This window comes from Sphingopyxis granuli NBRC 100800 (genome assembly GCF_001591045.1).
GTDB lineage: Bacteria > Pseudomonadota > Alphaproteobacteria > Sphingomonadales > Sphingomonadaceae > Sphingopyxis > Sphingopyxis granuli.
Genome location: NZ_BCUA01000013.1, coordinates 1 through 55948, shown reverse-complemented (window position 1 = coordinate 55948; position 55948 = coordinate 1). Strand labels below are relative to the sequence as shown.

Sequence of the window (55948 nt, the reverse complement as noted above, 5' to 3'; positions counted from 1 at the left end):
CCCTGCGACCAGACGATCTTCGCCTTGCGCGGGTCGGTGACGTCGAGGATGCGCAGATAGTCGCGGTCGTGCGTGTAGAGATAGCGCTTGCCGCCGAAATCGACGACATTCGCCCAGGCATGCCACGGCGACGTCACCGCGGGATAGAAGGCGATCACGTCAACGTTGCTGGCGTAGCTGTTCTGGTCCCAATGATCGAGCTGCCCCGGAAAGCGCGGCGCATCGGTCGTCAGCGGCGTCGCGACCGGATGGCGGAACGACCCGTCGGGGTTCATGCCGTAATCGACGCCCGGTTTCGGCGGGGCCGGCGGATTGTCGGGGATCATGGCGATCCAGGCCTGCAGCCACGAATCGCGCACATCGATCGGCCCGGGTTCTTTCGGACCCCAGTCCGCCGCAGCGAGCGCCGCCGTGCCGAGCAGCGCGGCGAGGACGGTGCCTGCGCCTGCCATGATCCTGATGCCGCGCTTCATTGCGAACCCTTTCCTGCCTGTTGACCTGCTGCGTCATTGCGACCCCGAACCCGATCCGGAGTTGCAATGACAATGATGCCCTAGAAGCGGAACCGGGCCGTCAGGCCATAGGTGCGCGGCGGGATATAGGTCGAATAGATGGTGCCGAACAATTCGAGCTTGCTGGTATAGTTGAGCTCGTTGGTGAGATTCTTGATCCAGGCGGTCAATTCCCACTTGTCGTCGATGTCGCGCACCCCGATGCGTGCGTTGAGCAGCACCTCTTCGTCGAACTTCAGGATCGGGGTGTTCGGATTGTCAAAGAAATTCGCCCCCGTATACTGGAAGTCGGTGCCCGCCACCAGCGCGAGCCGTTCGCTGATCGGCTGGTCGAGGTTCGCCGCGACGCTGAACGCATGCTTGGGAGTGCGGCGGCAACTGTTGCCGTCGAGGTCGGTTCCGTCGTCGTCGATGATCAGCTCGCCGGTAAAGTTGCACTTCGAAAATGCATAGTTGCCCGACAGGGTAAAGGTATCGGTGATCCGCGCCTGGAAATCGAGTTCGAGGCCATAGGCGCGCGTGCCGTTCTTCGCATTGAAGACGAAATTGTCGGGCGGCATCCCCGGCCCCGGCGACAGGAACTGGTTGGTCTGGAGATTGTCGTAGAGCGTATAATAGGCCGCCGCGTTGATGAACAACCGCCGGTCGGCAAGCGCGAGCTTGGCGCCGAGTTCGAAGCTGTCGGCGGTTTCGGGATCGAAGGAGACCAGCGCCTCGGCCGGCGTGTTGGCGTCCTCGCCCGTCCAGCCGCCGGGCTTGTAGCCCTTCGCATAGCGGGCATAGAGGGTGACGTCGTCGCTCGGTTCGTAGCGTAGCGTCGCGCTCGGCAGCCAGGCGTCCCAGCTCCGCGTCTCGCCGACTTGGAAATTGACAGCCTCGCCCTCGAACGACACGCCCGAGCGATTGTTCGAATAGCGCTTGCGGTCATAGGCATAACGCAGCCCCGCCTCGACAGTGAGCTGGTCGGTCAGGTCGAAGCTGACTTCGCCGAAGACGCCGATATTGTCATTGCGCGAGCTGGTGACCGTGTGGTTCGAGCCGGGCGACGGCGTCGCCGGGATGCCGCCATAGGCGAGCGCGAAGGCAAATTCCTCGATCGCCCCGAAGTCGGGGAAGAGGAAGTTCACATCTTCCGCGCGGCGGATCTTCTCGTGCAGATAATAGACGCCGCCTTCGAGCCGGAGCGGCCCGCCATTGTCCCAGCGCAGGCGCAGTTCCTGCGAGAATTGCTTCACGTCCTCGCCCTTGCCGCTGTCGAAATAGCTGTCGGGGACGGTCGCGAGATAGGTGTCGAGCCCGGCGAGCATCGCGGAGGTGATGTCGGGGGCGTTGGTGGCGGGGTCGAAGGGGAAATTGAAGAACATCCCCGATCCGTCCTCGCGCGCCGCCAGCGAGCTGTCACGATAGGCGGTCTGCGAGGTGATGCTGATCCCGTCGCCCGGCTGCCAGTCGATCGTGCCACTGAGCCCGTACATGTCGCTGTTCTGGAAGCCGGTGAAATTATGCTCGCCCGAGCGGCGCTTCGCGCTCTTGAAAGGCGCGTTGCGGTTCGGCAGCACGAAACCGGGCAGGCTGTCGATAGTCGGCGCATAATAGCCGAGGTAGGTCACTTCCTCGCTGTCGCCGGAAACGAGGATGTCGACCCAGCGCGCGCCGTCGCGATGGCGCGTATAGTCGGCGGACAGGTTGACGTCGAGCGTCGCGTCGGGCTGCCAGCGCAGCTGCGCGCGCACCGACTGCATGTTCTGGTCCTCTTCGTCGCCGCCGCGCAGATTCTTCGCATAGCCGTCGTGCTTGCGCGAACTGGCGGTCAGGCCGAGGCTGACGGTGTCCGACACCGGGCCGCGCGCCGACGCCGCGACGTCGATCCGATCATAGTTGCCGTAGCTCGCCTCGAAGCGCCCTTCGAACGTGTCGCCGGGCTTCTTGGTCACATAGTTGATCAGGCCCCCGACGACGCTCTTGCCGAAACGGAGCGCCTGCGGCCCCTTGAGCACCTCGACGCGCTCGAGGTCATAGAGGTCGAGCAGCGAGCCGGTGCCGCGCGACAGATAAACGCCGTCGACGAAGATGCCGACCGCCGCGTCGGCGCCGGCGCCCTGGATGTCCGAACCGATGCCGCGGATGAACAGCTCGGTATCGACCGCGCGCTCGGCACTGAGCTTGAGCCCCGGAATGCGGTAGGCGACTTCGGAAAAATCCTTGATGCCGGCCTGTTCGAGCGCAGCGCTGCTGAACGCCTGGACCGAAATCGGCACGTCCTGCAGGCTTTCGGCGCGCTTGCGCGCGGTGACGACGATCTCGTCGCCCGGTGCGGCCGCGGCGGCCTCGTTCGGGGCCGCCTGCGCAAAGGCCGTGCCCGGCGCCGTGAGGCCCGCCACGGTCGCGAGAAGCGCCCAGCGCAGATTTCGAGTGGATGTCATTGCAGCTTACCTCCCCAGCGGCCGGCCCCCTTATCCTCGCTCGGGAAGGTGCCCAACCGGCATTGTTGTGTCGCAGGCTGCAAATTAGCGGCGTTCATATATCAACATAATAAATTATGCATGCCCCAATATTCCTTTTTGATTATATCCAAGATTTGATCAGCCGGCGGTCGACGCCGGTCGCGCCGCGAGCGATGGCGGTCGCGCGGTGGCTGCGAACGCGTCTGAACGGAGCGGACGATAGCCGGCGCGTGGGTCCGCGCCGCGTCCGGTCAGAGTCCGTCGCCGGCCCGCTTCGAAGCGACGTCGGCGAGCGAGCCGAGCTTCGGCCCCTCGATCTGCTTCGGTGCGACGGGCGCCAGCGCCGCGCCCGGGGCGATCGCGGTCAGCGCGCGGATGCGCGCGCGGAAGGCCGCGAGTTCCTGGCCTTCGAGCTGTGCCTTGGTGACGAAGCTGACCGACATCGGGTTCACCGCATGGCCGTTGCGATAGACTTCGAAATGAAGATGCGGCCCGGTCGACAGGCCGGTCGAGCCGATATAGCCGATCACCTGGCCGCGCGCGACGCGCTGGCCCGCGCGCACCGCGATGCGGCTCATATGCCCATAGCCGGTGCCGGTGCCGCCACCATGGTTGAGCTTGACGTAATTGCCGAAGCCGCCGGTGCGGCCGGCGACCGTCACCACGCCGTCGCTGACCGCGTGGATGGGCGCGCCATAGCCGCCGCCGAAATCGACGCCGCTGTGCATGCGGCGATAACCGAGGATCGGATGGCGCCGCACCCCGAAGGTCGAGGTGACGCGGCCGTTCGTCGGGCGCACCATGCCGCCGCGCCGTTCGCCGACCCCCGATGCCTCGAACCACTGGCTGCGCCCGTCCTTGGTCCATTCGAGCATCGACAGCTTCGGCTTGCCGCCGCGGATCAGCCCGGCATAGAGCAGCCGGCCCGTCTCGCTTTCGCCCGTTTCGGCGCGGCGATGGTCGACGATGATGTCATATTCGTCCGAGGCGCGCAGGTCGCTGCCGACCGAGATCTGCTTGCCGATCACGCGCAGATAGGCCTGGATCGCCTCCGGCGGCGCGCCCGCCGCGCGCGCCGAACGATAGAGGCTGTCGCCGACCCGTCCGCGGATGCGCAGCGGCGTCGCGTCGACGGCGATCGGGATGCGGCGCATCACCATCCGCCCGTCGATCCGCTCCATCTCGATACGAAGGTCGAAGCGTGCGCGCATCGCCAGCGCCTCGACCGGGCGCGGCATGGTGCGCGCCGCGCGGCGTCCCAGGATCAGGTCGATGCGCGTGCCCGGCGCGATGTCGGACAGCGGCACGGCGCCCGAAACCTGCTGCGCGATGGCCTGCGCCTCCACGCCGCCGACGCCCGAGCGTTCGAGCAGGCGGGCGAAGCTGTCGCCGCGGCCAAGCGTCGCGGTCAGCTCGATCTGCGGCCGTTCGGGCGTCTGGGTCAGCGGGCGCACCGCGTCGGTCGCGGCCATGTGGCGGCCCGTGTCGGCGCCGAGCGCGAGCGGCACGATCATCTGCGCGCGCGCCTCGTTGAAATCGGCGGCGTCGAGCGCGGGCGCGCCGCCGATCTCCAGCGGCTTGATGCCGGGAAAGGTCGCGATGGCGCTGCCGCACAGCAGGGTCAGCGTCGCCAGCCCGCGCCACCATTCGGCCGAGCCGATATTGGCGCCCAGATCGGGAACGAGGTCAAGACCGGCGAGACGATCGCGCCACGAGAGTGCCGGTTCGGGTTCGAACGCCGCGGGCCGCAGCGGAACGGCCTGCGCCATGCTGAGCGCGGCCGCGTTGCCTGACATCCCGGCGATGGGTTCGTGGCGCTGGAACAAATAAACCCCCGCTCGACGGGCCTCCCGCGACCCGGCCGTCGATGATCTCGTCGGACCGAACGTCTGTAAACAAAGGTCGTTAAAGTCAATTTAATGGCTTCTCCACGGCTTTTGGCTTGCGGCGAGCCGTGGCCGAGGCGGGCTGTGGCGTGCCCGCCGGCGGAAAAGGCAGGCGAGAGGCGCATCACGCGGCGATCGGCGGTTGCGCCCGCGCGCGCACCATGCCAGCGTGGCGCCAAGACGATGCCTTTCACCTCCTCCTCCATGGTCAAGGCCGTCCTTGGCCCCACCAACACCGGCAAGACCCATTTGGCGGTCGAACGCCTGACCGCCCATGTCAGCGGCATGATCGGCTTCCCGCTGCGCCTGCTCGCGCGCGAGGTCTATGACCGCGTCGCCGCGATCAAGGGGCCGGCCGCGGTCGCGCTGGTCACCGGCGAGGAACGCATCTGGCCGCCCGAGGCGCGCTATGTGCTCGGCACGATGGAGGCGCTGCCGATCGAGCGCGACGTCGCCTTCGTCGGGATCGACGAGGCGCAGCTTGGCGCCGATCCCGAGCGCGGGCACGTCTTCACCGACCGGATGCTGCGCGCGCGCGGCCGCGACGAGACGATGATCCTCGGCTCGGCGAGCCTCACCCCGCTGATCCGCGAACTAGTGCCCGAGGCCGAAATCGTCGGGCGGCCGCGTTTTTCGACGCTGAGCTATGCCGGCGCGATGAAGCTGTCGCGCCTTCCCAAGCGATCGGCGATCGTCGCCTTCTCGGCCGAGGAGGTCTATGCGATCGCCGAGATGCTGCGCCGCTTCGCGGGCGGCGCGGCGGTGGTGATGGGCGCGCTGAGCCCGCGCACCCGCAACGCGCAGGTCGCGATGTTCGAGGCGGGCGAGGTCGACTATCTGGTCGCCACCGACGCGATCGGCATGGGGCTGAACCTCGATGTGCGCCACGTCGCCTTCGCCAGCCTGCAGAAATTCGACGGACGCCGCCTGCGCCGCCTGACCATCTCGGAGATGGCGCAGATCGCGGGTCGCGCCGGACGCCACCAGCAGGACGGCAGCTTCGGCACCATCGGCCTGCCGCAGGGCGGCATGACGCCCGAGGAAATCGCCGCGATCGAGGGGCATCATTTCCCTCCGCTGTCGAGCCTGTTCTGGCGCAACCCGCAGCCGCGCTTCGACACGCTCGACGGGCTGCTCGCCGACCTCGCCCAGCCCCCTGCCCACCCCGCGCTCCGCGCGGCGCCCGAAGCGGTGGACCTCGCCGTGCTGCGGCACCTGGCGGGCGATATCGAGGTCGCGGCGCGCGGCGGCGAGCCGCAGGCGGTCGAGCGATTGTGGGACGTCTGCGGCCTGCCCGATTTCGAGCAGCTTGGCGCCGAGCATCACAGCCGCACCGTGCTCCGCCTGTGGCAGTGGCGCACCAGCGGCGACGGCATGATCGACCCCGACTGGTTCGCGCGCCGGCTCGCGCGGCTCGACGATGCCGAGGGCGACATCGACCAGCTCGCGAGCCGCATCGCGGCGGTGCGCACGCTGTGCTTCATCGCCCAGCGCGGCGACTGGATCGCCGATGCGGCGGGGTGGACCGCGCAGACGCAGGCGCTCGAATCGCGATTGTCCGATGCGCTGCACGCGGCGCTGACGCAGCGCTTCGTCGACCGGCGGCTGGCGCTGCTGATCCGCGACGCCGGCCAGCGCCATGCCGCGCTGCCCGTCGCGGTCGGTGCCGACGGCACCGTCGCGGTCGACGGCGAAGCGCTGGGAACGCTGAGCGGCTTCAGCTTCAAGGTCGACCCCGTCGCGCGCGCGAGCGACCACCGGCTGTTGCTCGCCGCCGCGGACAAGCATCTGCGCGGCGAGCTGGCGCGCCGCGCCGCGGCGCTGGCGGAAAGTGACGGCAGTGCGCTGGCGCTGGTCGGCGACGCGGGCACGCCACCGCGCCTCGCATGGCACGGCCAGACCATCGCGACGCTGGCGCGGGGAACGACGCTGGTGCAGCCGGCGATCCTTCTCGATGCGGCGCTGCGCAGGCTCGATCCGCCGCAGGTGCAGGCGATCGCCGAGCGGCTCCAGCGCTTCGTCGCCGAACAGCTCGCACGCCACGCCGCGCCGCTCGCCGCGATGGGCGCGGCGGCGGGCGACCTCTTCACCCCGCCGCGGGTGCGCGCGCTGCTCGCGGCGCTGGTCGACGGCGGCGGCACGGGGACGCGCGCGGCGGTCGAGGACCAGCTCGCGGCGATGACCGCGGACGAGCGGCCGCTGCTCCGCCGGCTCGGCCTCACCATCGGGTCGCTCGACCTGTTCCACCCCCAACTCCTCAAGCCCGAGGCGGTGCGCTGGCGCGCCGCGCTGCTCGCCGCGCAGCAGGGCACGGCGATGCCCGCGCTGCCGCCGCACGGCGCGGTGCTGCAAAAGGGCGGCGACGAAGCGGGGCTGGCGGTTGCCGGCTTCCGCCGCTGCGCTTCGGGCTGGCTGCGCATCGACATGGCCGAGAAGCTGGCGCGGCAGGCGCATGCCGCGCGGATGCAGGCGGCCACGCCGCCGAGCGCGCCGGTCGCGGGCGGCGATCCGCATCGCGCCGCGCAGCAGGAGGCGGGCGAAGAGGGCGACGCCGATGGCGAAGGCGCCGTCGGCGCGCTGCCGCCGGGGTTCGCGATCGACCCGGCGCTCGCCACCTCGCTCGGCCTCGACGAGGAGGCGCGGCGCGCGCTGCTCCAGAGCTTCGGTTTCCGTCCGGTCGGCGACCCGGCGCTTCAGCGCTGGCGCTGGACGGGACTCAAGCGGGCCGACAAGCGCCAGCGCCGCAAGCCGGAAAGGAAGGGCGCCCCGCAGCGGCAGGCCGGCGAAGCCGCGAAGGGGCGGCCGCCCCGCCCCGCCAAGAAGGGACAGCGCCCGAAACCGGGGCAGGAGGCGCCGCGCGCGCCGCGTCCCGAGCGGGCGCCGCGGCGCGGCCCGTCGCCGCACAGCCCCTTCGCCGGCCTCGCCGCGCTGCTGGCCGAGGGGCGCAAGGACTGATGGCGAGTCCGGGCGCCGCGGGAAGCATCCGGCTCGACAAGCTGCTCTGGTATCTGCGCTTCGCCCGCTCGCGCAGCATCGCGCAGGCAATGGTCGCGGCGGGGCATATCCGCCTCGACGGCCGGCGCGTCACCCGCGCCTCTGCCGCCGTCCACGCCGGAGCGACGCTGGTGCTGCCGGTGGGCGAGCGGATCGAGGTGATCCGGCTGCTGACCGTGCCGTCGCGGCGCGGACCGGCCCCCGAAGCGCAATCCTGCTATGTCCGGCTGGAGGACCGGGGTTCGTCCGCCGCGAGCTGAACGGCCGGCGCCTCCCAGGAAGCACCGCGCGCGGCCGCCGATCGAGTGAGAGTGATTCGCAACTGTCGTCAGGCGTTGACGCGCCGCCGCCGCGCGGCATAGAGGCGAGGAATCGTTGCAGTCGAACGGCGCGCGCCGCGCCGCGATAAGGGAGCCGTTACCCATGACCTACGTCGTCACCGACGCTTGCATCCGTTGCAAATACATGGATTGCGTCGAGGTCTGTCCGGTCGACTGTTTCTATGAGGGCGAGAACATGCTCGTCATCAACCCGAACGAGTGCATCGACTGCGGCGTCTGCGAACCCGAATGTCCGGCCGAAGCGATCCTGCCCGATACCGAAAACGGCCTCGAACAGTGGCTGGAGCTCAACGCCAAGTTCAGCGCCGATTGGCCGAATATCACGACCAAGAAGGAAAGCCCCGCCGACGCCGACGAATGGAAGGGCGTCGACGGCAAGTTCGACAAATTCTTCTCGCCCGAGCCCGGCGAAGGCGACTGATTCGCACAGCGAAAAGACGAAGGAAGCGGGGCGGGCCACTCCCGCCCCTTTCTTTTTTGGCGGAGCAGCAGACGGCGGCTCATGTCGGCCGGTGGGCGACATTCTTCTCCCCTCCCGCTTGCGGGAGGGGAAACCAGTCCACCTTTTGCACGTTCATTCCACAGCCTGAGGTCGCCCCTCACATTCCCCCGATCCCAAACCGGCCGGCGCGATTGCCCTCTTGAAACCCTTCGCCTTGCCGCCGATGTAGGGACGCGGAGGGGTCAGCCCGCCGGTCCTCGGCGCGGCATCCCGGAAACATAGGATAGATTCGCATGATCGACCCGCTCGCCGCCCTTGTTCCCGTTGTCGTCGAACAGACGAGCCGCGGCGAACGCAGCTTCGACATCTTCTCCCGCCTGCTGCGCGAACGGATCGTCTTCGTCACCGGCGAGGTCGAGGACAATATGGCGTCGCTGATCGTCGCCCAGCTGCTGTTCCTCGAATCGGAAAATCCGAAGAAGGACATCTTCATGTACATCAACTCGCCGGGCGGGGTCGTCACGGCGGGCATGGCGATCCACGACACGATGCAATATATCCGCCCGCGCGTCGGCACCGTGTGCATCGGCCAGGCGGCGTCGATGGGCAGTTTCCTGCTCGCCGCGGGCGAGCCGGGCATGCGCGTCGCGCTGTCGAACGCGCGCATCATGGTCCACCAGCCGTCGGGCGGCGCGCGCGGCATGGCGTCGGACATCGAGATCCAGGCCAAGGAAATCCTGCGCATCCGCAAGCGGATGAACGACCTCTATTCGCAATATACCGGCAAGCCGCTCAAGGACATCGAGAAGGCAATGGACCGCGACACCTTCCTCGAGGCCGAGGAAGCGAAGGCGTTCGGGCTCGTCGACCATGTCTACGACCGCCGCCCGGCGATGCCCGGCGACGAGGCGGCGAAGGATGTGAGCGAAGGGCCGACGCCCTGATCCGGAGCCTGATCCATCCCTTTGCCACCCCGGACTCGGTCCGGCACGAAGAAGAGAGTGACATTCCGGTAACCGCATTTCTTGACGCCCGCTTGGCGCCACGATGCTAGGCGGAACATTGAACCCGCGTCACCCAATTGCCATATTGTAATTGGGTGGCCGCGGGCTAGGATAAGGACGGCAGCGCGCCTTTTGCGCCCGCCAGAGGAAGTTTTATGACCAAATTGAGCGGCTCGGACAGCAAGAGCACTCTCTACTGCTCCTTCTGCGGCAAGTCGCAGCATGAAGTCCGCAAGCTGATCGCCGGCCCCACGGTGTTCATCTGCGACGAATGCGTCGAACTGTGCAACGACATCATCCGCGAGGAGATCAAGGGCGGAGTCGCCGCGCGCAAGGACGGCGCGGTGCCGACGCCGCTGGAGATCTGCCAGCATCTCGACAATTATGTCATCGGCCAGAACACGGCCAAGCGCGTGCTGTCGGTTGCGGTGCACAACCATTACAAGCGCCTCGCGAACAGCGGCCGCGGCGACGATGTCGAACTGGCGAAGTCGAACATCCTGCTCGTCGGCCCGACCGGCAGCGGCAAGACGCTGCTCGCGCAGACGCTCGCGCGCTTCCTCGACGTGCCCTTCACCATGGCCGACGCGACGACGCTGACCGAGGCGGGCTATGTCGGCGAGGATGTCGAGAACATCATCCTCAAGCTGCTCCAGGCGTCGGACTACAACGTCGAAAAGGCGCAGCGCGGCATCGTCTATATCGACGAGATCGACAAGATCAGCCGCAAGGCCGAAAATCCGTCGATCACCCGCGACGTGTCGGGCGAGGGCGTGCAGCAGGCGCTGCTCAAGCTGATGGAAGGCACGACCGCGAGCGTCCCGCCGCAGGGCGGCCGCAAGCATCCGCAGCAGGAATTCCTGCAGGTCGACACGACCAACATCCTGTTCATCGCGGGCGGCGCCTTCGCCGGCCTCGAAAAGATCATCGGCGACCGCCTGCAGGGCAAGTCGATCGGCTTCGGCGCGCATGTCGCCGGCCCCGACGAACGCCGCGCGGGCGAGGTGCTCAAGCAGATCGAGCCGGCCGACCTCCTCAAGTTCGGCCTGATTCCCGAATTCGTCGGCCGCCTGCCGGTCATCGCGACGCTCGAGGACCTCGACGTCGATGCGCTGGTCAAGATTCTCGGCGAGCCCAAGAACGCGCTGGTCAAGCAGTACAAGAAGCTGTTCGACCTGGAGGAGGTCGGCCTGACCTTCACCGACGACGCGCTCGTCGCGATCGCGAAGAAGGCGATCGAGCGCAAGACGGGCGCGCGCGGGCTGCGTTCGATCGTCGAGGCGATCCTGCTCGACACGATGTTCGACCTGCCCGACCTGACCGACGTGGTCGAGATCGTCGTCGACAAGGATGTCGTCGAGGGCCGCAAGCAGCCGGTCCGAGTCTACGCCGACAAGGCGAAGGAAGCCGGCGACGCCGCCTGAGTCGCGGCGACCAACTGGTTGCACCGCGAAACCATGTTGCATTGCAGCAACAGTTGTCGGAAAAAATGCCGCCGCGCCTGATCGCCGATCGGGCGCGGTGACGGAAAACCGGCCTTTTCCCTGACCATCCCCGACGGTTCACCGCTGTCGGCTTGCACTGTCATATTTGCTGTCACAATCGTGCCACATGCGGGCTTCAGGGGCGCTCGCAGGTTCGGCGCGCCCCATATTGCGCGCCTGCCGCAGCTACCAACTAGGGGACGTCCTGACATGAAACTTCGCTATTCGATCGCCGCAAGCCTGATGGCCATCAGCGTGGCCACCGTAATCGCGGCACCCGCCCAGGCCCAGCAAACGACATCTGCGGTCCGCGGCACCGTGGTGTCGGCTACGGGCCCGGTTGCCGGCGCCGATGTGACGGTGACGCACGTTCCGTCGGGGACGACGCAGCGCACCACCACCGATGGCAGCGGCAATTTCTCCGCCAACGGCCTTCGCGTGGGCGGCCCCTTCACGGTCGAGATTTCGGCCGGCGGCTTCGAACCGGTCCAGGTTACCGACCTGTTTCTCGAGGCCGGACAGCCGTTCCGCCTGCCGATCGAAATGCAGGAAGAGGCGATCGTCGTCACGGCGTCCGCCCTGCGCGGAACTGTCGCGACCTCGAACGGCCCGGTCACGGCGCTCGACCGCACGGCGATCGAAGGTGCGGCATCGCTCAACCGCGATATCCGCGACCTCGCGCGTCGCGACCCGCTCGTCAGCCTCGACCTGACCAACAGCCGCGCGATCGAGGTTGCGGGCAACAATGGTCGTCTCAACCGTTTCTCGGTCGATGGCGTGCAGTTCAGCGACGACTTCGGTCTCAACAACGGCGGTCTGCCGACCGCGCGCGGCCCCGTCCCCTTCGACGCGATCGAGCAGTTCTCGGTCAAGGTTGCCCCTTACGACATCGCCGAGGGCGATTTCCAGGGCGGCGCCGTCAACGTCGTGCTGCGGTCCGGCGGCAATCGGTTCCATGGCGGAGCCTTCTTCTCCTACACCGACGACAACCTCACCGGCAGCCGCAGCCGCGGCAACAACGTCACGCTCGACTTCGACAGCAAGCAATATGGCGGTTATCTGAGCGGGCCGATCATCAAGGACAAGCTGTTCTTCATGCTTGCCTATGAACGGACCAAGGAAAGCGACCCGTTCGACGATGGTTTCGGGCCCGGCTTTGCCAATCAGATTCCCGGCCTGACGCAGGCGGTTGTCGACCTGGTCAGCCAGACGGCGCAGTCGCGTTACGGCTATGACACGCTGGGATTGTCGCCGAACGCGGTCGAATCGGACGAAAAGCTGATCGGCAAGCTCGACTGGAACATCAATGACAAGCACCGCGCCTCGCTGACCTATATCCGCAATGTCGGAACCCAGCAGTCGCAGCAGAACACCTTCACCAATCCGCCCTATTCGCTGGGCTTCCAGTCGAACGGCTATGAACTGGGCGAAGAAGTCAACACCGGCATCTTCGAACTGAACTCCAACTGGTCGAGCCGGTTCTCGACCCAGGTGCGCGTTTCCTATCGGGACTACAACCGGTCGCAGACGCCGTTCGGCAGTCGCGATTTCCCGCAGTTCGACGTCTGCACCGACGCCGTCTCGGGCGGATCGTCGTCGACGAGCTGCACCGGCACCAGTCTGGTGTTCGGGCCCGATATCAGCCGTCATTCCAATGCGCTGAACACCGAAAATCTGTCGGTCGACTTCACCGCTCGGCTCGATGCGGGCGATCATGCGCTCCGTTTCCTCGCAGGCTATACCGACGTCACGGTATTCAACCTGTTCCTTCAGCGTTCGCTCGGCCATTTCTATTTCGACAGCATCGCCGATTTCCTGGCCGGCAATGTGTCGCGGCTGCGCTACGGCAACGCGGTTCCTAGCCTCGATCCGGACGACGCAGCAGCCCAGTTCGGCACGCAGAACTACACGATCGGCCTGCAGGACGACTGGCAGATCACGCCCGATCTGACGCTGTCGGCCGGCGTGCGCTATGATCTGTTCGGCAATGACGCGCGTCCGCCGCTCAATCCGAACTTCCTCGCCCGCTACGGCTATCACAATCGCGAGACGTTCAACGGGCGCAGCGTCGTGCAGCCGCGTGTCGGCTTCAACTGGAAACCGTCGGACCGCCTGATCGTTCGCGGCGGCGTCGGCATTTTTGCCGGCGGCACCCCCGACGTTTATCTCTCCAACGTCTTCTCCAATACCGGACAGTTGACCAACTCGATCGACATCCGACCTTCCAATTGCGCGACATCGGCCACGTGCGACGCCCTGACGGGCATCACCAGCGGCGCGATCACGCAAAGCGTGAAGGACTATCTCGCCACCAACATCGGATCGCTGGCCGCCGCGCCGACCGACAATATCGACCCGAATCTGAAGCTGGCCCGAAAGCTCAAGACCTCGCTGCAGGTCGATTATGAAGCCGACCTCGGCACGCTGGGCGATGGCTGGCTGTTCGGCGCCCAGTTCCTGTACGACAAGAACATCTACGGCTATCAGTGGACCGACCTGCGTTCGGTTCCGACCGGAGCGGTTCTTCCCGACGGGCGCCCGGCCTATGGTCCCTTTGGCGGCAGCGCGACGACGAATCGCGACCTGCAACTCACCAACAGCAAGAAGGGGCGCGGTTATTTCGCCACGGCCCGCTTTGCCAAGAGCTGGGACTTCGGCCTGTCGATCGACGGCAGCTATACCTATTCGAACGTCAAAGATGTCGCGGCGATGACCTCGTCGACCTCGTCGTCGAACTATGGTAACAACATCTTCGTCGACCCGAACTTCGCCGCTTATGGCCGATCGCTCTACGAGTTCCGTAACCAGTGGAAATTCGGCTTCGACTTCAAGCGCGAATTCTTCGGCGACAATGAAACGCGCTTCAGCCTGTTCGGCGAATATCGCACGGGCCGTCCGTACAGCGTGACGATGCTCGACAACAGCGGCGGCCGCGGCGCGGTGTTCGGCACCGTCGGCAATCTGGGCAGCATGGCGCTGTATGTTCCCAACCTGAACGACAACAGCAAGGTCGACTTCGACACGCCGACGAGCGAGGCGAATTTCAACGCGCTGGTTTCGGCATTGGGCCTCGAAAAATATCGGGGACGAATCGTGCCGAAGAACAGCCAGCGTTCGCCCGATTTCTTCAAGGTCGACCTGCATGTGAGCCAGGAAATCCCGGCCCTGGTCGGCAACGCCAAGTTCAAGCTGTTCGCCGATGTCGAAAATGTGCTGAACCTGATCGACAGCGACTGGGGCGCGCTGCGCCAGGTGGCCTTCCCCTATGCGGCGTCTCTGGTCGAGGTGAGCTGCATCACGGATGGCGCCAACGCCTGCGCCAAATATCTCTATAGCGAAGTCGAAGCGCCCAACACGACGCTGGTCACGCGCCAGTCGCTTTATGGCGTCCGCGTCGGCGTGAAGGTCAACTTCTGATTCTTCGCCTCGAATGGAACAACGATGCGGCGCGGGAGGGAACTCCCGCGCCGTTTTCTTTGCAGAATTGGAAATTTCATCGGAAGACCGGTCAAGCGGTCGCGATGCGGCGGGCGGTGTCGGCGACCAGCGCGATCATGTTGGGGACGCCCTGGGTGCGGTTCGATGAGAGTTGGCGCGTCAGGTCGAAGGGGGCGAGACGGCCCGCGATGTCCATCGCCGCGACCTCGGCGGCCGGCCGGTCCTGCACCGCGGCGAGGACGAGCGCGACGATGCCCTTGGTGATCGCCGCGTTGCTGTCCGCGAGGAAATGCAGCCGTCCGTCGTCGCACGGCACCGGATAGACCCAGACGCTCGCGCTGCACCCGCGCACCAGCGTCGCATCGGTCTTGAGTGCATCGGGCATCGGTTCGAGGGTGCGGCCGAGGTCGATCAGCAGGCGATAGCGGTCGTCGCTGTCGAGGAAATCATATTCTTCGAAAATGTCGTCAAGGCTGCGCATGGTGCGCCAGTGACAGATTCGGGGTGCGGATGGAAGGGGCCCCGCCCCCTCTTTTCACCGCCCCCGTCTGCGCGGGGACGACTTTTCTTTTACAGGTCGACCCCCGCAGCGATCGCCTCGAGCTTGCGCAGCCGTTCCTTGAGGTCGGCGATCTCGATCCGCGAGCCGGCGTGCGGCACGGCGGGATCGTGCGCCGCCGACCGGCCGGCGGCAAGTTCCTCGCGCTTGAGGTCGATCCAGTCGCGCCAGCCGCGCAGCGCCGCGAGGCTGACGATGCCGAGCGCGGTCAGGGCAACGGCCGCGGTCACGAGGTTGGCGGCGAGATCGGAAGCAATGGTGGCCATGGTTCGGCTCCTTCTCTTCGTCCCGTTCAGGGATGCGAACGGTCGCGCAGCTTCTCGATCTCCTCGTCGAGGCTGGCGGCGCGGTTGTTGTCGGTGGCGATGCGTTCGAGGACCTGGATCCGTTCCTTGAGCTGGCGGATCTCGGCCTGGAGCGCCCTGGTTTCGGCATCGTTGCCGGCAGCGATATATTCGGCTCCGTGGGAATCGCGGCGCACGCCATATTTTGCGCGGAGGATGCTGCCGATCGTCACGATCAGAACGATGCCGATCACCATTTCAAAGGGGTTCATGGGGGAGGTTCCTTTCGCCTGTCGGTCTGGTTGTCGGTCCGGCCGTTAATTCAGGGGCGCATCACGCAGCTTGTCGATTTCCTGGGCGACGTCGATACCCCGGTCGGTGACGATGTGTTCGAGGACGCGCACACGCGCTTCGAGCCGTTCGGTCTGCGCGGCATATTGCGCCGCCTTTTCGGCCGTCATCTCCGACTGTTTCTCGATCATCTTCTGCTGGTGCTTGGTCCAGATGAACAGACCACCGACGATGAACGGAGCGAGCGGGATCAGCGCATAGACCATATCTTCCATGTCCGCCTCCTCAGTTCGCCGGGCGCCGCAGCGCCTCGATCTCGTGGCTCAACCGGTGGCCTTCGTCGGTGACGATCCGCTCGACCACCGCGAGCCGGTCCTTGAGCGAGCCAAGCTCGGCGCGGAGCTGGGCGTTTTCCTGGCTCAGCAGCTTGATGCGCTCCATCGCCTCGTCGCCGGTCTTGGGATAGACTGCCTGTCCCCAGGCGCCGTCGAGCGGATAGCCGTTCTTGATCCGCATCCAGGTGGTGACGACCCAGCCGGCGATACCGGCGACGCCGATGATCGCGAGGATCGGGCCGATGGCGTTGATGATACCGAGTTTGTCCATACTTCCTCTCCTCAGCGCAGCCGGTCGATCTGCTCGGCGAGCTGCGCCGCGCGGCCGTTCGCGTCGGTGGCGATGCGTTCGAGCACCGACACCCGCTCCTCCAGCCGCGTGATCTGGACCGAAAGCTTGGCATTGTCGTCCGTCAGCAGCGCGATTTTTCGATCAGCGTGGGGGTCGGTTCGATGAACCGTGCCGCCCCATTCATTCTCGATCGGATAGCCGTGCCTCGCACGCACCCAAGTGGTGAACATCCATCCGGCGATCGAAAGGCCGATGATCGCGATAACGAAGGCGGGTCCTCCCCAGCTCATGGTCTGTCTCCCTGTTGCCCGGTCCCGCTCAGCGCAGCGCGTCGATCTCGTCGGCGAGGCGGCGGTTGTGGCTGGTATAATATTGTTCGATGTCGGCGAGGCGGCGGTCGATGTCGCGGAAACGCGAGCGGATATCGCGCGTCGAGGCGCTGGGGTTCGAGCGCACGCCCTGCCAGAATTTCGCTTCCTCTGCCGAGCCATAGAGCGCAAGCGGCTTGGGCGTTCCCATCCAGGCGACCAGCCAGTAGGCGATCAGCGTCCAGGGGAAGCCGCCCATCAGCGTCAGCAGCACCGCGCCGACGCGGACCCAGAGGACGTCGATTCCGATATAGTCCGCGATCCCCGCGCACACGCCGCTCCACTTGGCATGCTGTTTATCGAGATAGAATTTGGTGCGGCTGGCAGACATCTCAGTTCCTCCTGCTCATGTTTTCAAGCTGCGCCAGATCCTCGTCGCTGCAAACCGCGGGGCGGAAGTCGGGATGGTCGGCGCTGATGATCCGTTCGACGGTATGCAGACGATTCTCGAGCCGGCGCGCGGTGTCATAGAGCTCGTCGAGCAGCTGCTCATCCTCTCCGGTCAGCGTCTTGGCCTGTTTCCACCGCGTGATGTAGTGGAGGATCAGCCAGGGCAGACCGAGGAAGAGGGTGCCGATGACGATCGGGACGATGATGATCTCTTCCATCGGTCCGGCTCCTTACTGCTTGCCCTGCGCCGCCTTGAGCGCGGCCAGTTCGTCGGCGACCTTGTCGGCGGCCTGCAGTTCGGCGATCTCTTCGTCGAGCGACTTCTTGTAGCCGAGACCCAGCGCCTCGGCGCGGCCTTCGGCCTCGTCGACGCGGCGTTCGAGGATCTCGAAGCGCGAGAAGGCGTCCTGGACGCGATCGCCATTGGTCATCTCGCGCAGGCGATAGCGGTTCTCCGCGCTTTCGAGGCGGTTGACGACGCTCGACTGGCGGGCCCGCGCCTCGCCCAGCTTTTTCTGGAGCTTGGCGATATCGGCTTCATAGCCCTTGAGCGCATCGTCGAGCACCGCGATTTCGCCTTTCAGCCGTTCGGCCATGTCGCCGGCCTTCTGCTTTTCGACGAGCGCGGCGGTGGCGAGGTCCTCGCGGTCCTTCGACAGCGCGAGTTCGGCCTTTTCCTTCCAGCTGTCCTGCAGGCTTTCGAGCTTGGCAATATGGCGGCGCATTTCCTTCTGGTCCGCGATGGTGCGGGCCGCAGAGGCGCGAACCTCGACCAGCGTCTCGTTCATCTCGAAGATGATCTGGCGGATCATCTTTTCGGGATCCTCCGCCCGGTCGAGCAGATCGGTGACGTTGGCGGCGATGATGTCGCGGGTCCGTGAGAAAATACCCATTTTACTACACTCCTGTCGAAACACGTCCGAGCCCTTGGCAGGGCCCTTTTTGAATGCTGGTGCCGGGGCGGGGCAAGGGGGGAGAGAGCCCCGGCACCAGAGCCGGTCAGGCCATGCGGCCGACCGTCGGGGTCGATGCAGCCGCCGCCAGCATCGCGGTCGGGGTTCCGGCGGCGCTGGCGGCGATCCGAGGCTGGTCGAGCACGCCGACGAGAATGGCCAGCGCACCGACCGCGCTGAACGCGAAGGTAGCGGCCTGGGCAAGGGTCGTCTTCATGGATCGAACTTCCTCATTCTGCTGCTCCGGCACGACATGCGCCGGTTCGCCTTATTCTATGCAGAGGGCGTGCCAATTGCCCAAAAGCACTGGAAAAGCGCGCAACTTCACACCGAAATCTCCGTACAAGCCGATTCTTCTTGCCATTCAGCGGGAAATTTTGCCAATAGTTGGGAATGGAGCGCGAAACGCAGTTCATCGGGCAATCGGCGGCCTTTCAGGATGCGGTCGACCGCGCGAGCCAGGCGGCGCTGCTCGACCGCCCGGTGCTGGTGATCGGCGAGCGCGGCACCGGCAAGGAACTGATCGCCGAACGCCTGCACCGCCTGTCGGCACGCTGGGACAAGCCCTATGTGATTCTGAACTGCGCCGCGATGCCCGAGACGCTGATCGAGGCCGAACTGTTCGGACACGAGGCGGGCGCGTTCACCGGCGCAACACGCAGCCGCGCGGGCCGTTTCGAGGAAGCCGACGGCGGCACATTATTCCTCGACGAACTGGCGACGATGTCGATGGCGGCGCAGGAGCGGTTGCTGCGCGCGGTCGAATATGGCGAGATCACGCGCGTCGGCGCGTCGCGCCCGGTGCGCGTCGACGTCCGCATCGTCGCGGCGACCAACGAGCATCTGCCCGCGCTGGTCGAGGATAACCGCTTTCGCGCCGACCTGCTCGACCGGCTGTCGTTCGAGGTCATCACCCTGCCCCCACTGCGCGCGCGCGAGGGCGATATCGAAGTGCTCGCGACCTATTTCGGGCAGCGCATGGCGGCGGTGCTCGGCTGGGAGGAATGGCCGGGCTTCGGCCCGCGCGCGCTCGCGGCGATGGAAGGGCACGACTGGCCGGGCAACGTCCGCGAACTGCGCAACGTCATCGAGCGCGCCATCTATCGCTGGGCCGACGCGACCCGTCCGGTCGACGCGCTGAGCTTCGACCCCTTCGCGAGCCCGTGGCAACCCACGGCGCAGCGCAAATCCGCCGCGCCCGCCTCCGTGCCTTCGGCCGCAGTCAGCGAAGCCGCCCCGGCCGCGCCATCTTCGGGGTCGGTCAGCGACCTGCGCGCCGCGGTCGACGGCTATGAAAGGCAGATCCTCGCCGACACGATGGCGCGCTGCCGCTATAACCAGAAGGTCGCGGCTGAGGCGCTGGGGCTCAGCTACGACCAGATTCGCCATGCGCTGAAGAAGCATGGGCTGAATCAATAACCTCGCCCATTCCTTCGTCATGTCGAATATGTTTCGGCATCTATTGCTCCGACGATGGGCCCTGAAACGGCTTGGCCTGTAAGCCCCTCAGCTTGTTCACCGGCGAAAGCCGGGTCCAGATGGCGTCGTGCTTCCCCGCATGGACCCCGGCTTTCGCCGGGGAACAGCTACGTGCCGAAACGGGAATAATTGCCAAGCAAGTCCGGGGTGACGATTTCCGGCCGGGTCGGCCCCCTATTGCGGCAATTGCCGCTCCAGCGCCTCGACCACCGCATCCTGCGTCGCCGCCATGTCGGCGAGGCGGTCGCGCAGCGCATAGATGTCGGGCAGACCGTCGATATCCTCGGCGACGCTGCGGTCGAGATAGAGCCGGTCGATGTCGGCGAGTGCGGCGGTGAGCGGCGCGCGCGTCGCCTGGAGGCGTGAGATCGCCTGCTGCGCGACGACCCAGCGCTCGCTGGCGACCGCGGCGCCCGAAGCGGCCGAGACGAGCGTCGCGGCGGTGCCGCGTTCGGCGGCGAAGGCTCTCTGCGCGGCGACGGCATCGGCATCCCATCGCGCGAGGCGGCCGGCGAGGTCGGCGGGCAACGGCCCCGGCGGGTCGACCGCGACTACGGGTGGCGCGACGTCGAATCGTCCCTCAACCGGCCGCTTGGCCAGCGACGGCGCCCCGTCCCCGCCAGCGGCGGCGCAGGCCGAAAGCGACAGGGCGGCGGCGATCGCCAGTGGACGGGAAAGCGGGATGCGCGTCATCGCCGCCCCTGATATGGGGGCCGGCGCGGGGCGGCAAGCCGAATCGGAATGCGCGCCCATCGGGATTCCGCGAACGGCGACGAAATCGCCGAAAAGCCCGGAAACATGCGGTTGACAGAAAGCCCCGGTCCCGCTAGTGGCGCGGTCTTTCCCGCATGCCGGAAAGTTCGCCTGCTTCGGCGGGCGGTCGGCAGCGCGGGCGATTTAGTTTTTGATTGGATGGAAGACCATGTTCGCAATCGTGCGCACGGGCGGCAAACAATATCGCGTCGCCGCTGGAGACAAGATCGCCGTCGAGAAGATCGAGGGCGCGGCCGGTGACACCGTGTCGCTGGGCGACATCCTGCTGGCCGGCGACGGCGGCGAGGTGAAGGACGCCAAGGGACTGACCGTCTCTGCCGAGATCATCGCCCAGACGCGCGGCGAGAAGGTCATCGTCTTCAAGAAGCGCCGCCGGCACAATTACCGCCGCCGCAACGGCCACCGCCAGTCGCTGACGCTGCTGCGTATCCTGTCGGTCGGCGAAGCCAAGAAGGCCGCCCCGAAGAAGGAAGCGGCGCCGAAGGAAGACGCCGCCCCGGCCGCCGAAGCCAAGGCTGCGCCCGTCGAGAAGAAGGCTGCAGCGCCGAAGAAGGCCGCCGCGCCCAAGGCCGAAGCCACCGAGAAGAAGCCCGCCGCCAAGAAAGCGGCCCCCAAGAAGGACGCCTGAGCGCGCTCGTCCGCGGCTCGGCAGAAGTAAGGAGCATCAGTCATGGCACATAAGAAGGCAGGCGGTTCGTCGCGCAACGGCCGCGACTCGCAATCCAAGCGCCTTGGCGTGAAGAAGTTCGGCGGTCAGGAAGTGATCGGCGGCAACATCATCGTGCGCCAGCGCGGCACCAAGGTCTATCCGGGCGTCAACGTCGGCATCGGCAAGGACCACACGCTGTTCGCGACCGCGGACGGCCGCGTCCGATTCCACGACGGCAAGCTCGGCCGCAAATATGTGTCGGTCGACTGTATGGCGGACGCCGCCGAATAAGGGACGATCCTGCCGCGGTCGTCCACCAAGGGACGACCCGGGACCGCCCTTTTCCGCCCGACGCGGAAAACCAGGTTCGAAAAGAGGGAGACGGGTCGCCCCGGCCTCCCTTTTTTCTCGCCCTTATTCCGTCGCTTGACGGACGGGCGCGAAAATCGGGCCGATCATCTCCCTCGCACATCGACTGTCGCCAAAGCGTCACCATCTGGCGCCAAGGCGACAGCCAAATGGGAGTGATGAGAATGTTTGCGCGTACCGATAGACTGTTGCTGCGGCCCGGCTGGCTGGAAGATGCCCCGGCGCTCGCCCGTGCGATCGGCGACGAGGCGGTGGTGCGAGGCCTCGCCCGCGCGCCCTGGCCCTATGGCGAAGCGGAGGCTTCAGCCTTCCTCGACCAGCCGACCGCCCCCGACCAGCCGCGCCTCCTGATCTTCGCGCGCACCGGCGCCGCGCCGCGCCTTGTCGGCGGCTGCGGCATCGCGCCCGGCCCCGACGATGGGCTCGAACTCGGGTACTGGATCGCGCGGCCCTATTGGGGGCTTGGTTTCGCAACCGAGGCGGGGCGCCAGCTCGTCCGCATCGCCCATGCGATGAAGCTGCCCAAGCTGACCGCCGGCCATTTCGTCGACAACCCCGCGTCGGGCGCGGTGCTGCGCAAGCTGGGATTTCGGCCGACCGGTCGGGTCGTGTCGCGTCACAGCCTCGCGCGCGGGGGCGAAGCGCCCTGCGCGCTGTTCGAGCAGGGCGACGGTGACGGCAGCGATGCCGTCACCCCCATGCGCGGCCGCGTCGGTTTCGACGAGGATTTCCGCGGCGAGCTGCGCCTGATGGCGGCCTGATCCGCCGCCCCGGCCCTCAGGGCAGGAAGGGCGCTGTCGCCGCGTCGGGCGCGCGGCCTTCGGGCCGCGATGCCTTGACCATGCGCGCGACCTCTTCGAGCAGGCGGGCATTTTCCATCACCACGCCGTCCTTGATCGTGTGAATGATGCCGGCTGTGCGGACCATCTGACCCGACGCATCGAGCGTGTTGGCGCCGAAGCCATAGAGGAAGGCCAGGTTATAGGCCGGGTTGCGGTCGACAATCAGCAGGTCGGCAGCATAGCCCGGACGCACCAGGCCCAGCTTCGCCTCGCGCAGCGTCTCCGCGCTGTTCAGCGTCGCCGCCTTCAGCACCTCGTAATTGTGCAGCCCCGCCTCGCGCAGCAGTTCGAGTTCGCGGACGTTGGAGAAGCCGGGGGTCGCCCAGATATAGCTGTCGTCGGTGCCATAGGCGACGCGGCCGCCTTCCTTGTTGAAGGCATAGATCAGCCGGCCCCACAGGTCGTAGGCCTTGCTCCACGCCGCCTCGTCCTCCGACGACCAGTCCCAGAAATAGCCGCCGTGCAGGTTGCGGTTGGGGAGGAACTTCTCCCACAGCAGCTGGTGCGTATATTTCTCGTGCCACGGCAGCCCCTGCGCGCGCAGGATGTCGCGGTTGGCCTCGTAGACCACGCGCGTCGGCAGCATGGTCACGCCGGTTTCGGCGAGTTCCTTTGCCACCTCGGTCAGCAGGCGGGTGCGCGCGGGCTCGCGGTCGGCCTCGGTCCAGACCATGCCGGCGTGGCGAAAACGGTGGCTCTCGTCATCGTAATTATAGTCGCGAGGGAAATCCTGCACCGTCCGGTCGAGCGCGGATTCGGCATAGCCATAATGATGCTCGATCATCGTGACCCCCAGCTTCGCGGCGGTCAGCGCGTCGACGACGGCGGTGGTCGCGGGCGGCAGATGGACCGAGGTGATCCCGCCCGCGGCATAGACGGCCTTGCACACCGCGCCGAAAAGCTCGCGGTTCCAGGCGATCGGCCCGACGCTGACGACATGCGCGCCCTTCGCGGCGATCTCGCGCGCGATGCGCGGCGCCTGCGACGGGTCCTCCTGCTCCTCGCGCGTGTAGCCGGGCAGATTGCCCCACGTCCAATAGGGGTAGAGGCGCGGCGCGAGGATGCGGTTGGCGGCCGACAGGCGCTGCTGCTCGAGCGCGTGCGGCATGCCGCGGTCGGGCACCATCACTTCCGAGGTTACGCCGTGGGCAAGCTTCAGATAATGGTTGTAGGACATCGGAAGCGGATCTTCGCGGATGTGCATGTGCAGATCGATCATGCCGGGCATGACGAACTTGCCTGTCGCGTCGATGACCCGGTCACCGGTAGGCCGGGCGCTCGCGCCGCGACGGCCGAGCGTCACCGGGTCGAGCGCGATCATCTCCGCGATCCGGTTGCCCTCGATCACGATGTCGTAGGGACCGGCCGCCGGTCCGCCATGCCCCGGAATCACCATCGCATTGAGGATGACGAGGCGGCGATAGGGACCCGCCGCCAGATCGCCATGATCCTGCGCCGGCGCGACCGTCGCCGACGGAACGACCGCCGCGCTCACGGGAAGCGCTGCGCCCGATGCGAGCATCGCCACGCCCGCCGCCAAGCCCATCGCCTTCTTCATCATCCTGCGCATACCATCCTCCCTCGTCATCCCGTCGTTATTGTTCGAAAGCCCGGTTCGTCCGGGCCGCCCGTCATCCCCGACCGGCCGCCGCAAAGCGCGCGCCGCGATCGTCCGCCTGATCCGCCGCACCGTGCCCGAAGGCGGCGGGCTGCCAATCCTCGTCGTCGTCCTTCGCGCCCGACAGGCTCGGCAGCAGGAAGGCGGCGGCGAGCGCCGCCCGGTCGAGCCCGCCGCCAGCGGCCGGGAACTTCGCGCCGAACCCTTCGATTCCTTCGGCCGCGGCGAGGATACGCGTCCGCAACCGCTCCCCGAGCGACTGGCGGACCGGCTGGCCGGCGAGGATCTTGATCCAGCTGTTCCAGCTGATGCCGATGCGGCACATGATGTCGGCCTGGCCGCCGGCGAGGGGGACGATGTCCTCGACCAGCATGGGATTGATGATGCACATGCGTTGCTTGTGCTGCTTCACCTCGATACTCCTTTTCCTGCGACCATCGGTAGGGCGGCCGCGCAGCCGGCGCGGCGTGGGCCGGGCGGCCCGAACCCGATCGAATGGCGACTCCTGCGTCCCGAACCGGTCACATCTCCAATATAGCGGCATAACGTCGAATTTACTTGGAATTTTCGGTACATTATACGATGATAATCCGGATAATTCCGCATTATCCGGAGAATAATCGATGCTGAATGATGCCGACCGCCGCATTCTCAAGGTCATCCAGGCCGAAGGCCGAATCACCAACCAGGAACTGGCGAACCGGTGCGGCCTGTCGCCGTCGGCCTGTTTCGACCGGCTGAAGCGGTTGCGCGAACAGGGTTATATCCTGGGTTTCCATGCCCTGCTCAACCCGACCAAGCTCGACCGCGCGCTGCTGATCTTCATCGAGGTGCTGATGGACCGCACGACGGGCGACGTGTTTCAGGAGTTCGCGGCGTCGGTGTCGGTGATGCCGGAAATTCTCGAATGCCACATGGTGGCGGGCGGTTTCGACTATCTGATCAAGGTACGCGTGCGCGACATGGAGGCGTATCGTGCCTTTCTGGCCGACACGCTGGTGCACATGCCCGGCGTGCGCGAGACGCGCACCTATGCGGTGCTGGAAGAGGTCAAGAATTCGGCCAGCCTGCCGCTGTGACCACCGCGCCCCGGCGGACGGGGGGCGGACGCCCGGCGCGCGCATCCGTCCCCTTCCCTATTGCCCGGCCAGGCGGCTCTTGCGCGCGCCATAGGCCAGATAGACGCCGGCGCCGATCAGGTTCCAGATCAGGAACCGGCCCTGTGTGACCGCCGGCAGGCTGATGAACAGATAGAGGCAGCCGAAGATCGCGACCAGCCCGACGACCCAGGGCATCGGTGCGCGGAACTGCCGCGGCAGGTCGGGTCTGCGCACGCGCAGCACGATCAGGCACAGGCCGACGGCGACGAACGCGGCGAGCGTTCCCGCATTCGCCAGCTCGGCGATCTCCGCCAGCGGGAAGAAACCCGCGATGCCCGACACGACGATCGCGGTGCCGATCGTCACCGCCACCGGCGTGCCCTTCGCATTCACCCGGCCGAGCCGTTCGGGCAGCATCCGATCGCGCGCCATGACGAAGAAGATGCGGCTCTGCCCGAACATGAAGGCCAGGATCACGGTCGGCAGCGCGACGACGGCGACCGCGCCGATCAGCGTCGCGACGCCCGGATGGCCAAGCTGGCGCAGCACATAGGCGAGCGGCTCGCCCGAGCGCGAGAATTCCATGAACGGCATCGCACCGATCGCCGCCGCGGCGACCGCCATATAGACCAGCGTGCAGACAACCATCGAGCCGATGATGCCGATGGTCAGGTCGCGCGCGGGATCCTTCGTCTCCTCTGCCGCGGTCGACACCGCGTCGAAGCCATAGAAGGCGAAGAAGATGATCGCGGCCGCCGCCATCACGCCGCGCACCTGCCCGTCGACCTCATGCGCGGCGAAGCCATAGGGCATGAAGGGCTGGAAATTGCCAGCGTCGAACGCCTTCATCGCCAGCACCACGAAAGCCGCGAGCGCCGCTATCTTGAGGACGACGAGCGCCATGTTGAGCGTGGCGCTTTCGCGCGTGCCGACCAGCAGCATTCCCGCCACCGCCGCGACGATCAGGATCGCCGGCAGATTGATGATCCCGCCGGCATGCGGACCGGCGGCAAGCGCGAGCGGAACGTCGATCCCCGCCGCCTGCAGGAAGCCGACCGCATAGCCCGACCAGCCGACCGCGACCGCCGCGCAGACCACCGAATATTCGAGCACGAGGCTCCAGCCGATGACCCAGGCGACGCCTTCACCGATTACCGCGTAGCTGTATGTATAGGCGCTGCCCGACACGGGCATCAGCGTCGCAAGTTCGGCATAGGCGAGCGCGGCGCAGACGCAGACCAGCCCGGCGACGACGAAGGCGATGATGACAGCGGGGCCCGCCCGCTCCGCGCCGACGCCGATCAGCGTATAGATGCCGGTCCCGACGATGGCGCCGACGCCGAGGCCGATCAGATGCGGCCAGCTGAGCGTGCGATGGAGCCGCTGGGTCTCGCCGACCGCTCCGATCGTGTCGATCGCCTTTCGGCGGGTCAAAAAGGACATGAGGGTTCTCCCACCCGGCCGCCGCAGCAACCGGGGTCAGGACCGGGGGCTGCCGGGACCCGGCCCTTCGCGGCAAGCGGGGAGCGGGACGCCGGCGGGCCCTGCGGACCGGATGCTTACTGGCCGAGCTTCGCCTTTTCGGTTTCGACCATGGCGGCGACGTCGGCGAGCAGCTTCTTCGCGTCGTAGACGATGCCGTCCTTGATCGTGAACTTCACCCCGCCGACGACTTCCTGTCGGTTCGTTTCGGGATTCAGACGCTGGAAGCCGGTGCCATAGAGCGTCTTCAGATTCTGGAGCGGGTTTTCCGGAACGATCACCAGATCGGCCAGCATCCCCGCACGCACCGCACCGATCGGCGGAGTTTCGCCGCGCGGTTCGTACAGCGTCTGGGCGCCCATCATCGTCGCGGCGCGCACGACCTCAAGCGGCGAGAAACCCGCCTCGCGCAGCAATTCCATTTCCTCGACATAGGCGAAGCCATAGACCTTCCAGATGAAGCCCGAATCGGTGCCGACGGTCACGCGCCCGCCCATATTCTTGTAATCGTTCATCAGCCGCATGAAGAGACCGTAGAATTTCTTCCACGCGAACTCATTCTCGGTCGTCCAGTCATAGAAATAGGAGCCGTGATTGTCGCGGGTCGACTGGAAATAGTTCCAGAGCTGCGGTGTCGTGTAGCGCGCGTGCCAGTCGGCGTTGCGGGCGCGCATCAGGTCGCGCGATGCGGCATAGATGTTGAAGGTCGGGTCGAAGGTGACGTGGTTCGCCTTCTGCGCGTCCAGATATTCCTGCCACTGCTTGGAACCCGGGCCATAGACCTGATTCCAGATTTCGGCGACCTCGCCGAAGCGATGCTGTTCGTTGTTATAGTCGTAGCCGGACGGAAAATCCTGGATCGCCCGCCCCTTGAGCAGCGATTCCATGTGCCCGTAATAGTGGGTGACGGTGTTCAGTCCCGCCTCACCCGCCTGACGGGCGTTGAAATTGGCGACGCCGATCTGGCTGAGATGCGCGGTCGTCCCCAGCCCCATCTTCTTCGCCTCGTCGAGCGCGGCCGAGAAGACGTCGGGGGTCTCATTCTCCCGGTTGAAGAACTTGATGCCGTCGATGTTGTTCTGCTTGGCCCAGCGCACCCACGCGCGCGCCTTTTCGGGCGTGTCGACGACGCCGCCCGACCAGCCGGCGCCCAGCGTCTGATAGTTGAAGATGCGCGGCGCCACGATCTCATTGCGTGCCGAGCGGTTCTTTTCGTTGCTGGCGACCGAGGGGGCCGAAAGCGGCACACCGCGCACCGTCGTCACGCCGTGCGCGAGCCACAGCTTGTAGGCATAGCTGGCATCGGGCGCCTTGTCGGGTCCGGGCAGGTGGACGTGCATGTCGGTGAAGCCGGGCAAGACGTACATGCCGGCCGCGTCGATCTCGTAATCGGCATCCTGCGCGACGCGGTTGCCGCCGGACGGAAGCCCCGGCCAGCCCGACTGGGTGATCGAGGTGATGCGGTTGCCTTCGACGACGATGTCGAACCGGCTGCGCGGCGGTCCGCCGGTCCCGTCGATGATGGTGGCATTGCGGATCACCATCTTGCGGAAGGGGCCGGCGCCTTCGCCGGCGCCGCGGGCGGGGGCCCCCGCGGTCACGGGAAAGGATGCCGCGGGCGCGGGGGTCTTTTCATCGCCGCGCTGATGCGCGCCCGCCGGGGCGGCAAGCAGCAGCGCTGCGAGCGCGATCTTCGTGAATTTCCGTTTCATATATTCTGTTCCCCCTGTCGGTACAGATGCTTCAAATACGAACGATCGACCATTGTTTGCCGACGGGCGCAAGCCCCCCTGTCGATCGCGGTCCCGATTCTTCCTTCCGCCATGGCGGAAAAAGGGGACGGCCCGCCGTGGGCCGCCCCCCTTTCGGTTCAGGGCAGCGGAACGCCTTCTTCGGGCAATCCCATCCGCCGTTTTTCGGCCTTCACCATCTCGGCCACGTCGGCCAGCAGCTTCTTCGCATCATAGACGATGCCGTCCTTGATCGTGTAGCTGACCCCGCCGACGCGTTCGAGCCGCTGCGTCTGCTCGTTGAGGCGCAGCGCGCCGGTGCCGTAGAGCGTCTTGAAGTTCTGGAGCGGGTTTTCCTTCACCAGCACCATATCGGCAAGCTTGCCGACGCGCACGGTGCCGATCGGCGGCGCCACATTGCCCTTGGGCTCATAGAGCGTCAGCGCGCCGTTCAGCGTCGCGGCCTGCACGACCTGGCTGGGATTGAAGCCGGCCTCCTGCAACAGCTCCAGTTCCTCGATGAAGCCGAAGCCATAGGTCTTGAAGATGAAGCCCGAGTCCGACCCTGCCGTGACGCGGCCGCCGATATTCTTGTAGTCATTAATCAGCTGCATGAATTTCTTGTAGAAATTCCGCCAGCGCACTTCCCGCTCGGTCGTCCAGTCGAAGAAGTAGGAGCCGTGATTCTCCCGCGACGACTGGAAGAAGCCCCAGAGCTGCGGCATCGTATAGCGCGCGTGCCAGTCGGCGTTGCGCGCATGCATCAGATCGCGCGACGCGGCATAGATCGTCATCGTCGGATCGAAGGTGACGCCATTCGCCTTCTGGCTTTCCAGATATTCCTTCCACTCGGGGGTTCCCGGATTGAAGCTTTCGCGCGCCAGATTGGCGACGTCGCCGAAGCGGTGCTGCTCGTCCATGAAATTATAGTCGGGCGCCCAGTCCTGCACCGGCCCGTTTTCGAGCAGCGATTCGAAATGGCCGTAGAAGTGAGTCACGGTGCCTAGGCCGGTGGCGCCGGCGTGTTTTGCGTCCATCCTCCCGACGCCGATCTGCGACAGGTGCGCGACGGTGCCGATCTGCTGCTTCTTCGCCTCGTCGAAGATCGCCTCCAGCACCTCGGGCGGCTGGTTGGCGTCGGCGCCCAGCTTGATGCCGTCGATCCCGGCCTTGGCCGCCCAGCGCACCCATTCGCGCGCCTTGTCGGGCGTGTTCGTCAGACCGCCGGTCCAGCCGCGCCCCATGCCCGGCCGATGATAGGAAAAGATGCGCGGCGCGACGATCTCGTTGCGTGCCGAGCGCGCCCGCTCGCTGAGCGAAATCTCGAACGGCGCGAGGTCGACGCCGCGGACCGAGGTCACGCCGTGCGCGAGCCACAGCTTGTAGGAATAGCTGAGGTCGGGCGCCTTGTCGTCGCTCGACCCGTGGACGTGCATGTCGATGAAGCCCGGCAGCATGAACATGCCGGTCGCGTCGAGCTCATAATCGGCATCGCGCGGCGCGCGGCCGTCGACGAGCGGCAGCCCCGGCGTACCGGCGGCCTCGATCGAGGTGATAATGTTGTTCTCGACCACCACGTCGACCGGACCGCGCGGCGGCGCACCGCTGCCGTCGATCAGCGTGACGCCGCGAATGACCATCTTGCGGAACGGCCCGGCGCCCTCGCCCGGCTGGCGCGCGGGGGCGGGAACGGCACCCGCGCGCGGCTTCGTCGCCTGCGCTGCGGGGCTGGCGGTCTGCGCCAGCCCGGACACCGCCGGAATGGCGCAAAGCAGCCCGGCCGCCCCGGCCATCAGAACGCGTCGTGTCGTCGATCCCAGTTTTTTCCCCAGTTTTTTCATTGACCCTCTCCCGTTGGAAGCCCCTGAACCGATACCGTCGTGGGAGGGCGGGCGCACCGGCAGGAGCTCCCCGGCGCGCCCGCCGTCCCGTCAGCGGAACCGCTTCGTCAGATTGAGGCCGATGGTGCGCGGCGGCGCGCCATGGGTGACCGTCAGCCCGCCGGTGTTCCCGCTGCTCGACTTGGTCGTGATCGCCTCGGCATTGAAGATGTTGTTCACATAGAGGTGCGCGCTCCAGTCGCCGTCGGGCGCCTGGATACCGAACCGCGCATTGAACAGGGTGTAGTCGTCGACCTTGCGGCGATAGGCGTCGGTCTTTGCCAGCGTCGAGTAGGACGAGCCGGCATAGGTGCCGTCGAACCGGACCAGCCCTTCGAGGGTGCTGCTGAGCGACCACAGATATTCGGCCGAGGCGCTGACGTTCCACTTGGGAACGAACGGCAGCCTGTCGCCCTTGCGGCCTGCCGCGATGACGATGGTGCTGACCTGATCCTCCGACAGCTTGGCGTCGGTATAGCCGACGTTGGCGATCAGCGAGAGACCGCCGACCGGCGACGCGTTGAGTTCCGCCTCGAGCCCCTTGATGCGCGCCGCGCCGACGTTCGAGATCAAGCCGAACACCGAGCCCGCGCCGGCGGTGCGCGCCGACACCTGCATGTTCGTCCAGTCGATCTGATAGCCCGTCAGGTTGAAGTAGACGCCGCTGATCGGCTGGCTCTTCAGGCCGAGTTCGTAGTTCCACAGGCTGTCGGCGGTATAGCCGGCGAGTGCGACCGGCAGACCGTTCGCCTGGTTGACGCCGCCCGGACGGAAGCCTTCGGCCGCTTGGGCATAGATCATCAGGTTGCGGCTGAACTCATAGGCGAGGTTGAACTTGAAGACGAAGCCGTTCTCCTTCGACCGCGCCTCTCGATAGGGGCTGGGCTTCGAGGCGTAGTGAATCTGCCCCTGATCGACGACGCCGCCGACCGTCTTGTCATATTCGTACCAGCGCGAACCGACGGTCGCGGTCAGTTTCTCGAAGAATTCATAGGACAGTTCGGCGAACAGCGCCTTCTGCTTCAGATGGTCGCTGATCGTGCGGTCGTAATAGATGTTCGCGGCCACGAAGGGCAGCAGCTGGCCGTTGCGCGGATCGGCGGCGAGCAGCGTCGAGCGCACCGTCGTCTTGCGATCCTCCATATAGCCGCCGACGGTCCAGTTGAACGGGCCGCCGTCGGTCGAGCTAACGCGGATCTCGTTCGACCAGTTGCGCACGCTCTGCGGCTGATACAGGCTCGAATAGAGGATCGTGTTGGTGAGATCGAGATAGGAAGCGAGTTCGGTCGCCGAGCAGGTCAGCGCGGTGTTGCCGAGCAGATATTGCGCGCAGCCGGCCGCCGTGGCGCGGCCGTTGAAATTGTCGCTGACGTCGCCGACGGTGATCTTGTCGCGGTCGAAATAGGTCGACACCGCGGTCAGCGCCACCGGCCCGAAGTCGTACCGCAGCGTGCCGCTGTAGATACGGTTCGTGTCGTAGTTGCCCGATTCGGACCGCGCGCTGGTGACGTGCCGTTGGCCGGTTTCGTAGAACCAGCGCGACGCATCGGTCGACACCTTCGAATAATAGGCGCCGAGGTCGATCGTCAGCTCGTCGGTCGGCGTGAAACGCAGCAACGCGCGGCCGCCGAGGGCATAGCCGTCGTTGATGTTCCTGGTGCCGTAAAAATTATTGTCGATGTAGCCGGCGAACTGCTGATAGCTGCCGACGACGCGCAGCGCGAGCTTGTCGGTCGCGATCGGCAGGTTGATCATGCCGTCGACCGAGGCGCCCGGGCTGCCGCCCTTCACCGCCGACAGATTCACCGACCCCGCGCCTTCGAGCGTGTCGGTCTTCGGCTTTTCATAGATGATGCGGACGGTGCCGCCCATCGAACCCGAGCCGTAGAGTGTGCCCTGCGGGCCACGCAGCACCTCGGCGCGTTCGACGTCGAAGACGCGGAAGTCGGGGGTGCTGCCCGCGGCGTCGCTCGACGTGCCGACCGATCCCGATACCGGCGATTCGTCGTAATAGATGCCCACCGTCGGTTCGCCCGCGCCAACGACGCCGCGCAGGATGACGCGCCGGTTGCCCGGGCCGTTGTCGACGATGCGCAGGCTGGGCGTGTCCGACGTCAGTTCGGTGAAGCTGGTGGTGCCCGCGCGCTCCAGCGAATCGCCCGTCACCGCCGAGATGGCGAGCGGCGTGTCCTGAAGGCGCGTGCCGCGCTTCAGCGCGGTCACAATGATTTCACCGCCCGTCGCCGCGCTCTGCGCGCTGTCGTTCTGCGTATCCTGTGCGGCCGTATCCTGTGCCATCGCCGGAGCGATTCCGGCGACGCCCATCGCCGAAACCATCAGTACGGCCCGTGTGAAACGGGCAACGCGACCAACGAAAATCTCACTGTCTCCCATGTTGCTAATCCCCTTTTTGCGAATTCCGACCGTGAATTCTTCAGTTATCGGATGCTATCATCGGGGTTTCCGAAGGTGCGTGGTATTTTCATCCGAAATCCGGATTTAATTCTCCGTTTTACGTGAAATTCGTCAATTCTTCGGGTCTGTTGGAAAATTTCCCGATAGATCATCATGATTCCGCCCTGACGGAGCGCCCCGCTCCGTCACCAATATGGGCAGACGGCCGATATCCGTGCCAAACCGGGGCGGAATCGCTCCTCTCGGCCGTCGTGAGGACGACTCGAAAGCGGCCCGAGTTGCGAGTCCGCGGCGGCGACAAGGGCGCCGCGCCTTGCTAGGCTATCGCCGGACGGTCGAATCGCGCCGAGCGGGGTCGAGCGGTTGCGCAGTCAGGGGAGAAACAGGGGCGTGGACATTCCGGACGATATTTTCACCGAGCCCGATCCGATCGACGCCGACACGCTGGCGCATCTGGGGCCGCTGCGCCGGCTGGCGGGCATTTGGGAAGGGCATCGCGGGGTCGACCTCAACCCCAAGGCCGAGGGACCCGAGCGGAAATCCTATTACGAGCGCATCGAGATGCAGCCGATCGACCCGCAGACCAACGGGCCGCAGCTCTTCTACGGCTTGCGCTATCATGTGCACATCAACACGCCCGACGAGGACATCGCCTTTCACGACCAGGTCGGCTATTGGCTGTGGGAGCCGGCGACAGGCCTTATCCTGCAGACCGTGGCGATCCCGCGCGGGCAGGTGGCGATCGCAGCGGGACACGCCACGCCGCAGGCGACGAAGCTGGTCCTGACCGCGGAACGCGGGCGGACCGACTATGGCATCTGTTCGACCACCTTCCTCGAACTCGCGTTCCGGACCGACAGCTATCGCATCGAGGTGAGCTTCCACCGCGACGGATCGTGGAGCTACATATCCGACACGAGCCTGATGGTGCGCGGACGCGATGTCGCGTTCCAGCACCGCGACCGGAACAGGCTGACCAAGATCGCCGAACCCGACCTCAACCCCTGGGCCAGGACCGTCAGGGACCGAAAGGCGGCCGCCGCGCCGCAACGGGCGGACTGACGCACGGTGGCGGCGGTCCTCCGAAGGATCGCCGCTTGGGTCAGGACCCTAGGTCCGCCGATACATCATCTGCCCCATCGTCCGCGACCGGCGCACCAGATAGCGCCCCGGCAGAATCAGGCCGGACCGCGCGCCGTCGCGCGTGACCATCATGCCGAACCGCGGAATCATCACGATCCAGGGCCGCCACTGGTAGACATCCCGATGAGCGCGTCGCCCGCCCATGACCTCTCTCCTCTCCTTGCCTTAAGCGCAAGGAAAGCGCGGGCCGGATCACGGCGCGAAACCGCGGCCCCGTCGGATCGGTGGGCGGTAGACGAAGTGATCGGCAGCGAAAACGACTCCGGAAAGCCCCGAGTAGCGGCGGCCGGGGCAAGGACGTTCATGACCCGTACGTAAGTTATTGAAAATTCTGAACTCGGAAGCGAACGACAATGTCCGCTTCGCGCTTCATCCCGGCTGTTTGCGTTGGCGTTACAGGTCATCTGAAACGGTTGCTTTGGGGAATATGTGTTCAAGTCCGTGGCTGGTCTTCGTCGGTGCAAGTGGGTCGACGCCGTCAGATGTCCGCACAATGTTGATCATCGCGTCCAAGGGAGTCGATCTGTCTTGCAAGCGCCGCGATGACGAGCGCAACATAGTCAGCCTTTCCTGCCGTGCGTGCGATGACCGGCAGGCCTGAGAGGAAGCCCGTCAGGCTCGAAATCATCAGCACCGCGCGCACCTGTGCCTCGGTCTCCGTCAGCTGCCCGCTCGTCGTCTGCACGATCAGATCGGTCGCAAGTTCGATGCCCGGGCGCCACAATTCGGCATAGAGAATCTCGAAGGCCGGACCGGGGCTTGCGATTTCGCGCTGGACGAACAGCGACGGATTCTGCGCCCCCGGGGTTGCGAGCAGGAAGCGCGCCAGCGCCGCAAACAGCCGCTTGAGCAGCGCGCGCGCTGCGTCGGGCGCCAGCGGTTCCTGCAGTGCGGCATAGGATGTCAGCGCCACGGCGCCCATGCCTTCGCGATAGCGCGCGACGATCGCGTGCGCGCAGGCGAGATAGAGGCCGCGCTTGTTGCCGAAATAATAGGTCAGCGCGGGCAGGTTCACGCCCGCCTCCCTGGCGATTTGCCGGGTCGTGACGCTGGCGAAGCCGCTGTTGCCGAACGCGGCGAGCGCGACGGCGAGGATGCGCGCGCGCGTCTCCTCGCCCTTGCGATAACCGTCGGAGGCGGTGCGGAGCGGGGTGGCCGGGGTTGCGGAGCGCGGCATCGGCGGTTCAATCCCTTTTGCTTGAATTTGTATCAATTGATATATATGATCGATGCCATCTCGTCGAGAGGGAGATGGATATTGATCACGCGCGCGACGCTCGACACTCTGTGGGCGAAGGTGGAATCGCAGCGGGATCGGGTGCCCGCGATGTACGGCAAGGTCGATTTCCGGGCCGTTCCCGAACGCTTCGCCGCGGCGCCGGGCGATCCGACCGCGCTGTCGGGCAAATATGACCGCGACCGCGATGCCCTGCTCGCCGATCCCGACCGGGTCGAATTCATCCGTGCCTATACGATGACCGGCGACGTGACCGCCGATGCCTATGCCGCGCTGATGCGCGAATATGGATTCCGCGCGCTGGTCGACATGCTGACGCGCGCTTGCGATGAAGGCGTCGAGAGCGTCCCGGGGGCACCGCCCGAACTGGTCGCCTTCATCCGCGACATGGAGCGGATTCCCGACTGGCTCGACATGACGCTGGTCGAGGAAGGCGCGCGGATCGACCGCAATTCGGCTGCCAATTTCGGCCCGTTCATCATTCGCGGGGCCTTCATCGCGACCTTCATGAACAAATATGCCGCGCTGCCGATGGCGATCACCGGCACGCTGTCGAGCCAGACCGCGGCGCGCCGCGTCAAGGATACCGCGACATTCTTCACCACCTCGCTGCTGCCGGGGGCGCTCGAACGTCATGGTCCCGGCTTCAAGGCCGCGGCGATGGTGCGGCTGATGCATTCGATGGTGCGTGCGAACGTGCTGCGGCGCCCGGACGACTGGGACATGGACGTCTATGGCATTCCGATCCCGCAGGTCGACCAGATGCCGGCCGGGCTGATCTCGGTCTTCCTGCTGTCGTACAGGATGATCGAGGAGGGGCGTCACGAATTCACCCGCGCCGAGCGCGCGACGGTCGAACTGGCCCGCTATCGCTGTTTCCTGCTCGGCCTGCCCGAGGAACTGCTCGCCGACACGCCGCAGGGGATCGTCGATCTGATGAACGCGCGGAGCGGCACGCTCCGCAGCGGCTATGACGACAGCACCTGCGGCGAACTGCTGCGCGCGACGATGGCGGCGGACCTGCGCGCCGACGATTCGCTGCGCGCGCGCCTGCACGAGATCTTCGAGCGCGCCTTTGCCAAGCTCTTCTTCGTCAAGAGCTTCATGGGCGGCGACAAGGCGAAGGCCGCGGCGATCGGCGTCCATCTCACCGCCGGCGACGTCGCGCTGGCGGCGATCGCCGGGCTGTTCATCTATGCCCGGGTTCGGCTTTATGCGCTGGCGGCCCATATTCCGGGATTGCGTGCGGTCGCCGACCGGCGGCTGATCGCCAAGCTCAAGGCGCAACTCGCGAGCTATGGCCATGCCGAATTCACCACCGACGCCGCGCAATACCGCCCGTCAGCGCCGCCGGTGCCCGCCGAATAGGCCGGCGCGGCCGCGCTAGGCGGCCACCGGGGTGAGAGCCTCCATCATCCGCACCGCCGCACTGTCGAGCGGACGAATGCCGAGTTCGGCGCGAACGCGCTCGATCGGGTCGGCGATGCGCTGGTGCCACGGAACCGCGATCAGCTCCTTCGTCGCGCGTCCGTGGCGCCAGCCGTCGAACATCACGGTCAGCAGCATGTCCATCATCGCCGGAGCGTGGACCGCGGCCTTGGACGCCACCGTCGCCAGGAAACGCGTCGAATAATTCTGGCCGAACTGCGCCATCTGAAAGCCGGAGATCGCGACCTCGCCCGCCGGGGTGAAGCCGTATCCGGCGACCAGATGCCAGATGTCGTGGAGCTGGAGGATGCGCCGGTTGGTCCGGTTCTGCGCCGGATAATCGCCCGGCAGGACGACGGTGTCGGCGTCGATCACCTCGATATCGTACCCGTTCGCGGTCAGCATCGATAGCAGATCATGCGCAAGGCTGTCGGCTGCATGGCTTTCCAGATCGGCGGTGGTCAGCCGCACCTCGGGCTGGGCGATCAGTTCGTGCACGCTGTCGAACTCGAGCAGCGCCGCCTCGCAGGCGTCGATCATCCGCTGGTCGTAGCGGCTGCCGAGCGCGACGACGGCGAGCGTCAGATCGAGTTCGCCCGCGGTCGGCGAGGGCGGCTCGGCAACGATCGCCCAATAATCGTCCCACAGCGCGCGCGGCAGCGCGATGCGCGGTTTGCCCTCGGTCGCCCACGGCAGCGCCGCCGCGATCTGCGTCGCGCGCGCGGCACCGTTGTCACTCGCCGCCGTGGCGGCTGCGATGGCGTCGAAGATCAGCACCTGCGCGACGGGATCGACGAAGGCAGCGGTCGTCATCAGGGCAGCGAGGCCCAGCGCCGGCTCCTCCGCCAGCGGCGGACGGGCCGTCTCGACCCAGGTTTCGAATTCCTTGCGCATCGACGGTTCGATCATCGCCATTCATCTCCCGAATTTCATCGATCGATCGATTACACTATAAGAGTAGAATGATCAACTTATATAGCTGGCACTTCGTGCGGCATTGATTATAAGCGGCCCATGGACGAACCTACCAAAGTCAGTTTCCCGAGGCGCGCCGCGGCGAAGGCGCGGACGCGCCAACGTATCGAGGAAGCCGCGCGTCGCCTGTTCGTCACGCTCGGCTATGCCGATGCGACGATGGCGGCGATCGCCGAAGCCGCCGATATCCACATCACCACGCTGTTCACCCATTTCGCCTCGAAGCGCGATCTGGCCGCGGCGATTGCGGTCACCGCGGGCACCCGGTTCGAAGCGGTGGTCGCGACGCATCGCGCACAGGGGGTGCCGGTGCTCACCTTCTGGCGCAACCAGGTGGTCCGGCTCGCGCACGCCTATGAGCGCGATGGCGATGGCCAGATCAACCTCGGCCGCGCGCTCGCGGGCGAACCCGAACTGCTGCCGGTGTGGTATGGGCATCAGCGGCTCCAGATCGATCTGATGACCGACTATATCGCCGACGAGCTCGGCATCGATCCGACGGTCGACCGCCGCGCGCAGATGGCCGCCGCGATGCTTGTCGCGGGCGGACGGATGGCGTTCGATGCCTGGATCGAAAGCGGTCGCGCGGGCGATCTGGTGGCCGAGAACGAACGCCTGCTCGACGCGGCCGAGGCGGTGCTCGCCCGCGGCCTGCCACTGACCCGGCGCGACGGCATCTAGCAAGGGTTCGACCGCAACGAGACCCGCGATCATTCCGCGGCAGCTTCGCCCAGTTGCCGGATATTTTCCAGATGGCGCGACCGGCTGATCGGATAATGGGCGAGGCAGAGGATTGCGATGGCGGTCGCGACCGACAGCGCCACGATATAGATGGTCGCCAGCCCGTGCAGCGCATCGGCACCGACCTGTCCCGGCCGGGCATTGTCGGGAAAACCGACGAAGGACAGCAGCAGCCCCGCGAGCATGATCCCCATGCCCGAAACCGCCTTGTTGACCATCGTCGCGGCCGAAAACAGCAGGCCTTCGGAGCGGCGGCCGGTCTCGAGCCGGATCTGGTCGGTCACGTCGGCGACCATCGACACCGCCAGGATGCCGCCCGCGACCGTCGTCATCATGCTGAAGGCGAATTGCCCCATCAGCAGCCACAGCAGCAGCGGATCGCCGTTGGCCGGAAACAGGCCGACAAGACGCAGGATCAGCGGGACGACACTCGATATCAGCGACAGGCCGAACATGAGCATCGCCGCCGGCTTTTTGCCGAAACGCGCCGACAACGGCAGCACGACGACGAAGGCGAGCAGAATGCCCGCAACCGCGGTCGATGCGACGGTGGCGATCTGACTGGCGCTGAGTTCCCAGAAATAGGTCGAGAAATAGACGCCCAGCGACAGGTTGAGTCCTGACGCCACGGCGAAGAACAGGCTGGCGAGCAGGATGGAGACATAGGCGGGGTGAACCAGTACGCCGAGCATCTCGCGCAGCATCCGTCCGACCGGAACCTTGACGACCGGTGGCGGCGGCGGGCGTTTCAGCACCTCCCTCTGCGTCCCCAGCGAGGAGACAAGGACCGACAGCAGCATGATCGCCGCCGCCGCCCAGGCATAGGTGACATAGCCGCCCGCGTTGAGATGGCCGACCGGTTGCGTCGGCGTCGGCCGCAGGAAATAGCCGAAGGTCACGACCGTCATCCCGATGCCGCCGCACACGCCGAAGAAATAGCGCGCGGCAACCAGCTTGGTGCGCTCGTCATAATCGCTGGTGAATTCGGCAAGCAGCGCGGTCGAGGGGATCTCATAAAGGCTGATCGAAAAGCGCACGAGGATGGCCGTGGTGACGAGCCAGGCGAACTGCGCGCCATGCGCCATCCCGGGCGGCGTCCACAGCAGCAGATAGAAAAGTGCGATGGGAAAAGCGGCGGCATACATGAAGGGGTGCCGGCGGCCCCAACGCGTCCGGACATTGTCCGAATATTGTCCGAGCAACGGATCGAACAGCGCGTCGGCGATCATCGCGATCATGATCGCCGTTCCCACCCAGGCCGCCGGAAGTCCGACGACCTGGTTGTAGAACAACATCAGGAGCGCGTTGAAGCCATGGTCCTTGATGCCGAAGGCGATGGTGCCCGAACCATAGAGAAGCCGGGTCCTGAACGGCAGGGCATCGGCCGGACGTGCGTCGGTCCTGCTCACGCGAGCGGCCTATCGGAACCGGACTTCGAGCTGGAGGCCATAGGTTCGCGGCGGGGTCAGCGAATAGGATTGCGCAACCTCCAACGTCGGCGACGACGCGAGCAAATTGCCCTGCGCGCTGTCATATCCCTTGCTGTCGAACAGATTCTTGACGAAGGCAACGACGCGATAGCGATCGCCCGTACCGGTCCAGATCGCGCGCAAATCGACCTGATCCCAGGAAGGCATCTGGTTGTAGGGGCGATTGAAGATGTTGCTGTAGGCCGAACTGCGCAGCACATAGTTTCCCGACAGCGAAAGGGTGCCGGGTTCGAAGTCGATGCTGTACATCGCATTGAGCGCCAGCTTGTGGCGCGGCGTGTCGGACAGCCGCGCGCCCGCGACGCTTTGCGGCTGCTGGCCATTGACTGACGGTCCCGACGGCTGCGCGCCGGGCTGTACCGCCAGCGGGTCCTGCCCATCGACGAAGCAGCATCCGTCGCCGATCCGCGAATGGCCGTAGCCATAGTTGAACGACAGTTGCAGCGGATCGGCGGGCTGCCACGCGAGCTCGAACTCGGCGCCATAGCTTTGCGAGCTTTTGAGGTTGAAGAACTGGGTGAGTTGCGCACCGCCCGGCTGCGACACCGTCAACGGCACCTGAAGCCCCTGATAATCATAATAGAAGCCGGCCAGATTGACGCGCAGCCGCCGGCCGATTGCATGCTTGTAGCCCGCTTCGAAAGCGTCGACATGCTCCGCTCCGGTCTGCGGCAGCACCGAAATGCCGCCGGCATTGAACCCGCCCGACTTGTAGCCGCGGCTGTAGCGGAGGAAGGCAAGCTGGTCGTCGCCGGGTTGCCATTCGACCGCAATGGTCCCGGTCAGCGCGTCCCAGCTGTTCGCCAGCCCGCGCCGCGCAATGCCCGTTGCGGGATCGATGGTCACGGCCGACGCGACCCCCGGTGCGGGGAGCGCGGAGATTTGCGACGCGGTGATGTCGAGCGCCGGAGTCGCCGAACCATAAAGGTCGGGCGAGAAGCCGCCGCAGCCGAAGCAGAGAATGCGGAAGGATTCGTCGCCGCTCTTCCTGTCATGCGTATAGCGCAACCCGGCCGTGATGCGCAGCGCGTCGGTGAAGCGATAGTCGACCTGACCAAAGACCGCCGACGATTTGGTGGTCAGCGTCGAGGCGGCATAGACGAAATCGCCGAGCGGGTTGGCGGGGCCGTTGGCCGGCGCGCGCAGTTGCAGCTGGTTGGGCGCGTTGAAGTGCGATTCCTGTGTCAGCGTCTCCTGATAATAATAGACGCCAGCGACCCATTGCAGCGGTCCGTCGGTGTTCGACGTCAGGTTGAGTTCGCCGCTGCCGAAGCTCTTGTCGTTGTGCAGATTGAGCTGCGTCGACGGAAAGGCGGTGAGCGGTGTGCAGCCGGGAATGAAGGCGCAGACGCCGCCGCCCGGGGCAAGCGGAAAAGCGTAGGAAATCACGCTCGTCCCATCGAGTTCGTATGTGTTGTCGATACGATATTTCTGATAGCCGCCGAGCAGGCGGACGTCGAAGGTCGGCAGCGACCATTTGATATCGCCCGTCGCGCCGAAATTGCCGCGCAGGCGCTCGGTCTGCGTCGTATCGGCGCTGAAGCGCCGGATGTCGGTCGCGCCGGGCGGCACCGGATCGGGATCGAGAGCGACGACGCCCGGAATCAGGTAGCCGAACGCCGCGCCCGGCGTGATCGCACCGGTCGGATAGGGAGCGAAGTCATAGGCGCCGATGCGGTTGAGCGGGTGCGGATTCAGGTCGCTTCGGCCCGAGAATATCTTGGCCCAGGCCGTCACGTCGGGTCCGAGGTCGGCCTCCAGCTGCAATTCGACATAGCGGCGCTCGCCGCGGCCGCCCTCGCTGATCCCGCCGGCCTCATTCTTGAAATAGCCGCGTCCCTGCTTGTGGTACCCGCCCGCCAGCCGCGTGCGCAGCCCCCTGGTCAGTGCGCCCGACGCCGATGCCTCGATCGTGTAGAGCCCATAATTGCCGACGGTGCCGCGCAGGTCGGCGCTGAAGTCCTCGGTCGGCCTTTTGGAGATCGCGTTGATCGCGCCGCCGATCGAGTTGCGGCCATAAAGCGTGCCCTGTGGGCCGCGCAGCACTTCGATGCGATCGATGAAGAAATCGGACGCCGCGATCGAAGTGGTCGAGGCGTCATAGATGCCGTCCGTATAGGTCGAAACGCCGGGATCGCTGCCGTTGGTGTTGGTCTGGCGCCCGATGCCGCGGATGAACACGCGATCATTGCCCGCCGAATAGCTCAATCCGGGCGTGAAGTTGGCGAAATCCTGCAGCGTGTCGATACCGGCGAGTTGGCGCGCATCGGACGTATAGGCCGATATGGCCAGCGGCACTTCCTGCAGATTGGCCGTCCGCTTTTCGGCCGTGACGACGATTTCGGTCAGGCCCGGGCCGTCTTCCGTTGCGGAAGGCCGGCTCCCGGCCGTCGTCGTACCCTGCGTCTGAGCCGCAGCCGGCATCGCCATGAATGCGACGCCCGCAAACATCCAAGATATATTTCGCATACCACGCCTCTCCCGCCGCCAGCGATCCTGCTGGTCGATTATTGGCGCGATGGGCCCGCTTCACCGGGCCCACGCTATGTACGGCGAAATGCCATTGCGGCATTCCCCGTCACCATCGTTATAGGTGTTTCATATATTAGTCTATAATAGTATATTTAACATCGCGATTTTATCGCTGGGAAAGCCATTCCCGGCGCATTTGCGGGGATTGCCCGGCGATGGCAGGAGCATCTTATCTCATTGGAAAAGCAAGACGACATCGCCACGGCGATTTCGATGTTCGCACATGTTGCAATGGCGTAATATATTTTTCTATTATGATAGAATCATCGTGATTGGTCACGGCCGACACGACCATCGCCACGAAGCGGGCGAGGTATAAGGGAGACAGGAATGAACGGAGTTTCGCGCGCCATGGATCGGCGGACGGTCTCGACGGGCGGCATTAGCGAGGGTCAGGGCTGATGGCTTCCACCGCCCGGACGCTTACCGAACTGAACGCGCGCGCCCTCCCCGACTGGTATCAGGACGCGAAGTTCGGGATTTTCATCCATTGGGGCGCGTTCGCCATCCCCGGCTTTGCCCCGCGCCTTGGTTCGATCGGCGAAGCCTTCGCCAGGGACTATGACCGGGCGGTCGCGATGGTGCCCTATACCGAATGGTATTGGAATGCGATCAAGGTTCCGGGAACGCCTTCTGCCGAATTCCACCGGGCGCATTATGGCGATGCGCCCTATGAGGATTTCAAGCAGCCGTTCGAGGCGGGACTCGACCATTGGGACCCCGCCACCTGGGCGGAGGCGTTTCGCGACGCCGGCGCGCGTTATGTCGTGCTCGTCACCAAGCATCACGACGGGCTTTGCCTGTGGCCCAGCCAGATCGCGAACCCGCATCAGGCGGGATGGACGACCGGACGCGACATCGTCGGCGAGCTCGCCGCGGCGGTGCGCGCCGCCGGGCTCCGCTTCGGGGTCTATTATTCGGGCGGGATCGACTGGACCTTCAACCGGCGCCCGCTGCGAACGCTCGGCGACTTCATCGCTTCGACGCCCAGTGGCGACTATCCGGCCTATGCGATGGCGCAGGTGCGCGAACTGATCGACCGCTATGAACCGTCGGTGCTGTGGAACGACATCAGCTGGCCCACGCGGCCCAGGCCGCTGTACCGGCTGTTCGCCGACTATTATCGTGCGGTGCCCGACGGCGTGGTCAACGACCGCTGGGTGGCGGCCGGCCTGCAGCGCGACCTGCTGAAAATTCCGCTGGTGCGGCGCTATGTCGACCGGAAGATCAAGGCGGCGATCGCCAGGCAGGGTCCCGACGCATCGCAGGGGATCATTCCGCCGGAAATTCCGCACAGCGATTTTCGGACGCCCGAATATGCAGCCTTCGCCGAAATCCAGGAGAAGAAATGGGAAGCGACACGGGGGATGAGTCACAGCTTCGGCTTCAACCGCAACGACGACGAAAGCGACTACGCCAGCGCCGATACGCTGCTCCACGATTTCATCGATGCCGTGTCACGCAACGGAAATCTGCTGCTGAACATCGGGCCGCGCGCAACTGACGCGGGCATACCCGACGAACAGCTTCGTCGCCTGAAACGCTTCGGCGCATGGCTCCGCGCAAATGGCGACGCCATCTACGGCACGCGGCCATGGACGCAATCGGATGGCGAGACCGAATGCGGGCTTGCCGTCCGCTTCACCGCCGCACCGGGGCGCGTGAACCTGATCGTCAAGGGGCCGGTGGCCGACACGCGGCTGGTGATCAAGAATCTGGCCCTCTCGGGCAAGGGGGTCCGCCTCGGCGATGGCAGCCCGGTCGAGATCGAGGCGCGCGGCCCCGATCTGCAACTGACCTTCGCTTCTTCCTGCGTCGACACTGTCGGCACGGCTGTTTCCGTCGCGGTTTAGGGTAGCAAGACGACCGAAGTCGTCACGGTCAGCGTCGGGCACCCGGCGGTTTTTCCAAACGGTTTCACAAAGGGTGAAAATCGTTGCACACGTCAGGGCGCCATGCGGCGCCGGTGTCGCCCCGGACTGACGGTGCCTTGTCACGGATTGTCGGTGGATTTATTTTTCTGGCCCAGGAATTCGACGATCCGGCGCATGGCCAATGTCGCGGGGAAATGAGGGTTGGTACAGATGGCGAATTTTCGCAGCGCCCAGGTCTCATCTAGGTCGATCAAGCGCAGTCCAAGCGAATAGGCCAGGTTGCGAGCGGCGACGACCGGCAGGATGCCAATCCCGAAACCGGATTGGACCATCCGGCAGACGCCATCGAAGCTGTCGACTTGCGCGCGGATCTGTAAAGGCATGCCGGTCGTGGTGGCAACCGATTGCAACAGGCGAGTCATCGATGCGTTATCCTCCAGCACGACGAAGCTTTCGTCATGGAGGTCAGCGAATTGCATCCTGTCGATACCTTCGCGAAAGTTGCTCGGCGCCGCGATCGCGAGCCTGTCTTCCTTATACGGAACCGTGTCCAGGCCGTCGGTAATCGTGCCCGCCATGACGATCCCGACATCAGCCAGGCCTTCACGGATAAGCGAAACGATGTTGCCGGTGTAGGCTTCGCGCAGATCCACTCGCGTGTCGGGATAGGTCGCCGCGAACCGTGACAGATCCTCCGGCAGAAATTGGGCGATCGCCGACGTGCACGCGTGGAGTTTGACGGTTCCGATGAGACCGCTGGCATAATCCACGAGATCGCGCGTCGCGATGTCGAGGCGCCTGAACACGTGGTGGGCATGGTCCAGCAGAACCCGGCCGGCCGATGTCGCCTCCACCCCGCGCCCGGTCCTGTCGAACAACCGCGCGCCATAATATTCTTCCAGGTTCTTGATCCGCCGGCTGGCCGCGGCGAGCGCGATGTTCATCTCGTTGGCGGCCTTGGAAATACTTCCGAGCTTCGCCGCCAGAACGAAGAGATTGAGCGATTCAAGATTTACCTGGTGTCGGCCACGCATCAACTTAGCCCGTCCGGTTGAAGAACTTTGATACGATCTATCACGGCGGGAAGCCGGGTGCACCTGCGACGCCAGGTTTCCCCGGAGGCGGGACACCCCGATGGTGCGAACCGGGAATCAACATGCCGTCAGGAAGTCGAACCCTTGGCCGGGTCGTATACCTTGGCATTATAATCGACGTTCTTCGACATGATTCCGCGCGTATCGATGAGGGTGCCAAGCGTCTGCATGTTATGCGCGTGGCTGAGTTGATGATAGGCAAATGCAGTCTGCATCGCTCCCGCCCGTCCCTGCGCGTCTTGAGCCGCATTGACTGCCTCTTTGGCCAGCTTGAGAGCGAACAAGGGCTTCCTGGCGTCGCGGCGTTGATGGCTCGGGTCCAACCGGGCCGTCTGTTGCCGGCCACATTCCTTATCGGTGCCGTCGCGCTGGCACCGGGGCTGCGCGATCACGGAAATTTCACAACGACGGTTGCCGTCCTCGCGTTCATCAGTTTCTTCATTGATGGAGCGTTCAGCGGAATTATCGGGTTCGGTGCATGGATATTTCCGAGCCGCATCCGCGCCACGGCAATTGGTGTCACGACCGGCATGGGCCGCTTTTCGGGCGGGACGCTCGGCCCCATGGCAGGCGGCATGATGCTCGATCGCGGCTTCGGCCTACCTGCGATTGCGACGATCGCCGCGATGCCTTTGCTGATGGCCGGTCTTCTGGTCGCAATCGCAGCCGGCATACACCGACGCGGAAATGCATGAGCATGAAAATTGCGATTGTCGAAGCAAGCGCACGTGATGGAACGTGAGCTGCGGTGCTGCGATGGGTGGCCCGCCGACGCGTGTTGCCGTTGCGTTATTCGCCGCATTCGAAAGACGCGCAAGCGACCTCTCGTTCATTCTGGCTGATGGACGCAAGTCCATGCGCATCCCTTCATGCGGCGCACTATTTCAGGCGCTGCGGAAGGCCAGCGAATATCATCTGCACCTCCTGGACAGCCGCAGCGACGGCCTGGTTCGTCCGACCGGCTTCGTCGCGGAAGCGACGCGCCAGTACGTTGTCCGGCACGATCCCGAGGCCGACCTCGTTGGCGACGAGGATGAGTTGGCCCTCGAACCGCCCAATGGCTTCGCAAAGCTCGCGCGTCGCGGCTTCGCAATCGGCCTCCGCCAGCATGAGGTTGGATATCCAGATGGTGAGGCAATCGACCAGGACGACGGCGTCCGCGCCATCGGCGGCGTCGAGCGCGGCGGCGAGATCATGCGGCGCCTCGACCGTTTGCCATCGTTCGTCTCTGTCCGCCCGGTGGCGCGCGATACGGTCGCGCATCTCCGCGTCATGGGCTTCCGCCGTGGCGATGAAGATGTGCCGGCCCGCGATCGCTTCGGCGCGCGCCTGTGCGTATCGGCTCTTTCCCGATCGCGCGCCGCCCAGCACGAAAAGGCTTCGTCCGGTCATGCGCTCCCCTTCCCCCTTCCCGCCGGCGCGAGCAAGCCGCCGACATCGCCATGCCGCGCATCGAAATCGGCATGATAGTCGCGACCGCTCGCCGTGACCCCGATGTGGCCCAGCAGCGCGCGGCGCCGGTCGACGGAGGCGAAGAGACCGTGCAGACAGGAACCCAGCACCGATTGACCGACGTCGGACCCGGTCGCCTGCAGCATCACAGCACCCATTCGGCACCCCCCGCGAGAAGCCAGAGCAGCGCGCAGGCGCCGAGGTAGAGACGCAGCGCCCGGCGGATGTCGAGGCTCGACGGCGCGCGCGCTCCGTCGCCGATCCAGGGCTTGTCGTGCAGGACGCCGTCATAGGCGACCGGGCCCGCGAGGCGCAGCCCGAGCGCGCCCGCCATGGCCGCCTCCGGCCATCCGGCGTTGGGCGAGGCGTGCTTACCGGCGTCGCGCCGCAGGATGCGCCAGCCGCCGCCGCCCGCGAGGCAGATCAGCAGCGCCGACAGGCGGGCGGGGATGAGGTTGAGCAGATCGTCGGCGCGCGCCGCCGCCCAGCCGAAGGCGCGCCAGCGTTCCTCGCGGTGGCCGATCAGGCTGTCGGCGGTGTTGACCGCCTTATAGGTCCAGACCCCCGGCAGCCCCAGGACCAGCAGCCAGACGACGGGTGCGGTCACGCCGTCGCAAAAGCTTTCCGCAAGGCTTTCGATGGCGGCGCGCGAGATGCCGCCTTCGTCGAGTGCGGCGGTATCGCGGCCGACGATCGCGCCCACGGCGGCGCGGGCGGCGGGCAGACCTTCGCTATCGAGAGCATCGGCGACGGCGCGGACATGGTCGAACAGGCTGCGCTGCGCGATCGCCGGCCAGGCGAGCAGCGCCACGGCCGCCCACCCGAACGCGCCCAGCCGTTCGAGCAGCAGCGACTGGACGAGCCAGGCCGTCCCGCCGACCAGCCCGGCCAGCAGCAGGACGGTCAGCAGCCCCAGCAGGCGGCGCGTGCCGAAGCGTCGTTCCGGTCCGTTCCAACGCCTCTCGGCGGCGTCGATCAGCCGCGCGAACCATCCGACCGGATGCCCGGCCAGCCGGTAGAGGGTACGCGGCCAGCCCAGCGCGGCGTCGAGCCCCAGCGCCGCCAATGTGACCGGATCAGCCATCGGCGAGGGCGGCCTTCAGCCGCAGGAGCGCTGCGTCGTCCCCCGGAAGGCCGAAACGCAGCCATTGCGGCTGTTCCGCAAAGGGCCGCGTCAGGATGGCGCGGCGCGCCAGCCGTTCGAACAAGGCGCGCGCGTCGGCGGTCTCGACGAGCCGGAACAGCGGGCATGCACCGACCGGCATATATCCGGCCTCCCGCAACAGCGCATCGAGCGCGGCTGCCTGCTTCGGCAGGCGGCGGCGCGTGGCGGCAATCCAGTCCGCGTCGGCGTAGGCGGCGGCGCCGATGGCCACGGCGGCGGCGGACACCGACCAGGCGCCGAGCAGGGCGCGCAGATCGCGCAGGAACGGCTCCGGCCCCAGCACGAAGCCGAGCCGCACCCCGGCCAGCCCGAAGAATTTCCCGAAGGAGCGGAAGAGGATCAGGCGCGCGTCGTCGCCCACCGCCGGTGCGAGGCTCAGCGCGGGATCGACATCGGCGAAGGCTTCGTCGACCAGCAGCCAGCCCGTCCCGCCCCGGCTCGCGAGCAGGTCGCGAAGCGTCGCGGGCGTGACGGTCCGGCCGTCGGGATTGTTGGGATTGGCGAGGATTATGCTGCCGCCATGCCGCCCGATTGCGTCTGCACCCGTGGCCATTGCGTCCGGAATCATCTCGCCGTGCGTGCGATAGCCGGGTGCAGCGTATCGGGCCTCGCCGCCGATCAGCGCGCCGGCGAGGCGGAGGCCGATCTCGGTTCCCGGGACGGCGCAGACGTGGCGCGCGGCGACGCCGAAACAGGAGGCCGCCACGGCCTCCAGCCCGGCGATGGCGCCGCGTTCGGGAAGGCGCCGCCAGTCGGTGTCGACGCGCTCCGTATCGGGCCAGGGGTTGGGGTTGATCCCCGTCGACAGGTCGATCCAGGGATCGTCGCCCGGGCCGAACCGACGCTTCGCGGCCGACAGGTCACCGCCGTGCCATGTCCACGGCTCGCTCATGCGACTTGCAGCCACAGCAGCGCTGCGAACAGCGACAGGCTTTCGGTCACTTCGATTCCGGCGCCATGGCCGTCGCCCGACACGCCGCCGATCGCGCGGCGCAGCCACCACCCCCAGCCGAGCAGGAAGAGGGGTGTAGCGAGAAGCGCGGGCGACCAGCAGGAAGCCGCCGCGAGCAGCGTGCCCCACAGCAGGAGATCGCCGATGCGGACGCCGCCGCGAAAGCGAGAACCCAGCCCCGCGTGAAGATCGGGCAGCCACCGCGACCAGCCGAGCGGCCCCGTTCGCGCCGCGAAGGGGACGAGGGCGATGGCGAGGAAGGCCTGCGACTCGATCAGGGCATGGAGCAGAACCAGCTTGGCGACCAGTTGCAGGACGATTGCAACGATCGCGAAGCTGCCGACATGGGGATCGGACAGGGCGGCGATCATGCAGTCGCGATCCTTGTGCGCCGCGCCGCGCGCATCGGCGATGTCGCCCAGCCCGTCGAGATGAAGCGCCCCGGTGACGCCCACCCACAGGAGCAGCGCGAGCAAGGCTCCCGACCAGCCGTCCAGCCTGCCGCCGCCCCATGCGGCCGCGGCGACGATCACGCCGACGAGGAGCCCGACCGCCGGAAACCAGCGCATCGAGGCCGCGAATTCCGCGCTGGAAACGGCCGCCAGACGCGGCGTCGGCAACCGCGTCAGGAACTGGATGGCGATCAGCAATCCCTTCATGGGCGCAGGCCGGTAATCTGCGCGACCGGCGCGTCGCCCGGCCACAGGCGCAGCGAGACGAGGACGCCATATGGCAGGTCGAACGACCATATAGGACGCCGTTCGAAGCCGCAGAGGATGTGCAACGCCGCGCGGATCGCGCCGCCGTGTGTGACGACGAGCGTGGGGGCCGGTTCCAGCCCGGCGACGGCGCGCGACACGCGCGCGACGAGCGCCGACCAGCGTTCGCCGCCCGGCGGCGGGTTGGCGTCGGGATCGTCCCAGAAACGGGCCATCGCCTCGCGGTCGATCTCTTCGGCCGCGCGGCCGTCCCACGCGCCGAAATCGATTTCGCGCCAGCGGGGGTCGACGGCGAGCGGCCGGCCGATGGCCGCTCCGATTGCTTCGCCCGCCAGCCGGCAGCGCCGCAGGTCCGACGCGATCAGCCGTTCGACGCCGACGGTGCGCGCCTGCGCGACGCAGGCGGCGATTCCTTCCATGGTCGGCGCGCTGTCGGTCCGGCCCAGCAGCAGCCCCGGTCGCTCGGGCGCGCCATGGCGCAGCAAATGGAGCGCGAAGCCGGTCACAGCGACGCCGACACTGCGGCCTCGGCAAAGGTCGCCATCCGGTCGTGCGCGGCGAGTGCCGCGCGGACGACCCCGGCCGCCACCGCCGCCCCGCTCCCTTCGCCGAGCCGCATCCCGAGCGACAGCAGCGGATCGAGCCCAAGCTTTTCGAGCAGCAGCACATGGCCGGGCTCGGCCGAGCAATGGCCCGCGATACAATGGTCGGCGATCGCCGGATTGTCCGACGCCAGCGGCGCGATCGCCGCGCAGCAGATGAAGCCGTCGAGAAGGACGGGAACGCCCAATTGCCGCGCCCGCACCGCCGCACCGGCGATCGCCGCCGTCTCGCGGCCACCGACGCGGCGCAGCGTCTCGAACGCCGAACGCCCGGCATGGGCATGGACGGCGACCGCGCGCTCGACCACCTCGGCCTTGCGCGCCACGCCCTGAGTATCGACGCCCGTGCCGGGGCCGACCCAGTCGGCAGCCGTGCCGCCGAAGCTGCGCGCGCATAGCGCGGCGGCAGCGGTCGAATTGGCGATCCCCATTTCACCCAGCACGATCATGTCGATCCGCTCGTCAACGACCGCCGCCCCGGCGTTGAGCGCGTCGAGGCATTCGGCCGGGGTCATCGCCGGCCCGGCCGTGAAGTCGGCGGTCGGCCGGTCTAGGTCGAGCGCGACGATCTTCAATTCCAGTCCGGCGGCGGCCGACAGCGCGTTGATCGCCGCGCCGCCCGCCTCGAAATTGGCGACCATCTGAGCCGTGACGGTTGAGGGAAAAGCGCTGACGCCGTGCACGGCGACGCCGTGATTGCCGGCGAAGATCGCGGCGCGCGCGCGGTCGAGGCGCGGGCGCGCGCGCGACTGCCAGCCGGCGAAGAAGATGGCGATGTCTTCCAGCCGCCCCAGCGATCCGGCGGGCTTGGTCAGCGTCATCTGGCGCGCGCGGGCCGCCTCTTGCGCTTCGCCGTCGATATTCCGCGGACGCGCCAGCGCGACCTCGAAATCCGCGATCGAGGCAAAGGCGGTCATTCGGCGACGAATCCCGGCGGCGGAACGCGGACGAGGAAATGTCCCTTCACGCCTTCCGGCCAGTCGGCATAGGCGACGCGGCCTTCGGCGCTGGCGGCATGATGCACGGCATAGTCGAGAATTGCGCGCGCCGCCGCTTCGTCCGGCGTGAAGCGGCCGAGCACATAGCCGACCTTCCCCGGCGCACGGATATGGATCGCGCAATATTCCTTGCAGGCGAACAGGCAGGGCATCTCTTCCACCGCGATCCGCGCATAGGCGGGCTCGCTGCGGGCAAGTCCGCGCAGCAGCCCGGCGAGCCGCGCCCCGCCGCGCACGCCCTCTTCATCCTCGCGCGCATCCTCGCCGTGACGGCAGGTGTTGCACACGATGACGGAGGGGCCGTCGGCGGCGGGGCGAAGCATCGTCACGCGGCCTGCGGTCTCGACACGTTGGCGGGCACGTCGAGGCTGAAGCCCGCGCGCGTCAGCAGGGCCTGCGCCGCCAGCAGTCCGGCGAAGATCGCGCCATAGCGCACGAACTGGCGCAGCAGCACTTCACCCGAAAAGGCCGCCCAGCCATGGTCGAGCAGCGCCACCCAAGCGAGAATGCCGAGTTTGAAGCCGACGAAGGCGGCGGTGTAGCTGGCGCTCATCCGCACGGCGGCGGGGCGGCTGCGCATCGAGCGCGCGACGGCCTCCGCCGACAGCAACGAGACGACCGCCGCCATGCCGAGCGCGAACGGCCACGCCGGGTTGCCCGTCTGATGCATGAAATAGGTCACGGCCTGCGCGGCGAACCAGGCAACGAACATCAGCATCAGTCCGATGCGACGCGGCACGTGCGTCGCGGCCAGCGCGGCCAGCGACGGAAAGGGCGTTGCACAGGCCAGAATCATCGAGGCGACGGTGCTCACCCCGGCCATGGTGCCGACCCAGACATTGCGCGCGAGAGCGGTAGAAGGCGTCTTCATATTCTTCTCCTCTGGCTGAAAATGCGGGCGCATCAGAAGCGTCCCCGGAAACCGGCGTAGATGGCGCGGCCTAGTGTGCCGTAACGGTAGGCCGTCATATAATTCTCATCGAAGATGTTCTCGGCACGCGCGAAGAAGCGGACATTCTCCGACAATCTGAATTCGGCGCGCAGGTCGATAAGCGTGTAATCGTCGAGGACGATGCTGTTCGACGCATTGTCGAAGCTCTTGCCGGACCAGCGCAATGCCGCTCCGACGTCGAGACCGAAGGGAAGAGCATAGCCGACCGACGCATTGGCCGCGTGGCGCGGACGGCGCGGCAGGTCCCTGCCGAAATTGGTCGCGCCCGGCGAACGATCCTCGGCCACGATCCAGCTATAATTGCCGTCGAGCGTCAGCGCGCCCAGCGTCAGCGCCGCCGTCGCCTCGATCCCATGCGCCTCGCCGCGCGCGACATTGGAATAATAGCCCGAACGGCGCGTGGAATCGCCAGGGACCAAGCAGAGCGGATTGGGCGTGGTGGGCGAGCAGGAATTGAAGATGATCTGCCCGGTCGTGGTGCGATCGAACCAGACCCCGCCAACCGTCAGAGCGCGGCCGAACAATTGCTGCTCGATCCCTGCTTCCCAGCCATGCGCTTCCTCCGGGTCGAGCGCGACATTCCCATATTCGCTGAACATCTGATACAGCGTCGGCGCCTTGAAACCTTCGCCATAGCTCGCGCGCAGGATGGTCCCGGTCGGCAGCCGCCAGACACCGCCCGCCGCAAACAGTGTCTGCCCGCCGAAACGGTCGTGATCGTCATGGCGGACGCCGCCGTTGATCGTCAGCCCGTTCAGGGGCTCGACGCTGAGCTGGCCATAAAGGCTCGTCACGTCCGCCTTGCCGATCGCGAAGTCGGGAAGGGGCGTCGCCAGCGAACCCGAAGGCGAGCGGCTGCGGAACCTCGACCGTTCATTCTCGACGCCGAAGACCGCGCTGACGCCGCGCGTGACATCGATATTGCCCTGATATTCCCAGCGCCGATTCTCTCCCTTGGCCTGAAGGCTGACGGGACGGGCGCGTAGCGGCCCGTAATTGCTGCGATCGGTGTCGGTGTAGGAATAGGAAATCCGGTTGCGGAAACGCCCATCCAACAGGTCGAAGTTGGCGCCGGCATAGCTCACGAATTCCTCGTTGAGCGCGTAGTCCGGCGTATCGCCGCTCGTCGAATCGAGGTTGACGCGCGCCGTGGAATAATAACCGCGCACTTCGACGCTGAGGTTCGAAGCCAGCGCCAGTTCGGCGCGGCCCGTCACGCTGCGGTTGCGATAGCCGTCGCGCTCGCCGCCGCCAAAGGCTGGGGCGATCGCCGAAATGCCGTCGGTGGTGAAGCTTTGCCCACCAATGCGCCAGCTCAGTGGGCCCGTGCGGCTGCCGATCGCGGCGCGCGCGCTGACCGTGTTGCGCGACCCGGCCTCGATGTCGAAGCTGCCTTCCAGCGGTTTTTCGGGGATGGCCGTGACGATATTGACAACGCCGCCGATCGCCTGGCTGCCCCACAGGATCGACTGCGGACCACGCAGGATTTCGATCCGCTCCATGTCGCCGACCAGCAGGTTGGCGAAATTATAGCCGCCGCCGGCCGCCGCCGGATCGTTGAGCTTCACGCCATCGATCACGACAACGGTATGATCGGACTCGGCGCCGCGGATGCGGAGCGATGTCGCGGTGCCATAGCCGCCGTTGCGCGAGATGGTGATGCCGGGCGTGCGCAACAGCAACTCGGTGGCGCCGATATCCTGCGACCGGTCGATCGCCGCCTTGTCGAGCACGGTGATCGTCGACGGCACCTCGTCGAGTGCGAGCGGCGCGCGCGTCGCGGTGACGACGATGCTGTCCTCTTCGGACGTCGCGGCGGCGTTGGCGGCTTCTGCGGCCGATACGGGAAAGCCGGCTGCAAGTGCCGCCAGTGAAATGGAACTTCGAACAATAACACGGAACATAGGATACCCCATCGACAAGACCATTCGGTCGCTGGGTCGATGGCGGCCCACCCTGATAGGCGAACGACATCGGCCCGCGCGGCCGCGCGGTCACCTTTGTCGTCTGTCGGGTTCACCCCCGTCCGCCCGGCACACCCTGTCCGCGCGAAAGACGACGGCGACGGGCAGGTCTCCTGGCTCGCGGGTCGACGCCGGTCCGGGCCGCCTTCTCAGGACCGATGGTCCCAATGGCATATGGCCCGATGGCTCTCCGCTTACAGTTGCAGGGGCAGCAGGGGTTTCGCACCCCATTCCCTTTCAATCCCCTTTCGGGGAACCTGTCGCGGCCTGCTCGTTAGGCAAATCGCGTCAGGCGATCAAGTGAAAGAAGCTGCCCGTCACAGGACCGGCGCGATGGCCGGCGGGGCCGAGATCGCGACCTGCCGCGTCGGTAAGCCGGGCGAAGGGGGTGCCTTCGTTCGTCGATGTGATGGTCGCATGATGATATTCATGCCCCCACAGCGGCGTTTCGGCATCGGCGAAGCGCGTCGGCGCGAACAGCCGCGCCTGCCGATAGCCGAGCGACATCTTCCTTTTCGCGAAGCTGGTATCGACCGGCAGCAGCCCCACCATCGGATGTACGATGCCGTCCGCATCCTCGGTGCTGCGGCCGAGCAGCATATAGCCGCCGCACTCGCCATGCACCGGCGCGCGCGCCGCGAAGGCGCGCAGCCCCGCCATGAAGCGCGCATTGCCCGCCAGCCTGCCCGCGTGCAGTTCGGGATAGCCGCCGGGCAGCCAGCAGGCGTCGCAGTCCATCGGCGGCGCCTCGTCGGCGAGCGGCGAGAAGCTGCAAATCTCCGCGCCCGCATCGCGCCACCACGACGCCAGATGCGGATAGAAGAAGGCGAAGGCATCGTCGGCGGCGAGGGCGATGCGCTGCCCCGGCGGACGCAGGCGCGGTCGGACGGGCGAGGCCGGAGAGGTCGCACGCGCCGCCGCGCGGATCGCGGCGAGGTCGCAATCGCGCGCGACGATGGCCGCGACGGCGTCGATCCGCTCGTCCAACGCGCCGTCTTCGCGCGCCTGCACCAGCCCGAGGTGGCGCGAGGCGACCGCCAGCGCTGGATCGCGGCGGATCATGCCGAACAGCGGCAGGTCGAGCGCGTCGAATCCTTCGGCGATCATCGCGGCGTGACGGTCGCTCGCAACGCGGTTGACGATGACTCCGGCCACCGGCGGCGCGCCGGGAAAGGTCGCGAGGCCATGCGCGACTGCCGCGACGCTCTGGCCCGCGCCCTCGGCATCGACGACGAGCAGGACCGGCCAACCCGTCAGCCGCGCGACCTCGGCCGCCGTACTGCTCCGGCCCGCGCCATCGAACAACCCCATCGCGGCTTCGGCGACGACCAGATCGGCGCCGCAGGCCGCCTGCGCCGCCAGCCCCTTCAGCATCGCCGGCGTCATCGCGAAGCCGTCGAGATTGACCGAGGATCGCCCGGTCGCCACGGCGTGAAAGCCGGGGTCGATATAGTCGGGTCCGCATTTTGCCGCAGCGACGCCGAGTCCTTCGCGCAGGAAAGCGCGCTGCAGCCCGATCGCGACGAGCGTCTTGCCCGCCCCCGAGCGCGGCGCCGCGACCAGCAGTCCCGGCGCGAGTTGGCCGCTCAAAACTCTATTCCCCGCTGCGCCTTCACGCCCGACCGGAACGGGTGCTTCACCTGCACCATCTCGGTGACGAGGTCGGCGGCTTCGATCAGCGCCTCGGGCGCATTGCGGCCGGTGACGATGACATGCTTCATCTCGCCTCGATCGAGCAGGCCCGCGACCACCTCGTCGACGGGCAGATATTCGTAGCGCAATACGATGTTGAGTTCGTCGGCGACAACCATCGCGATGTCGGGATCGGCGATCATCCGCTTCACCTCGTCCCATCCGGCGCGCGCCCAGGCGATGTCGCGCGCACGGTCCTGCGTGTCCCAGGTGAAGCCTTCGCCCATGACCTTGTGCTCGACCTGCCCGGGAAAGGCCGAATAGACGGCCTTCTCGCCAGTCGCCCAGCCGCCCTTGATGAACTGGACGATGCCGACCTTCATCCCGTGCCCCAGCGCGCGGCACACCATGCCGAAGGCGGCAGTCGACTTTCCCTTGCCCTTGCCGGTGTGGACGATCAGCAGGCCCTTTTCCCGCGTCTTGTCGGCCATGATCTTGGCTCTTGCAGCCTGCCGCTTGCGCGCCTTTTCATTGTGGCGCTCATTGATTTCGTCTTCGGTCATCTTTCCCTCCGGGCACGACGTCGCTCTGGCGCGGCGCCGTCCGGCACCGCACCGCTGATTTTCGTCGCCCGAACGGGTGA

Annotated in this window: 55 protein-coding genes and 1 riboswitch (1 of these 56 cut by a window edge); of the genes, 16 read left to right on the top strand and 39 right to left on the bottom strand. The window is 66.4% G+C overall.

Going from position 1 to position 55948, the window contains the following annotated elements; translation table 11 throughout:
- From SGR02S_RS05280 to SGR02S_RS05270, 3 genes are all read right to left on the bottom strand, one after another.
- On the bottom strand, positions 1-452 hold the 5' portion of the coding sequence (locus tag SGR02S_RS05280; protein ID WP_255211391.1) for an LVIVD repeat-containing protein. 1279 nt of this gene lie to the left of the window's left edge; 452 of the gene's 1731 nt are visible here — the first part of the coding sequence; the start codon lies at positions 450-452; its stop codon lies off the left edge, out of view.
- Between the two features lie 101 nt (positions 453-553).
- Positions 554-2935, bottom strand: coding sequence for a TonB-dependent receptor (locus tag SGR02S_RS05275; protein ID WP_067106397.1), 2382 nt, complete (start codon positions 2933-2935; stop codon positions 554-556).
- Positions 2936-3207: 272 nt separating this feature from the next.
- A complete protein-coding gene (locus tag SGR02S_RS05270; RefSeq protein WP_067106426.1) occupies positions 3208-4752 on the bottom strand; it encodes a M23 family metallopeptidase in 1545 nt (514 codons plus the stop codon).
- Positions 4753-5046: 294 nt separating this feature from the next.
- Here SGR02S_RS05270 and SGR02S_RS05265 point away from each other — a divergent pair, with 294 nt between their 5' ends.
- The 6 genes from SGR02S_RS05265 (at position 5047) to SGR02S_RS05240 (ending at position 14524) form a co-directional block, all read left to right on the top strand.
- Positions 5047-7797, top strand: a complete 2751-nt coding sequence (locus tag SGR02S_RS05265; RefSeq protein ID WP_255211390.1) for a helicase-related protein — start codon at positions 5047-5049, stop codon at positions 7795-7797.
- On the top strand, positions 7797-8096 hold the full coding sequence (locus SGR02S_RS05260; RefSeq protein WP_067106393.1) for an RNA-binding S4 domain-containing protein: 300 nt from the start codon (positions 7797-7799) through the stop codon (positions 8094-8096). Before SGR02S_RS05265 ends, SGR02S_RS05260 begins: the two co-directional genes overlap by 1 nt.
- Positions 8097-8259: 163 nt before the next feature.
- Complete coding sequence (fdxA, locus tag SGR02S_RS05255; RefSeq protein ID WP_067106391.1) at positions 8260-8598, top strand: ferredoxin FdxA; 339 nt, start codon at positions 8260-8262, stop codon at positions 8596-8598.
- Between the two features lie 314 nt (positions 8599-8912).
- Entirely contained in the window at positions 8913-9563 is a 651-nt protein-coding gene (locus SGR02S_RS05250; protein ID WP_067106389.1) for an ATP-dependent Clp protease proteolytic subunit, read from the top strand.
- A gap of 215 nt (positions 9564-9778) precedes the next feature.
- Positions 9779-11047 (top strand): ATP-dependent Clp protease ATP-binding subunit ClpX, encoded by a 1269-nt coding sequence (gene clpX / locus SGR02S_RS05245; protein WP_067106387.1) that lies wholly within the window; start codon positions 9779-9781, stop codon positions 11045-11047.
- 270 nt (positions 11048-11317) lie between these two features.
- Positions 11318-14524 carry a TonB-dependent receptor gene (locus SGR02S_RS05240; protein WP_067106386.1) on the top strand — a complete coding sequence of 1069 codons (3207 nt, stop codon included), beginning with the start codon at positions 11318-11320 and terminating at the stop codon, positions 14522-14524.
- A gap of 91 nt (positions 14525-14615) precedes the next feature.
- On the opposite strand, the gene SGR02S_RS05235 is transcribed toward SGR02S_RS05240, so the two are convergent.
- From SGR02S_RS05235 to SGR02S_RS19970, 10 genes are all read right to left on the bottom strand, one after another.
- On the bottom strand, positions 14616-15026 hold the full coding sequence (locus tag SGR02S_RS05235; protein ID WP_067106385.1) for a SufE family protein: 411 nt from the start codon (positions 15024-15026) through the stop codon (positions 14616-14618).
- An 89-nt stretch (positions 15027-15115) separates the two neighbouring features.
- Positions 15116-15370: a hypothetical protein gene (locus tag SGR02S_RS05230; protein ID WP_174521638.1), complete on the bottom strand. Its 255-nt coding sequence runs from the start codon at positions 15368-15370 to the stop codon at positions 15116-15118.
- Positions 15371-15396: 26 nt separating this feature from the next.
- A complete protein-coding gene (locus SGR02S_RS05225; RefSeq protein ID WP_067106383.1) occupies positions 15397-15660 on the bottom strand; it encodes a hypothetical protein in 264 nt (87 codons plus the stop codon).
- Positions 15661-15705: 45 nt separating this feature from the next.
- Positions 15706-15954, bottom strand: coding sequence for a hypothetical protein (locus tag SGR02S_RS05220; protein ID WP_067106381.1), 249 nt, complete (start codon positions 15952-15954; stop codon positions 15706-15708).
- 10 nt (positions 15955-15964) lie between these two features.
- On the bottom strand, positions 15965-16285 hold the full coding sequence (locus tag SGR02S_RS05215; protein ID WP_067106379.1) for a hypothetical protein: 321 nt from the start codon (positions 16283-16285) through the stop codon (positions 15965-15967).
- Between the two features lie 11 nt (positions 16286-16296).
- Positions 16297-16596, bottom strand: a complete 300-nt coding sequence (locus SGR02S_RS05210; RefSeq protein ID WP_067106377.1) for a hypothetical protein — start codon at positions 16594-16596, stop codon at positions 16297-16299.
- Between the two features lie 28 nt (positions 16597-16624).
- On the bottom strand, positions 16625-17005 hold the full coding sequence (pspC, locus tag SGR02S_RS05205; RefSeq protein ID WP_067106375.1) for an envelope stress response membrane protein PspC: 381 nt from the start codon (positions 17003-17005) through the stop codon (positions 16625-16627).
- A 1-nt stretch (position 17006) separates the two neighbouring features.
- The gene (gene pspB, locus SGR02S_RS05200) at positions 17007-17282 is read right to left on the bottom strand and encodes an envelope stress response membrane protein PspB (protein WP_067106373.1); all 276 of its coding nucleotides are present in this window, start codon (positions 17280-17282) and stop codon (positions 17007-17009) included.
- 12 nt (positions 17283-17294) lie between these two features.
- Positions 17295-17957, bottom strand: coding sequence for a phage shock protein PspA (gene pspA, locus SGR02S_RS05195; protein ID WP_067106372.1), 663 nt, complete (start codon positions 17955-17957; stop codon positions 17295-17297).
- Between the two features lie 106 nt (positions 17958-18063).
- On the bottom strand, positions 18064-18234 hold the full coding sequence (locus tag SGR02S_RS19970) for a hypothetical protein (RefSeq protein WP_156482980.1): 171 nt from the start codon (positions 18232-18234) through the stop codon (positions 18064-18066).
- Positions 18235-18410: 176 nt separating this feature from the next.
- On the opposite strand from SGR02S_RS19970, the gene pspF reads away from it, so the two are divergent.
- A complete protein-coding gene (pspF, locus tag SGR02S_RS05190) occupies positions 18411-19436 on the top strand; it encodes a phage shock protein operon transcriptional activator (RefSeq protein WP_067106370.1) in 1026 nt (341 codons plus the stop codon).
- Positions 19437-19670: 234 nt separating this feature from the next.
- On the opposite strand, the gene SGR02S_RS05185 is transcribed toward pspF, so the two are convergent.
- Positions 19671-20189 (bottom strand): hypothetical protein, encoded by a 519-nt coding sequence (locus tag SGR02S_RS05185; RefSeq protein ID WP_067106369.1) that lies wholly within the window; start codon positions 20187-20189, stop codon positions 19671-19673.
- A 229-nt stretch (positions 20190-20418) separates the two neighbouring features.
- On the opposite strand from SGR02S_RS05185, the gene rplU reads away from it, so the two are divergent.
- The 3 genes from rplU to SGR02S_RS05170 all read left to right on the top strand — a co-directional run bounded on the left by rplU (position 20419) and on the right by SGR02S_RS05170 (position 22049).
- On the top strand, positions 20419-20898 hold the full coding sequence (rplU, locus tag SGR02S_RS05180) for a 50S ribosomal protein L21 (protein WP_067106367.1): 480 nt from the start codon (positions 20419-20421) through the stop codon (positions 20896-20898).
- 42 nt (positions 20899-20940) lie between these two features.
- Positions 20941-21210 carry a 50S ribosomal protein L27 gene (gene rpmA / locus SGR02S_RS05175; RefSeq protein WP_067106365.1) on the top strand — a complete coding sequence of 90 codons (270 nt, stop codon included), beginning with the start codon at positions 20941-20943 and terminating at the stop codon, positions 21208-21210.
- A 242-nt stretch (positions 21211-21452) separates the two neighbouring features.
- Positions 21453-22049, top strand: coding sequence for a GNAT family N-acetyltransferase (locus SGR02S_RS05170; RefSeq protein ID WP_067106364.1), 597 nt, complete (start codon positions 21453-21455; stop codon positions 22047-22049).
- 16 nt (positions 22050-22065) lie between these two features.
- On the opposite strand, the gene SGR02S_RS05165 is transcribed toward SGR02S_RS05170, so the two are convergent.
- Positions 22066-23700 carry an amidohydrolase family protein gene (locus SGR02S_RS05165; RefSeq protein ID WP_212598516.1) on the bottom strand — a complete coding sequence of 545 codons (1635 nt, stop codon included), beginning with the start codon at positions 23698-23700 and terminating at the stop codon, positions 22066-22068.
- Positions 23701-23761: 61 nt separating this feature from the next.
- Entirely contained in the window at positions 23762-24160 is a 399-nt protein-coding gene (locus SGR02S_RS05160; RefSeq protein ID WP_067185941.1) for a hypothetical protein, read from the bottom strand.
- A gap of 211 nt (positions 24161-24371) precedes the next feature.
- On the opposite strand from SGR02S_RS05160, the gene SGR02S_RS05155 reads away from it, so the two are divergent.
- Positions 24372-24827: an Lrp/AsnC ligand binding domain-containing protein gene (locus SGR02S_RS05155; protein WP_067106361.1), complete on the top strand. Its 456-nt coding sequence runs from the start codon at positions 24372-24374 to the stop codon at positions 24825-24827.
- Positions 24828-24884: 57 nt separating this feature from the next.
- Here the strand turns inward: SGR02S_RS05155 and SGR02S_RS05150 are convergent, their stop codons facing one another.
- From SGR02S_RS05150 to SGR02S_RS05135, 4 genes are all read right to left on the bottom strand, one after another.
- Positions 24885-26291 (bottom strand): amino acid permease, encoded by a 1407-nt coding sequence (locus SGR02S_RS05150; RefSeq protein ID WP_067106356.1) that lies wholly within the window; start codon positions 26289-26291, stop codon positions 24885-24887.
- Between the two features lie 116 nt (positions 26292-26407).
- Positions 26408-28042, bottom strand: a complete 1635-nt coding sequence (locus tag SGR02S_RS05145) for an amidohydrolase family protein (protein WP_067106354.1) — start codon at positions 28040-28042, stop codon at positions 26408-26410.
- A gap of 158 nt (positions 28043-28200) precedes the next feature.
- Positions 28201-29901 carry an amidohydrolase family protein gene (locus SGR02S_RS05140; RefSeq protein ID WP_255211389.1) on the bottom strand — a complete coding sequence of 567 codons (1701 nt, stop codon included), beginning with the start codon at positions 29899-29901 and terminating at the stop codon, positions 28201-28203.
- Positions 29902-29991: 90 nt separating this feature from the next.
- The gene (locus SGR02S_RS05135) at positions 29992-32277 is read right to left on the bottom strand and encodes a TonB-dependent receptor (RefSeq protein ID WP_234002472.1); all 2286 of its coding nucleotides are present in this window, start codon (positions 32275-32277) and stop codon (positions 29992-29994) included.
- 468 nt (positions 32278-32745) lie between these two features.
- Here SGR02S_RS05135 and SGR02S_RS05130 point away from each other — a divergent pair, with 468 nt between their 5' ends.
- Complete coding sequence (locus SGR02S_RS05130) at positions 32746-33417, top strand: FABP family protein (RefSeq protein ID WP_067106352.1); 672 nt, start codon at positions 32746-32748, stop codon at positions 33415-33417.
- Between the two features lie 48 nt (positions 33418-33465).
- Here SGR02S_RS05130 and SGR02S_RS19965 read toward each other — a convergent pair whose 3' ends face one another.
- Together SGR02S_RS19965 and SGR02S_RS05125 are read right to left on the bottom strand one after the other, a co-directional pair.
- Positions 33466-33642, bottom strand: a complete 177-nt coding sequence (locus SGR02S_RS19965) for a hypothetical protein (protein WP_156482979.1) — start codon at positions 33640-33642, stop codon at positions 33466-33468.
- A gap of 334 nt (positions 33643-33976) precedes the next feature.
- Entirely contained in the window at positions 33977-34675 is a 699-nt protein-coding gene (locus tag SGR02S_RS05125; RefSeq protein ID WP_067106350.1) for a CerR family C-terminal domain-containing protein, read from the bottom strand.
- A gap of 45 nt (positions 34676-34720) precedes the next feature.
- On the opposite strand from SGR02S_RS05125, the gene SGR02S_RS05120 reads away from it, so the two are divergent.
- Positions 34721-36103: an oxygenase MpaB family protein gene (locus tag SGR02S_RS05120; RefSeq protein ID WP_067106418.1), complete on the top strand. Its 1383-nt coding sequence runs from the start codon at positions 34721-34723 to the stop codon at positions 36101-36103.
- A gap of 15 nt (positions 36104-36118) precedes the next feature.
- Here SGR02S_RS05120 and SGR02S_RS05115 read toward each other — a convergent pair whose 3' ends face one another.
- Positions 36119-37078 carry a Coq4 family protein gene (locus SGR02S_RS05115; RefSeq protein WP_067106348.1) on the bottom strand — a complete coding sequence of 320 codons (960 nt, stop codon included), beginning with the start codon at positions 37076-37078 and terminating at the stop codon, positions 36119-36121.
- 99 nt (positions 37079-37177) lie between these two features.
- Between SGR02S_RS05115 and SGR02S_RS05110 the strand changes: the two genes are divergently transcribed.
- The gene (locus SGR02S_RS05110; RefSeq protein ID WP_067106346.1) at positions 37178-37819 is read left to right on the top strand and encodes a TetR/AcrR family transcriptional regulator; all 642 of its coding nucleotides are present in this window, start codon (positions 37178-37180) and stop codon (positions 37817-37819) included.
- Positions 37820-37848: 29 nt separating this feature from the next.
- Here the strand turns inward: SGR02S_RS05110 and SGR02S_RS05105 are convergent, their stop codons facing one another.
- Together SGR02S_RS05105 and SGR02S_RS05100 are read right to left on the bottom strand one after the other, a co-directional pair.
- Positions 37849-39288: an MFS transporter gene (locus tag SGR02S_RS05105; protein ID WP_067106344.1), complete on the bottom strand. Its 1440-nt coding sequence runs from the start codon at positions 39286-39288 to the stop codon at positions 37849-37851.
- Positions 39289-39297: 9 nt separating this feature from the next.
- Positions 39298-41799, bottom strand: a complete 2502-nt coding sequence (locus SGR02S_RS05100; protein WP_169799645.1) for a TonB-dependent receptor — start codon at positions 41797-41799, stop codon at positions 39298-39300.
- Between the two features lie 503 nt (positions 41800-42302).
- Between SGR02S_RS05100 and SGR02S_RS05095 the strand changes: the two genes are divergently transcribed.
- Positions 42303-43754: an alpha-L-fucosidase gene (locus SGR02S_RS05095; RefSeq protein ID WP_067106341.1), complete on the top strand. Its 1452-nt coding sequence runs from the start codon at positions 42303-42305 to the stop codon at positions 43752-43754.
- Between the two features lie 140 nt (positions 43755-43894).
- Here SGR02S_RS05095 and SGR02S_RS05090 read toward each other — a convergent pair whose 3' ends face one another.
- Positions 43895-44809, bottom strand: a complete 915-nt coding sequence (locus SGR02S_RS05090; protein WP_067106339.1) for a LysR family transcriptional regulator — start codon at positions 44807-44809, stop codon at positions 43895-43897.
- A 128-nt stretch (positions 44810-44937) separates the two neighbouring features.
- A complete protein-coding gene (locus tag SGR02S_RS19525) occupies positions 44938-45153 on the bottom strand; it encodes a hypothetical protein (protein WP_212598507.1) in 216 nt (71 codons plus the stop codon).
- A gap of 21 nt (positions 45154-45174) precedes the next feature.
- Between SGR02S_RS19525 and SGR02S_RS05085 the strand changes: the two genes are divergently transcribed.
- The gene (locus SGR02S_RS05085; RefSeq protein ID WP_169799644.1) at positions 45175-45564 is read left to right on the top strand and encodes an MFS transporter; all 390 of its coding nucleotides are present in this window, start codon (positions 45175-45177) and stop codon (positions 45562-45564) included.
- A gap of 184 nt (positions 45565-45748) precedes the next feature.
- Here the strand turns inward: SGR02S_RS05085 and cobU are convergent, their stop codons facing one another.
- The 12 genes from cobU to cobO form a co-directional block, all read right to left on the bottom strand.
- Complete coding sequence (cobU, locus tag SGR02S_RS05080; protein WP_067106333.1) at positions 45749-46261, bottom strand: bifunctional adenosylcobinamide kinase/adenosylcobinamide-phosphate guanylyltransferase; 513 nt, start codon at positions 46259-46261, stop codon at positions 45749-45751.
- Positions 46258-46467: a hypothetical protein gene (locus SGR02S_RS05075; RefSeq protein WP_067106332.1), complete on the bottom strand. Its 210-nt coding sequence runs from the start codon at positions 46465-46467 to the stop codon at positions 46258-46260. The genes cobU and SGR02S_RS05075 overlap by 4 nt, the downstream gene beginning before the upstream one ends.
- Positions 46467-47405, bottom strand: a complete 939-nt coding sequence (cbiB, locus tag SGR02S_RS05070) for an adenosylcobinamide-phosphate synthase CbiB (RefSeq protein ID WP_067106331.1) — start codon at positions 47403-47405, stop codon at positions 46467-46469. The genes SGR02S_RS05075 and cbiB overlap by 1 nt, the downstream gene beginning before the upstream one ends.
- Positions 47398-48378, bottom strand: coding sequence for an aminotransferase class I/II-fold pyridoxal phosphate-dependent enzyme (locus tag SGR02S_RS05065; protein ID WP_067106330.1), 981 nt, complete (start codon positions 48376-48378; stop codon positions 47398-47400). Before SGR02S_RS05065 ends, cbiB begins: the two co-directional genes overlap by 8 nt.
- Complete coding sequence (locus SGR02S_RS05060; protein WP_067106329.1) at positions 48375-49097, bottom strand: adenosylcobinamide-GDP ribazoletransferase; 723 nt, start codon at positions 49095-49097, stop codon at positions 48375-48377. The genes SGR02S_RS05065 and SGR02S_RS05060 overlap by 4 nt, the downstream gene beginning before the upstream one ends.
- Positions 49094-49663, bottom strand: a complete 570-nt coding sequence (locus SGR02S_RS05055) for a histidine phosphatase family protein (RefSeq protein ID WP_067106328.1) — start codon at positions 49661-49663, stop codon at positions 49094-49096. The genes SGR02S_RS05060 and SGR02S_RS05055 overlap by 4 nt, the downstream gene beginning before the upstream one ends.
- Positions 49660-50676 carry a nicotinate-nucleotide--dimethylbenzimidazole phosphoribosyltransferase gene (cobT, locus tag SGR02S_RS05050; protein WP_067106327.1) on the bottom strand — a complete coding sequence of 339 codons (1017 nt, stop codon included), beginning with the start codon at positions 50674-50676 and terminating at the stop codon, positions 49660-49662. The genes SGR02S_RS05055 and cobT overlap by 4 nt, the downstream gene beginning before the upstream one ends.
- A complete protein-coding gene (locus tag SGR02S_RS05045) occupies positions 50673-51080 on the bottom strand; it encodes a DUF1636 domain-containing protein (protein WP_067106321.1) in 408 nt (135 codons plus the stop codon). The genes cobT and SGR02S_RS05045 overlap by 4 nt, the downstream gene beginning before the upstream one ends.
- A 2-nt stretch (positions 51081-51082) precedes the next feature.
- On the bottom strand, positions 51083-51628 hold the full coding sequence (locus SGR02S_RS05040) for a hypothetical protein (protein ID WP_067106320.1): 546 nt from the start codon (positions 51626-51628) through the stop codon (positions 51083-51085).
- A 32-nt stretch (positions 51629-51660) separates the two neighbouring features.
- The gene (locus tag SGR02S_RS05035; RefSeq protein ID WP_082796970.1) at positions 51661-53613 is read right to left on the bottom strand and encodes a TonB-dependent receptor plug domain-containing protein; all 1953 of its coding nucleotides are present in this window, start codon (positions 53611-53613) and stop codon (positions 51661-51663) included.
- A 146-nt stretch (positions 53614-53759) separates the two neighbouring features.
- Positions 53760-53949, bottom strand: a riboswitch (cobalamin riboswitch).
- A gap of 12 nt (positions 53950-53961) precedes the next feature.
- Complete coding sequence (locus tag SGR02S_RS05030; RefSeq protein WP_067106315.1) at positions 53962-55263, bottom strand: cobyrinic acid a,c-diamide synthase CobB; 1302 nt, start codon at positions 55261-55263, stop codon at positions 53962-53964.
- The gene (gene cobO / locus SGR02S_RS05025) at positions 55260-55868 is read right to left on the bottom strand and encodes a cob(I)yrinic acid a,c-diamide adenosyltransferase (protein ID WP_067106313.1); all 609 of its coding nucleotides are present in this window, start codon (positions 55866-55868) and stop codon (positions 55260-55262) included. The genes SGR02S_RS05030 and cobO overlap by 4 nt, the downstream gene beginning before the upstream one ends.
- Positions 55869-55948 lie beyond the last annotated feature (80 nt).

Excerpts from the sequence above, each read along its gene's own strand:
- SGR02S_RS05275 (WP_067106397.1), bottom strand. The coding sequence starts at position 2,935 with ATGACATCCACTCGAAATCTGCGCTGGGCGCTTCTCGCGACCGTGGCG.
- SGR02S_RS05270 (WP_067106426.1), bottom strand. The coding sequence starts at position 4,752 with ATGTCAGGCAACGCGGCCGCGCTCAGCATGGCGCAGGCCGTTCCGCTG.
- SGR02S_RS05265 (WP_255211390.1), top strand. The coding sequence starts at position 5,047 with ATGGTCAAGGCCGTCCTTGGCCCCACCAACACCGGCAAGACCCATTTG.
- SGR02S_RS05260 (WP_067106393.1), top strand. The coding sequence starts at position 7,797 with ATGGCGAGTCCGGGCGCCGCGGGAAGCATCCGGCTCGACAAGCTGCTC.
- fdxA (WP_067106391.1), top strand. The coding sequence starts at position 8,260 with ATGACCTACGTCGTCACCGACGCTTGCATCCGTTGCAAATACATGGAT.
- SGR02S_RS05250 (WP_067106389.1), top strand. The coding sequence starts at position 8,913 with ATGATCGACCCGCTCGCCGCCCTTGTTCCCGTTGTCGTCGAACAGACG.
- clpX (WP_067106387.1), top strand. The coding sequence starts at position 9,779 with ATGACCAAATTGAGCGGCTCGGACAGCAAGAGCACTCTCTACTGCTCC.
- SGR02S_RS05240 (WP_067106386.1), top strand. The coding sequence starts at position 11,318 with ATGAAACTTCGCTATTCGATCGCCGCAAGCCTGATGGCCATCAGCGTG.
- SGR02S_RS05235 (WP_067106385.1), bottom strand. The coding sequence starts at position 15,026 with ATGCGCAGCCTTGACGACATTTTCGAAGAATATGATTTCCTCGACAGC.
- SGR02S_RS05230 (WP_174521638.1), bottom strand. The coding sequence starts at position 15,370 with ATGGCCACCATTGCTTCCGATCTCGCCGCCAACCTCGTGACCGCGGCC.
- SGR02S_RS05225 (WP_067106383.1), bottom strand. The coding sequence starts at position 15,660 with ATGAACCCCTTTGAAATGGTGATCGGCATCGTTCTGATCGTGACGATC.
- SGR02S_RS05220 (WP_067106381.1), bottom strand. The coding sequence starts at position 15,954 with ATGGAAGATATGGTCTATGCGCTGATCCCGCTCGCTCCGTTCATCGTC.
- SGR02S_RS05215 (WP_067106379.1), bottom strand. The coding sequence starts at position 16,285 with ATGGACAAACTCGGTATCATCAACGCCATCGGCCCGATCCTCGCGATC.
- SGR02S_RS05210 (WP_067106377.1), bottom strand. The coding sequence starts at position 16,596 with ATGAGCTGGGGAGGACCCGCCTTCGTTATCGCGATCATCGGCCTTTCG.
- pspC (WP_067106375.1), bottom strand. The coding sequence starts at position 17,005 with ATGTCTGCCAGCCGCACCAAATTCTATCTCGATAAACAGCATGCCAAG.
- pspB (WP_067106373.1), bottom strand. The coding sequence starts at position 17,282 with ATGGAAGAGATCATCATCGTCCCGATCGTCATCGGCACCCTCTTCCTC.
- pspA (WP_067106372.1), bottom strand. The coding sequence starts at position 17,957 with ATGGGTATTTTCTCACGGACCCGCGACATCATCGCCGCCAACGTCACC.
- SGR02S_RS19970 (WP_156482980.1), bottom strand. The coding sequence starts at position 18,234 with ATGAAGACGACCCTTGCCCAGGCCGCTACCTTCGCGTTCAGCGCGGTC.
- pspF (WP_067106370.1), top strand. The coding sequence starts at position 18,411 with ATGGAGCGCGAAACGCAGTTCATCGGGCAATCGGCGGCCTTTCAGGAT.
- SGR02S_RS05185 (WP_067106369.1), bottom strand. The coding sequence starts at position 20,189 with ATGACGCGCATCCCGCTTTCCCGTCCACTGGCGATCGCCGCCGCCCTG.
- rplU (WP_067106367.1), top strand. The coding sequence starts at position 20,419 with ATGTTCGCAATCGTGCGCACGGGCGGCAAACAATATCGCGTCGCCGCT.
- rpmA (WP_067106365.1), top strand. The coding sequence starts at position 20,941 with ATGGCACATAAGAAGGCAGGCGGTTCGTCGCGCAACGGCCGCGACTCG.
- SGR02S_RS05170 (WP_067106364.1), top strand. The coding sequence starts at position 21,453 with ATGTTTGCGCGTACCGATAGACTGTTGCTGCGGCCCGGCTGGCTGGAA.
- SGR02S_RS05165 (WP_212598516.1), bottom strand. The coding sequence starts at position 23,700 with ATGCGCAGGATGATGAAGAAGGCGATGGGCTTGGCGGCGGGCGTGGCG.
- SGR02S_RS05155 (WP_067106361.1), top strand. The coding sequence starts at position 24,372 with ATGCTGAATGATGCCGACCGCCGCATTCTCAAGGTCATCCAGGCCGAA.
- SGR02S_RS05150 (WP_067106356.1), bottom strand. The coding sequence starts at position 26,291 with ATGTCCTTTTTGACCCGCCGAAAGGCGATCGACACGATCGGAGCGGTC.
- SGR02S_RS05145 (WP_067106354.1), bottom strand. The coding sequence starts at position 28,042 with ATGAAACGGAAATTCACGAAGATCGCGCTCGCAGCGCTGCTGCTTGCC.
- SGR02S_RS05140 (WP_255211389.1), bottom strand. The coding sequence starts at position 29,901 with ATGAAAAAACTGGGGAAAAAACTGGGATCGACGACACGACGCGTTCTG.
- SGR02S_RS05135 (WP_234002472.1), bottom strand. The coding sequence starts at position 32,277 with ATGGTTTCGGCGATGGGCGTCGCCGGAATCGCTCCGGCGATGGCACAG.
- SGR02S_RS19965 (WP_156482979.1), bottom strand. The coding sequence starts at position 33,642 with ATGGGCGGGCGACGCGCTCATCGGGATGTCTACCAGTGGCGGCCCTGG.
- SGR02S_RS05125 (WP_067106350.1), bottom strand. The coding sequence starts at position 34,675 with ATGCCGCGCTCCGCAACCCCGGCCACCCCGCTCCGCACCGCCTCCGAC.
- SGR02S_RS05120 (WP_067106418.1), top strand. The coding sequence starts at position 34,721 with ATGATCGATGCCATCTCGTCGAGAGGGAGATGGATATTGATCACGCGC.
- SGR02S_RS05115 (WP_067106348.1), bottom strand. The coding sequence starts at position 37,078 with ATGGCGATGATCGAACCGTCGATGCGCAAGGAATTCGAAACCTGGGTC.
- SGR02S_RS05110 (WP_067106346.1), top strand. The coding sequence starts at position 37,178 with ATGGACGAACCTACCAAAGTCAGTTTCCCGAGGCGCGCCGCGGCGAAG.
- SGR02S_RS05100 (WP_169799645.1), bottom strand. The coding sequence starts at position 41,799 with ATGGCGATGCCGGCTGCGGCTCAGACGCAGGGTACGACGACGGCCGGG.
- SGR02S_RS05095 (WP_067106341.1), top strand. The coding sequence starts at position 42,303 with ATGGCTTCCACCGCCCGGACGCTTACCGAACTGAACGCGCGCGCCCTC.
- SGR02S_RS05090 (WP_067106339.1), bottom strand. The coding sequence starts at position 44,809 with ATGCGTGGCCGACACCAGGTAAATCTTGAATCGCTCAATCTCTTCGTT.
- cobU (WP_067106333.1), bottom strand. The coding sequence starts at position 46,261 with ATGACCGGACGAAGCCTTTTCGTGCTGGGCGGCGCGCGATCGGGAAAG.
- SGR02S_RS05075 (WP_067106332.1), bottom strand. The coding sequence starts at position 46,467 with ATGCTGCAGGCGACCGGGTCCGACGTCGGTCAATCGGTGCTGGGTTCC.
- cbiB (WP_067106331.1), bottom strand. The coding sequence starts at position 47,405 with ATGGCTGATCCGGTCACATTGGCGGCGCTGGGGCTCGACGCCGCGCTG.
- SGR02S_RS05065 (WP_067106330.1), bottom strand. The coding sequence starts at position 48,378 with ATGAGCGAGCCGTGGACATGGCACGGCGGTGACCTGTCGGCCGCGAAG.
- SGR02S_RS05060 (WP_067106329.1), bottom strand. The coding sequence starts at position 49,097 with ATGAAGGGATTGCTGATCGCCATCCAGTTCCTGACGCGGTTGCCGACG.
- cobT (WP_067106327.1), bottom strand. The coding sequence starts at position 50,676 with ATGACCGCCTTTGCCTCGATCGCGGATTTCGAGGTCGCGCTGGCGCGT.
- SGR02S_RS05045 (WP_067106321.1), bottom strand. The coding sequence starts at position 51,080 with ATGCTTCGCCCCGCCGCCGACGGCCCCTCCGTCATCGTGTGCAACACC.
- SGR02S_RS05040 (WP_067106320.1), bottom strand. The coding sequence starts at position 51,628 with ATGAAGACGCCTTCTACCGCTCTCGCGCGCAATGTCTGGGTCGGCACC.
- SGR02S_RS05035 (WP_082796970.1), bottom strand. The coding sequence starts at position 53,613 with ATGTTCCGTGTTATTGTTCGAAGTTCCATTTCACTGGCGGCACTTGCA.
- cobO (WP_067106313.1), bottom strand. The coding sequence starts at position 55,868 with ATGACCGAAGACGAAATCAATGAGCGCCACAATGAAAAGGCGCGCAAG.